Origin of the sequence: Haloarcula sp. K1 (genome assembly GCF_001647155.1) — an archaeon.
GTDB lineage: Archaea > Halobacteriota > Halobacteria > Halobacteriales > Haloarculaceae > Haloarcula > Haloarcula hispanica.
In genome coordinates, this window is the sequence record NZ_LRHL01000043.1 from 389,330 (window position 1) to 442,640 (window position 53,311).

Annotated in this window: 61 protein-coding genes and 5 tRNA genes (2 of these 66 cut by a window edge); 37 read left to right on the plus strand and 29 right to left on the minus strand. The window is 64.2% G+C overall.

Going from position 1 to position 53,311, the window contains the following annotated elements; all coding sequences use genetic code 11:
• Positions 1–313, plus strand: partial view of a sugar ABC transporter permease gene (locus AV929_RS15435; protein WP_064288662.1) — the final stretch only. The gene continues 767 nt to the left of window position 1, outside the view; only the last 313 of its 1,080 coding nucleotides appear in the window; its start codon lies off the left edge, out of view; the stop codon is at positions 311–313.
• On the opposite strand, the gene AV929_RS15440 is transcribed toward AV929_RS15435, so the two are convergent.
• A complete protein-coding gene (locus tag AV929_RS15440) occupies positions 310–912 on the minus strand; it encodes a DUF4864 domain-containing protein (RefSeq protein ID WP_064288663.1) in 603 nt (200 codons plus the stop codon). The genes AV929_RS15435 and AV929_RS15440 overlap by 4 nt on opposite strands.
• An 80-nt stretch (positions 913–992) precedes the next feature.
• Positions 993–1,700, minus strand: a complete 708-nt coding sequence (locus AV929_RS15445) for a nucleotidyltransferase family protein (protein ID WP_064288664.1) — start codon at positions 1,698–1,700, stop codon at positions 993–995.
• Positions 1,701–1,774: 74 nt separating this feature from the next.
• Between AV929_RS15445 and AV929_RS22445 the strand changes: the two genes are divergently transcribed.
• The 3 genes from AV929_RS22445 (at position 1,775) to AV929_RS15455 (ending at position 3,012) form a co-directional block, all read left to right on the plus strand.
• The gene (locus tag AV929_RS22445) at positions 1,775–1,933 is read left to right on the plus strand and encodes a hypothetical protein (protein WP_014041430.1); all 159 of its coding nucleotides are present in this window, start codon (positions 1,775–1,777) and stop codon (positions 1,931–1,933) included.
• A gap of 41 nt (positions 1,934–1,974) precedes the next feature.
• Positions 1,975–2,160, plus strand: a complete 186-nt coding sequence (locus AV929_RS15450; RefSeq protein WP_005537226.1) for a hypothetical protein — start codon at positions 1,975–1,977, stop codon at positions 2,158–2,160.
• Between the two features lie 111 nt (positions 2,161–2,271).
• Positions 2,272–3,012, plus strand: a complete 741-nt coding sequence (locus tag AV929_RS15455) for a DUF429 domain-containing protein (RefSeq protein ID WP_064288665.1) — start codon at positions 2,272–2,274, stop codon at positions 3,010–3,012.
• Positions 3,013–3,137: 125 nt separating this feature from the next.
• Here the strand turns inward: AV929_RS15455 and AV929_RS15460 are convergent, their stop codons facing one another.
• Both AV929_RS15460 and AV929_RS15465 read right to left on the minus strand, forming a co-directional pair.
• Positions 3,138–3,332 (minus strand): cold-shock protein, encoded by a 195-nt coding sequence (locus AV929_RS15460; RefSeq protein ID WP_053967073.1) that lies wholly within the window; start codon positions 3,330–3,332, stop codon positions 3,138–3,140.
• A gap of 2 nt (positions 3,333–3,334) precedes the next feature.
• Positions 3,335–3,529: a cold-shock protein gene (locus AV929_RS15465; RefSeq protein WP_004515390.1), complete on the minus strand. Its 195-nt coding sequence runs from the start codon at positions 3,527–3,529 to the stop codon at positions 3,335–3,337.
• A 223-nt stretch (positions 3,530–3,752) separates the two neighbouring features.
• On the opposite strand from AV929_RS15465, the gene AV929_RS15470 reads away from it, so the two are divergent.
• Complete coding sequence (locus tag AV929_RS15470) at positions 3,753–4,949, plus strand: ATP-binding protein (protein ID WP_230458903.1); 1,197 nt, start codon at positions 3,753–3,755, stop codon at positions 4,947–4,949.
• 52 nt (positions 4,950–5,001) lie between these two features.
• Positions 5,002–5,526 carry a hypothetical protein gene (locus AV929_RS15475; protein ID WP_064288667.1) on the plus strand — a complete coding sequence of 175 codons (525 nt, stop codon included), beginning with the start codon at positions 5,002–5,004 and terminating at the stop codon, positions 5,524–5,526.
• Here AV929_RS15475 and AV929_RS15480 read toward each other — a convergent pair.
• A complete protein-coding gene (locus tag AV929_RS15480; protein ID WP_064288668.1) occupies positions 5,518–8,583 on the minus strand; it encodes an FAD-binding and (Fe-S)-binding domain-containing protein in 3,066 nt (1,021 codons plus the stop codon). The two genes, AV929_RS15475 and AV929_RS15480, sit on opposite strands and share 9 nt — an antisense overlap.
• 221 nt (positions 8,584–8,804) lie before the next feature.
• Here AV929_RS15480 and AV929_RS15485 point away from each other — a divergent pair, with 221 nt between their 5' ends.
• Both AV929_RS15485 and AV929_RS15490 read left to right on the plus strand, forming a co-directional pair.
• Complete coding sequence (locus tag AV929_RS15485) at positions 8,805–9,329, plus strand: Hsp20/alpha crystallin family protein (RefSeq protein WP_064288669.1); 525 nt, start codon at positions 8,805–8,807, stop codon at positions 9,327–9,329.
• 158 nt (positions 9,330–9,487) lie between these two features.
• Positions 9,488–10,162, plus strand: a complete 675-nt coding sequence (locus tag AV929_RS15490; protein ID WP_014041424.1) for a class I SAM-dependent methyltransferase — start codon at positions 9,488–9,490, stop codon at positions 10,160–10,162.
• Here AV929_RS15490 and AV929_RS15495 read toward each other — a convergent pair whose 3' ends face one another.
• Both AV929_RS15495 and AV929_RS15500 read right to left on the minus strand, forming a co-directional pair.
• Positions 10,163–10,408, minus strand: coding sequence for a hypothetical protein (locus AV929_RS15495; RefSeq protein ID WP_014041423.1), 246 nt, complete (start codon positions 10,406–10,408; stop codon positions 10,163–10,165).
• Positions 10,409–10,504: 96 nt separating this feature from the next.
• Positions 10,505–11,074 (minus strand): hypothetical protein, encoded by a 570-nt coding sequence (locus AV929_RS15500; RefSeq protein ID WP_080510094.1) that lies wholly within the window; start codon positions 11,072–11,074, stop codon positions 10,505–10,507.
• Between the two features lie 157 nt (positions 11,075–11,231).
• On the opposite strand from AV929_RS15500, the gene AV929_RS15505 reads away from it, so the two are divergent.
• Positions 11,232–12,431, plus strand: a complete 1,200-nt coding sequence (locus AV929_RS15505; protein WP_064288928.1) for a glycosyltransferase family 2 protein — start codon at positions 11,232–11,234, stop codon at positions 12,429–12,431.
• A gap of 296 nt (positions 12,432–12,727) precedes the next feature.
• Here AV929_RS15505 and AV929_RS15510 read toward each other — a convergent pair.
• Positions 12,728–12,801: transfer RNA gene (locus tag AV929_RS15510), tRNA-Phe, on the minus strand.
• A gap of 635 nt (positions 12,802–13,436) precedes the next feature.
• Positions 13,437–13,510 (minus strand) — tRNA-Val (locus tag AV929_RS15515).
• A 97-nt stretch (positions 13,511–13,607) separates the two neighbouring features.
• Here AV929_RS15515 and AV929_RS15520 point away from each other — a divergent pair.
• The gene (locus AV929_RS15520) at positions 13,608–14,195 is read left to right on the plus strand and encodes a DUF192 domain-containing protein (protein ID WP_064288670.1); all 588 of its coding nucleotides are present in this window, start codon (positions 13,608–13,610) and stop codon (positions 14,193–14,195) included.
• A 39-nt stretch (positions 14,196–14,234) separates the two neighbouring features.
• Positions 14,235–16,157, plus strand: coding sequence for an ABC transporter ATP-binding protein (locus AV929_RS15525; RefSeq protein WP_064288671.1), 1,923 nt, complete (start codon positions 14,235–14,237; stop codon positions 16,155–16,157).
• Between the two features lie 237 nt (positions 16,158–16,394).
• On the opposite strand, the gene AV929_RS15530 is transcribed toward AV929_RS15525, so the two are convergent.
• Complete coding sequence (locus tag AV929_RS15530; protein WP_225306785.1) at positions 16,395–16,826, minus strand: hypothetical protein; 432 nt, start codon at positions 16,824–16,826, stop codon at positions 16,395–16,397.
• 179 nt (positions 16,827–17,005) lie between these two features.
• Here AV929_RS15530 and AV929_RS15535 point away from each other — a divergent pair, with 179 nt between their 5' ends.
• Positions 17,006–17,449, plus strand: coding sequence for a hypothetical protein (locus tag AV929_RS15535; protein ID WP_050007324.1), 444 nt, complete (start codon positions 17,006–17,008; stop codon positions 17,447–17,449).
• A 5-nt stretch (positions 17,450–17,454) separates the two neighbouring features.
• Here AV929_RS15535 and AV929_RS15540 read toward each other — a convergent pair whose 3' ends face one another.
• From AV929_RS15540 to coxB, 3 genes are read right to left on the minus strand one after another with little or no spacing between them, the layout of a single operon-like run.
• The gene (locus AV929_RS15540; protein ID WP_014041416.1) at positions 17,455–17,721 is read right to left on the minus strand and encodes a cytochrome C oxidase subunit IV family protein; all 267 of its coding nucleotides are present in this window, start codon (positions 17,719–17,721) and stop codon (positions 17,455–17,457) included.
• 4 nt (positions 17,722–17,725) lie between these two features.
• Positions 17,726–20,296 (minus strand): cbb3-type cytochrome c oxidase subunit I, encoded by a 2,571-nt coding sequence (locus AV929_RS15545; RefSeq protein WP_014041415.1) that lies wholly within the window; start codon positions 20,294–20,296, stop codon positions 17,726–17,728.
• Positions 20,293–21,072 (minus strand): cytochrome c oxidase subunit II, encoded by a 780-nt coding sequence (coxB, locus tag AV929_RS15550; RefSeq protein WP_064288672.1) that lies wholly within the window; start codon positions 21,070–21,072, stop codon positions 20,293–20,295. The genes AV929_RS15545 and coxB overlap by 4 nt, the downstream gene beginning before the upstream one ends.
• A gap of 117 nt (positions 21,073–21,189) precedes the next feature.
• On the opposite strand from coxB, the gene AV929_RS15555 reads away from it, so the two are divergent.
• A complete protein-coding gene (locus AV929_RS15555; protein ID WP_014041413.1) occupies positions 21,190–21,714 on the plus strand; it encodes a DUF6789 family protein in 525 nt (174 codons plus the stop codon).
• 27 nt (positions 21,715–21,741) lie between these two features.
• Here the strand turns inward: AV929_RS15555 and AV929_RS15560 are convergent, their stop codons facing one another.
• From AV929_RS15560 to AV929_RS15575, 4 genes are all read right to left on the minus strand, one after another.
• Positions 21,742–22,629 carry a DUF4399 domain-containing protein gene (locus tag AV929_RS15560; RefSeq protein ID WP_050038250.1) on the minus strand — a complete coding sequence of 296 codons (888 nt, stop codon included), beginning with the start codon at positions 22,627–22,629 and terminating at the stop codon, positions 21,742–21,744.
• 231 nt (positions 22,630–22,860) lie between these two features.
• Entirely contained in the window at positions 22,861–23,307 is a 447-nt protein-coding gene (locus AV929_RS15565) for a DUF5790 family protein (RefSeq protein WP_014041411.1), read from the minus strand.
• A 105-nt stretch (positions 23,308–23,412) separates the two neighbouring features.
• Positions 23,413–24,519 carry a hypothetical protein gene (locus tag AV929_RS15570; protein ID WP_064288673.1) on the minus strand — a complete coding sequence of 369 codons (1,107 nt, stop codon included), beginning with the start codon at positions 24,517–24,519 and terminating at the stop codon, positions 23,413–23,415.
• A 73-nt stretch (positions 24,520–24,592) separates the two neighbouring features.
• Positions 24,593–24,940, minus strand: coding sequence for a dihydroneopterin aldolase family protein (locus tag AV929_RS15575; RefSeq protein ID WP_008307666.1), 348 nt, complete (start codon positions 24,938–24,940; stop codon positions 24,593–24,595).
• Between the two features lie 74 nt (positions 24,941–25,014).
• Here AV929_RS15575 and azf point away from each other — a divergent pair, with 74 nt between their 5' ends.
• Positions 25,015–25,788 carry an NAD-dependent glucose-6-phosphate dehydrogenase Azf gene (gene azf, locus AV929_RS15580; protein WP_014041409.1) on the plus strand — a complete coding sequence of 258 codons (774 nt, stop codon included), beginning with the start codon at positions 25,015–25,017 and terminating at the stop codon, positions 25,786–25,788.
• Positions 25,789–25,898: 110 nt separating this feature from the next.
• Here the strand turns inward: azf and AV929_RS15585 are convergent, their stop codons facing one another.
• The 4 genes from AV929_RS15585 to AV929_RS15600 all read right to left on the minus strand — a co-directional run bounded on the left by AV929_RS15585 (position 25,899) and on the right by AV929_RS15600 (position 27,743).
• Positions 25,899–26,123, minus strand: coding sequence for a hypothetical protein (locus AV929_RS15585; RefSeq protein ID WP_008307668.1), 225 nt, complete (start codon positions 26,121–26,123; stop codon positions 25,899–25,901).
• A gap of 119 nt (positions 26,124–26,242) precedes the next feature.
• Complete coding sequence (locus AV929_RS15590; protein WP_196220000.1) at positions 26,243–26,803, minus strand: DNA integrity scanning protein DisA nucleotide-binding domain protein; 561 nt, start codon at positions 26,801–26,803, stop codon at positions 26,243–26,245.
• 103 nt (positions 26,804–26,906) lie between these two features.
• Positions 26,907–27,512, minus strand: coding sequence for a DUF309 domain-containing protein (locus AV929_RS15595; RefSeq protein ID WP_064288674.1), 606 nt, complete (start codon positions 27,510–27,512; stop codon positions 26,907–26,909).
• A 158-nt stretch (positions 27,513–27,670) separates the two neighbouring features.
• A tRNA-Arg gene (locus AV929_RS15600) sits at positions 27,671–27,743 on the minus strand.
• A gap of 258 nt (positions 27,744–28,001) precedes the next feature.
• Between AV929_RS15600 and AV929_RS15605 the strand changes: the two genes are divergently transcribed.
• The 4 genes from AV929_RS15605 (at position 28,002) to AV929_RS15620 (ending at position 31,509) form a co-directional block, all read left to right on the plus strand.
• Positions 28,002–28,349: a hypothetical protein gene (locus AV929_RS15605; RefSeq protein ID WP_023843424.1), complete on the plus strand. Its 348-nt coding sequence runs from the start codon at positions 28,002–28,004 to the stop codon at positions 28,347–28,349.
• 192 nt (positions 28,350–28,541) lie between these two features.
• The gene (locus tag AV929_RS15610; RefSeq protein ID WP_014041405.1) at positions 28,542–30,008 is read left to right on the plus strand and encodes a single-stranded DNA binding protein; all 1,467 of its coding nucleotides are present in this window, start codon (positions 28,542–28,544) and stop codon (positions 30,006–30,008) included.
• A gap of 55 nt (positions 30,009–30,063) precedes the next feature.
• The gene (locus tag AV929_RS15615; RefSeq protein ID WP_005537260.1) at positions 30,064–30,501 is read left to right on the plus strand and encodes a histone; all 438 of its coding nucleotides are present in this window, start codon (positions 30,064–30,066) and stop codon (positions 30,499–30,501) included.
• Entirely contained in the window at positions 30,502–31,509 is a 1,008-nt protein-coding gene (locus tag AV929_RS15620; protein ID WP_050037129.1) for a histone deacetylase, read from the plus strand.
• On the opposite strand, the gene cca is transcribed toward AV929_RS15620, so the two are convergent.
• Positions 31,488–32,924: a CCA tRNA nucleotidyltransferase gene (gene cca, locus AV929_RS15625; RefSeq protein WP_064288675.1), complete on the minus strand. Its 1,437-nt coding sequence runs from the start codon at positions 32,922–32,924 to the stop codon at positions 31,488–31,490. The genes AV929_RS15620 and cca overlap by 22 nt on opposite strands.
• 95 nt (positions 32,925–33,019) lie before the next feature.
• Here cca and AV929_RS15630 point away from each other — a divergent pair.
• Positions 33,020–33,092: transfer RNA gene (locus AV929_RS15630), tRNA-Asn, on the plus strand.
• 178 nt (positions 33,093–33,270) lie between these two features.
• A tRNA-Ile gene (locus AV929_RS15635) sits at positions 33,271–33,345 on the plus strand.
• 80 nt (positions 33,346–33,425) lie between these two features.
• Here AV929_RS15635 and nikR read toward each other — a convergent pair.
• Complete coding sequence (nikR, locus tag AV929_RS15640) at positions 33,426–33,836, minus strand: nickel-responsive transcriptional regulator NikR (protein WP_008307710.1); 411 nt, start codon at positions 33,834–33,836, stop codon at positions 33,426–33,428.
• Between the two features lie 120 nt (positions 33,837–33,956).
• Here nikR and AV929_RS15645 point away from each other — a divergent pair, with 120 nt between their 5' ends.
• From AV929_RS15645 to AV929_RS15660, 4 genes are read left to right on the plus strand one after another with little or no spacing between them, the layout of a single operon-like run.
• Positions 33,957–34,595, plus strand: coding sequence for an energy-coupling factor ABC transporter permease (locus tag AV929_RS15645; protein ID WP_064288676.1), 639 nt, complete (start codon positions 33,957–33,959; stop codon positions 34,593–34,595).
• A complete protein-coding gene (locus AV929_RS15650; protein ID WP_050007459.1) occupies positions 34,595–34,909 on the plus strand; it encodes a PDGLE domain-containing protein in 315 nt (104 codons plus the stop codon). Before AV929_RS15645 ends, AV929_RS15650 begins: the two co-directional genes overlap by 1 nt.
• Positions 34,910–34,912: 3 nt before the next feature.
• Positions 34,913–35,704, plus strand: coding sequence for a cobalt ECF transporter T component CbiQ (gene cbiQ / locus AV929_RS15655; protein ID WP_064288677.1), 792 nt, complete (start codon positions 34,913–34,915; stop codon positions 35,702–35,704).
• Positions 35,701–36,513: an energy-coupling factor ABC transporter ATP-binding protein gene (locus AV929_RS15660; protein ID WP_064288678.1), complete on the plus strand. Its 813-nt coding sequence runs from the start codon at positions 35,701–35,703 to the stop codon at positions 36,511–36,513. Before cbiQ ends, AV929_RS15660 begins: the two co-directional genes overlap by 4 nt.
• Positions 36,514–36,554: 41 nt before the next feature.
• On the opposite strand, the gene AV929_RS15665 is transcribed toward AV929_RS15660, so the two are convergent.
• A complete protein-coding gene (locus AV929_RS15665; RefSeq protein WP_064288679.1) occupies positions 36,555–37,082 on the minus strand; it encodes a phosphopantetheine adenylyltransferase in 528 nt (175 codons plus the stop codon).
• 137 nt (positions 37,083–37,219) lie between these two features.
• Between AV929_RS15665 and AV929_RS15670 the strand changes: the two genes are divergently transcribed.
• From AV929_RS15670 to AV929_RS15680, 3 genes are all read left to right on the plus strand, one after another.
• On the plus strand, positions 37,220–38,209 hold the full coding sequence (locus AV929_RS15670; RefSeq protein ID WP_023843423.1) for a ring-cleaving dioxygenase: 990 nt from the start codon (positions 37,220–37,222) through the stop codon (positions 38,207–38,209).
• An 82-nt stretch (positions 38,210–38,291) separates the two neighbouring features.
• The gene (locus tag AV929_RS15675; RefSeq protein ID WP_050007460.1) at positions 38,292–38,663 is read left to right on the plus strand and encodes a hypothetical protein; all 372 of its coding nucleotides are present in this window, start codon (positions 38,292–38,294) and stop codon (positions 38,661–38,663) included.
• Between the two features lie 260 nt (positions 38,664–38,923).
• Positions 38,924–40,684 carry an alpha/beta fold hydrolase gene (locus tag AV929_RS15680; protein WP_014041395.1) on the plus strand — a complete coding sequence of 587 codons (1,761 nt, stop codon included), beginning with the start codon at positions 38,924–38,926 and terminating at the stop codon, positions 40,682–40,684.
• A gap of 82 nt (positions 40,685–40,766) precedes the next feature.
• Here the strand turns inward: AV929_RS15680 and AV929_RS15685 are convergent, their stop codons facing one another.
• Positions 40,767–43,049, minus strand: coding sequence for a nitric-oxide reductase large subunit (locus tag AV929_RS15685; RefSeq protein WP_014041394.1), 2,283 nt, complete (start codon positions 43,047–43,049; stop codon positions 40,767–40,769).
• Positions 43,050–43,224: 175 nt separating this feature from the next.
• Here AV929_RS15685 and AV929_RS15690 point away from each other — a divergent pair, with 175 nt between their 5' ends.
• Complete coding sequence (locus tag AV929_RS15690; protein ID WP_014041393.1) at positions 43,225–43,797, plus strand: YbhB/YbcL family Raf kinase inhibitor-like protein; 573 nt, start codon at positions 43,225–43,227, stop codon at positions 43,795–43,797.
• A gap of 197 nt (positions 43,798–43,994) precedes the next feature.
• Positions 43,995–44,174, plus strand: a complete 180-nt coding sequence (locus AV929_RS15695; protein WP_004515335.1) for an HVO_0416 family zinc finger protein — start codon at positions 43,995–43,997, stop codon at positions 44,172–44,174.
• Between the two features lie 277 nt (positions 44,175–44,451).
• Here AV929_RS15695 and AV929_RS15700 read toward each other — a convergent pair whose 3' ends face one another.
• Positions 44,452–44,946, minus strand: coding sequence for a PadR family transcriptional regulator (locus AV929_RS15700; protein WP_023843422.1), 495 nt, complete (start codon positions 44,944–44,946; stop codon positions 44,452–44,454).
• Between the two features lie 132 nt (positions 44,947–45,078).
• Between AV929_RS15700 and AV929_RS15705 the strand changes: the two genes are divergently transcribed.
• The 3 genes from AV929_RS15705 (at position 45,079) to AV929_RS15715 (ending at position 47,680) form a co-directional block, all read left to right on the plus strand.
• On the plus strand, positions 45,079–45,429 hold the full coding sequence (locus AV929_RS15705) for a helix-turn-helix domain-containing protein (protein WP_004515333.1): 351 nt from the start codon (positions 45,079–45,081) through the stop codon (positions 45,427–45,429).
• 28 nt (positions 45,430–45,457) lie between these two features.
• A complete protein-coding gene (locus tag AV929_RS15710) occupies positions 45,458–45,757 on the plus strand; it encodes a hypothetical protein (protein WP_014041391.1) in 300 nt (99 codons plus the stop codon).
• An 81-nt stretch (positions 45,758–45,838) separates the two neighbouring features.
• On the plus strand, positions 45,839–47,680 hold the full coding sequence (locus tag AV929_RS15715) for a UvrD-helicase domain-containing protein (protein WP_014041390.1): 1,842 nt from the start codon (positions 45,839–45,841) through the stop codon (positions 47,678–47,680).
• Positions 47,681–47,878: 198 nt separating this feature from the next.
• Here the strand turns inward: AV929_RS15715 and AV929_RS15720 are convergent, their stop codons facing one another.
• Positions 47,879–48,133 carry a hypothetical protein gene (locus tag AV929_RS15720; protein ID WP_050007461.1) on the minus strand — a complete coding sequence of 85 codons (255 nt, stop codon included), beginning with the start codon at positions 48,131–48,133 and terminating at the stop codon, positions 47,879–47,881.
• A 111-nt stretch (positions 48,134–48,244) separates the two neighbouring features.
• Between AV929_RS15720 and AV929_RS15725 the strand changes: the two genes are divergently transcribed.
• Entirely contained in the window at positions 48,245–48,736 is a 492-nt protein-coding gene (locus tag AV929_RS15725) for a metallophosphoesterase (protein ID WP_064288680.1), read from the plus strand.
• 3 nt (positions 48,737–48,739) lie between these two features.
• On the opposite strand, the gene AV929_RS15730 is transcribed toward AV929_RS15725, so the two are convergent.
• Positions 48,740–49,804 (minus strand): type II glyceraldehyde-3-phosphate dehydrogenase, encoded by a 1,065-nt coding sequence (locus AV929_RS15730; protein ID WP_008307747.1) that lies wholly within the window; start codon positions 49,802–49,804, stop codon positions 48,740–48,742.
• Positions 49,805–49,995: 191 nt separating this feature from the next.
• Here AV929_RS15730 and AV929_RS15735 point away from each other — a divergent pair, with 191 nt between their 5' ends.
• Positions 49,996–50,949, plus strand: coding sequence for an aminopeptidase (locus AV929_RS15735; RefSeq protein ID WP_064288681.1), 954 nt, complete (start codon positions 49,996–49,998; stop codon positions 50,947–50,949).
• 67 nt (positions 50,950–51,016) lie between these two features.
• On the opposite strand, the gene AV929_RS15740 is transcribed toward AV929_RS15735, so the two are convergent.
• Positions 51,017–51,430: a DUF1648 domain-containing protein gene (locus tag AV929_RS15740; protein ID WP_014041386.1), complete on the minus strand. Its 414-nt coding sequence runs from the start codon at positions 51,428–51,430 to the stop codon at positions 51,017–51,019.
• Between the two features lie 110 nt (positions 51,431–51,540).
• Here AV929_RS15740 and AV929_RS15745 point away from each other — a divergent pair, with 110 nt between their 5' ends.
• The 3 genes from AV929_RS15745 to AV929_RS15755 all read left to right on the plus strand — a co-directional run.
• Positions 51,541–52,194, plus strand: coding sequence for an HVO_0476 family zinc finger protein (locus tag AV929_RS15745; RefSeq protein ID WP_008307750.1), 654 nt, complete (start codon positions 51,541–51,543; stop codon positions 52,192–52,194).
• A 1-nt stretch (position 52,195) separates the two neighbouring features.
• Positions 52,196–52,819, plus strand: coding sequence for a protein-L-isoaspartate(D-aspartate) O-methyltransferase (locus tag AV929_RS15750; RefSeq protein WP_014041385.1), 624 nt, complete (start codon positions 52,196–52,198; stop codon positions 52,817–52,819).
• Positions 52,820–52,881: 62 nt separating this feature from the next.
• Positions 52,882–53,311: the 5' portion of a protein-L-isoaspartate O-methyltransferase gene (locus tag AV929_RS15755; RefSeq protein WP_014041384.1), read on the plus strand. 302 nt of this gene lie beyond the right edge of the window; only the first 430 of its 732 coding nucleotides appear in the window; the start codon lies at positions 52,882–52,884; its stop codon lies off the right edge, out of view.

Below are 53,311 nucleotides of genomic sequence, written 5' to 3' on the forward strand. Positions count from 1 at the left end.
CGTCGTCGACGGCGCGCCGCCGTGGCGGGTCGTCACTGAGGTCATCATCCCGATGTCGACCGCCGGGCTGGCGACGGTGTTCATCTTCGTCTTCCTCACCGGGTGGACGGAGTTCGTCGTCGCCCAGACGCTGCTGGGGACGGAGAACTACACGCTGCCGGTCGGCCTGTACGCGATGGTCGACGAGTACTCCATCCCATGGGCGCGCTTCTCCGCGTTCGCGCTCACCTTCGCCTCGCCGATCATGCTGGCGTACCTGTTCGCCCAGCGCTACATCGAGGGCGGCCTCTCCTTCAGCGGGATGGAGGGCTAAGCTGGCGCGACGCCGGCCGTCATCCAGCAGCCCTCGTAGGGTGCTTCGTCTTGTTTTCTGACCGTCCACCGGTAGCTCGACGTCGTCCCGTTCCCATTGACGACCGTCACCGGTTGTGACGCGGTGTCGCCGTCGCGGTCGAGCGGTCCGTACCGCACGCCGGTCGCGTTCAACAGCGGTTCGAACCCACTTCGAATGGTTCGGACGAAGTTCGAGTACGGCCCCGTCAGGTCACGGTTCGACGGGGACGCGAACTGCCAGGTCGTGTTGATGCCCTCGTTCGTCGCCGGGTCGTTGTTCTGCAGTGCAAGCACCTGGATGTGGACGACGAGCCCCGGCGGGCGCTCGCAGTTCGGTCGCAGTTCGAGGACCCGCGGCTGTGTCACCGCCGATCTGTTGGTGTCGACGGAGACGTTGCCCCAGTACTCCCGCCCGCCCGCTGCCGGTTCTACCGCTTTCGCGTCCTCTGTCGGCACGTCAGCGGGCGTTATCGTCGCTTTCGACTCCGTCGAGTCGCCGCCGCCGAAAAACGCACCGCAGCCCGCCAGTGCTACGACCGCGGCAAGTGCGACGAGCGCCAGCGACCGAACGGCTGTCATACCCCTGTATTGGGGTGACGCTCCTTCGATGTTCCGTCGCCGTGTACAGTGCCCATATCGCCTGTCAGCGGTCGATGCCGTCAGCCGAGCCGTTCCTCGACCGCGTCGACGTCGCTCGGTTCGTTGACGTTGTGACACCAGCCCTCCAGTTCGACCGCCTCGACGCGGTGGCCGGCGCTCAGTAACAGGTCGATTGCGTCGGTGAGTTCGTACTCGCCCCGCTCGGAAGGTCGCGTCAGCGCGCAGGCGTGGCCGATGGCCGGCTCGAACACGAAAAAGCCCCGCGTGACCAGCGTCGACGCCGGGTCCGACGGCTTCTCGACGAGGCCGGTCACCTGTCCCCCGTTGTCCGTCGTGACGACACCGGTCGTCTTGGCTTCGGCCCGCGACACGTCCTCGACGAGCAGCGTCGCGCTGGCGTCGGTCTCGAGGTGGTGCTCGATGGCCCCGTCGAGATTTGCCCGGCAAACGTTGTCGCCGTTCAGCACGACGAAGGTCCCGTCGACGGCTGTGCGGGCCTGTTCGAGCGCGTGCGCCAGTCCTAACTGTTCGTCCTGCCGGACGTACGCTATCGGCGTGTCCCGATACTGCTCTCCGTAGTGTGCCACGATGTCGTCGCCGCGGTAGCCGATGACGACGACCAGGCGGTCGACGCCGACTGACAGCAGCGTGTCGAAACAGTGTGTCAGCAGCGGCTTTCCGGCCACCTCGACCAGTCCCTTCGGCTTGTCTGCAGTGAGCGGTCGCATCCGCGTCCCTTCGCCGGCAGCGAGTACGAAGCCGTCCATATCCGGCCCCACGCTTGCGCCGGCTAAATGCCTGTGGGCGAGCGGGTTCTGTCCGTGGCCGCCAACCTTGACGCATGGCTGAGGAGTGTGACACCTGCGGCCGGTCGGTCACCGTCGACGAGGCGGTCCGCCGGGCGACCTTCGGTGACCTCGACAACGACCGCTGGCAGACGCTGTGCTGTCCGGACTGCGGTGCGCGGCTCCGGACAATATTCGTTGGGCCGGACTCCTGACGGGGAAAGAGACAGGTAGCAGCAGTGTGTGACTCTGACGCATGGAAGACGAAGCGTGGCGCTCGGTCGACATCATCCGGGACAACGACGGCGTACCGCACGTCCTCCAACAGAAGATGCTGGTGTTCACAAGCGGTGTCTCCGAGGAGTCGGCCGGCTACACGAAGCCAGCGATGGAACACCGGCTAGTACCGCTCAAGGAACTCACGAAGTTCGGGCAGTCGTAACGAACAGCCGCCGGAACAGTCTGCGCCGCGGCCGATAGCTCGGACGCTGGACCGGTTGGACAACGAACACCTCGGGATACACTTTTGCGCCTATCCGAACGAGTATCGATAATGGCTGAACCGCTGTACGTCGGTGTCGACCGGAGCGACGAGTCCTGGGTCGCTGTGGCGCTCACCGGCGACGGGTTCGACCACGCGTCGGTGTTCGACAGTATCGGCGAATGCTGGTCAGCGTACGAGGAGCGCGCTCGGCTGATTCTGGTCGGAGTGCCGATTGGGCTCGTGGAATCCGGTGATCCGGACCGCCGGTGTGACGAACTCGCCCGGTCGGTGCTCGGCGAGCGGAGCGCGGCAGTTCGCACGCCGCCAGTACGAGAAGCGACCCGGAAACAGCGCTACTCGACGGCCAACCGCGTCCACAGGCGCAAGACCGGACAGGAACTCTCTGAGCAGGCGTTCGCACGTAGCGACAGCCTCGCCCGGATCGATGAACTCTTGCAGGAACTGCCCGAGGCTGCCGCAGCCATTCGGGAATCCCACCCAGAGGTCTGTTTTCGGGCCTTCGGCGGCGAGCCGCTTAGCTACTCGAAGCGCACCGCCGGGGGATATGCCGAGCGGATGCGGATTCTCGCACATTACGACCGCGACGCTGCCCCGACGGTCCAGAAGGCCGCCGAAGCGACTGGTGGCACGGCAGTGGCTATCGACGACGTGCTGGACGCTGTCGTCCTCGCGTACACAGCCGTCCCGGATGACGGAGAACTGTACACGCTCCCGCCCGAACCGCCGCGGGACGCGGCGGGGCTGCCGATGGAGATCGTCTATCGGGCGGCGTCGCCACTGCTCACGTAGTGGCGTGTCTCGCCGAGTGCCGTTGCTCGCCGTGAGTTGTGTGCGTGCCAGCGACACTGCCGTGCGTGCGTACACCGCGACCGCTGACAAGTGATTATAGTGCTAGACTGCAGACAGAACCGGTCTTACAGTCGCGTGAGGTTGGTCGCACGCGGACCCTTGTCCGCCTGCTCGATGTCGAACTCGACTTCCTGCCCCTCTTCGAGGTCAGGGCCGCCGACGTCTTCCATGTGGAAGAAGACGTCTTCGTCCGCATCGTCGGTCTCGATGAAGCCGTAGCCACCAGTGTCGTTGAAGAAGTCGACAGTGCCTGTCGCCATCGTTAGAGCCTCGTGACGTTGTTGGCGCGCGGACCCTTGTCCGCCTGCTCGATGTCGAATTCGAGCTCCTGTCCTTCCTCGAGGTCCGGGCCGCCGATGTCTTCCATGTGGAAGAAGACGTCCTCGTCCGCGTCCTCAGTATCGATGAAACCGTAACCGCCAGTGTCGTTGAAGAAATCAACCGTTCCTTTCGCCATTGCAACCATAGAGATGCCAGCACCACGGATAACAGTGTCGGTACGATACTCTGGTAGGAAACAGAGAAAACCGCCCGCAGTCTGGCGATTAGAGAGTGTGTAATACTGGCACACCACACGCGTCGGCTGATCTCCCGGCTGGCTGTCGACGCTTCGGCGTCGCGCTCGGTCCTATCATTTCACTAATCGAATGGAATTAGCCATTCGAGCACAAGTCGTAACTATGTACCGCGGTGTCCGGGCCCGCCTTGCGCCGTGGCTGCTCGCTGGCTTCGGTCTCGCTTTTACAGGTGTGGCCGTCGTCTGGCACCTCGGTATCGAGACACAGCGCATCGGACAGGTCGGTGGCCCCGTGCTTGCACTGGGCCTTGACGGACTACTGCCGCTGGTGCTGGTGTATGGCAGCTATCGCCTCGTCTCGTCGTCGACACCGGGTGAGCAGATCTGGACCGTTTTCGTCTGGAGCGTCGCTGGCAGTCTCGCAGTCGGGACGGTCATCGGTTTGAGCGTGTTTATCCGTATGATGGAGGGCCGAACGATCGCCGAACCGGTGTTCGTCACCCTGTTGGCGATGGAGACTGGCGCTGTCACGGGACTCATCGCGGGCACGCTCGCGGTCCGGGCCCGTCAGGATGCCAGCCGTGCGACCCGAACCGCGAACACGCTGTCGTTCGTCAACGACCTGCTCCGGCACGATATCGCGAACGGACTGGTCGTTATTGACGGCCGGGGGACAATCATCCGGCGCAACGCCGACTCGGAGACGATTCAAACGGCAGCGGACGCGATTCGTGAACAGGTAACCGAACTCGACAGCCTGGTCGACAACGCCGGGGCTGTCGTCGAGACCCTCGGTCCCGACCCGACCTTCGAACCGACTGACGTTGTCGGAATCGCCGAGGCGGTGATACAGCGAATCGAGCAAACACATCCCATCGCTATCGAGTTTCAAGCATCGGGCAGCGCGATGGCACGCACAAACGAGGCCGCCCGCCCGGTTCTCCGGAATCTCATAGAGAACGCTATCGAACACGGGACGCCAGCGGCCGAACTCTCCGCCGAGGGGACCGCGACGGACGGGGCAGCGCTACAGAGCGAGGCACCGCGAGCGGAGGCCGGCCAGTCGACTGGAGACGAGCGCGATCACCCGTCGGTGTTCGTCGCGATTCGCGAAACTGGCGATGTCGTCGAGATTCACGTGGTCGACGACGGCCCGGGGATTCCCGACGACCGGCGTGACAACATCTTCGACCCGCGAGCGGGCGACACGCACGGCGGTGGGCTCCATCTCGTCGAGACGCTCGTTACCAGCTTCGGCGGCGACATCTACCTCGCCGACTCCGCCAGCGAATTCGACACGGACTTCGCCGACACCGACCTCGACGGCGCGCACTTCGTTGTCGAACTCCCGCGAGCGTGACACAGTACCGCACGACCGACGTTTCTTGATTGTGGGGGGCACAGTGGGGGGTATGTTCCCTCGCTTGCGCGCACAGGGTCCGACCGTACTCATCCCGCTCGCGTGGCTGCTCGTGGGACTTGCGCATCTCGACGCGGTCACTGAGCGGACAGTGCTGGCGTTTCACGTCGTCGCCGCCGTCCTCATCGCTGCGTTCGCCGTTCTTTCGTGGGACGAGATGGTAACTGGCGTCCTCCGTATCTGGCGCGATATTCTGCTCGTTGGACTCCTGCTCACCGTCGGCGGCATCGTCGGTTTCCTCTACTCTCCGCTCCGGGTTCCGTTCCTGACGACGACACTACTGGGGTGGATGGCTGTTCCGGGCGTCGGCCTCTACTACACTGGGAAGCACGTTCCGGCAGGCCAGCGGGCGTACACGGCCGGCGCAGTGCTGAGTGTTCTCGGTGCGGCAGTGTACGCTGGCGCGCTGTTCCCGCCGGCGGAAACCGCGTTGCTCGCCGGCATCGGACTTGCGCTGGTCGGCCAGACGGTCGGCATCGTTCAGGCGGTGCGCCAGCCCGAGGAATCGTCAGGCTAGGGCTGCGTCGAGCTTCTCGACTGGATGCGGCGGCTCCCCGTCACTTTCTGCCCAGTCGTCCAGTTGCGTGCGACAGGACGCGCCGGGCGCGACCACGGTGTCACCGCGGCTGTCGCCTATCTGGTCGAACAGTATCGAGCCGATAGCTTTGCTCATCGAGAAGTGCTCGGTCTCGTAGCCGAAGGAGCCGGCCATGCCACAACAGCCAGAATCCAGCGGGTCCACGTCGTAGCCGGCCCGCCGGAGCACGCCGACGGCGTGGTGGTCCTTCTTCGTCGCCTTCTGGTGGCAGTGGCCGTGGTAGGTCAGCGTCTCGCGCCCAGCGTCCCAGTCGGCCCCCTCGTCCAGCCGGAAGGTGTCGAGGTACTCACAGACGCCGTAGGCGTTCGCCGCGAGCGTCTCCGCGTCCTCGCCAGAGAGCAAGTCCAGATAGTCCGACTGGAACATCACGGCATCAGAGGGTTCGACCAGCACCACGTCCAAGCCCTCCTCGATGGCGGGCACGAGCGCGTCGACGTTGTCCCGCGCAGTCGCCCGAGACTGGTCCAGAAAGCCCTTCGAGTGGGCCGGTCGCCCGCTGTCGGTCTGGTCGGCCAACTCGACGTGGACGCCCGCGGCTTCGAGCACGCGGACGGCGGCTTTCCCGACCTCGGGGTGGCTGTAGTTCGTGTACGTGTCGGGGAACAGCAGGGCTTGCCGCTCGGCTTCATCCGCCGGGACTTGCGGACCGCGCTCGTCGAACCAGTCCTGTAGCGTCGTACGCCGGAAGGTCGGCAGCGTCCGGTCGGGTGCGATGCCGACCGCCTTCTCCAGCACGGTTCGAGCACCCGGAACTTTCGTCGCGAGGTTTGACAGCGGCGCAAAGGCGCTGCCCAGACCTGCCAGTGCGTCAACGTTGGCGAAGATTCTGTCTCGGATGCTGGAGCCGTGTTCCTGGTGGTAGGCGTGGGTCACCTCGGCTTTGAGCTTCGCCATGTCGACCTCGCTCGGGCAGTCCTTCGCACACCCTTTGCAGCCGATACAGAGGTCCAGCACCTCGTGCATGAACTCCTCGTCGGTGGGATCGTCCGGCAGGTCGCCGCTCATGGCCTGCCGGAGCATGTTCGCGCGGCCCCGGGTCGTCGTCATCTCCTCCTCGGATGCGCGATAGGTCGGGCACATCACGCCGCCGGTGGTCTCCTGCGGGCCGCGACAGCCGCCACAGCCGTGACAGAGTTCGACCATCCCCTGCATCCCGTTGTCGTTGTCCCACTCCAGCGCGGGGTCGAACCCGGCGTCGAACTCATAGGCCGGGTCGAATCGGAGGTTCTCGGTCATGTCGACCGTGCGTGCCCGCTCGGGTTTCTCGCCGGACTCGACAGCGGCGGCGTCGACGCCGACGACCTGGCCGGGGTTGAGCAGCCAGTCGGGATCGAACGCGGATTTGAGTTCCTGGAACGTCTCCCAGAGGTCCGCGCCGTAGAGCTTCTCGTTCCACTGCGTGCGGGCGCGGCCGTCGCCGTGTTCGCCCGAGACGCTGCCCCCGTATTTCACCACGAGGTCGGTCACTGCGTCGGCGATGGACTCCATGGTCTCGACGCCCTCGACTGTCTTTGTGTTGATGAGCGGGCGGATGTGGAGCACACCGGGGCCGGCGTGGGCGTAGAAGGAGGCGAAGGTGTCGTGTTCTTCGAGAATCTCCTGGAAGTCGGCGACGTACTCCGGGAGATTCGCCGGCGGGATGGCGGTGTCCTCGATGAACGAGCCGTGTTTCTCGTCGGTCGTCCGCGAGAGCAGTATCGGGAGGCCGGACTTGCGCATCTTCCAGAATTTTTCCCGTTTCGCCTCGTCGTGGGCCTCCATGGCGTCGAACGCCCGCACCGGCGTGTCGACGACGGTCCGGCCATCTGTTGGGGCAGCGATCGAACCGACGCCGTTCGTTCGGTCTGCCAGGAGGTCGGCGACCTTCCGCCGGCCGCTCTCCGCGTCGTCGGCGTAGAACTCCACGATGAGGACCGTGCGAGTCCCCTCGGGCAACATGCCGACCACGTCCTCGAACTCGGCGGTGTCCCGGGCCAGGTCGATGAGCACGTCGTCGAGCACCTCGACGGCCGCCGGGTCGTGTTCGAGGATGTCCGAAACGTCTTCCATGGCCTCGATGAGCCCCTCGTAGGCGAGCAGGGCCATCGACTTGGTCTCGGGAATCGGCTCCAGGGACACCTCGGCCTCGGTGACGATGGCAAGCGTCCCCTCGCTGCCCGCCAGCAGCGACGCGACGTTGACAGTCCCGTCCTGTGCATCTCCGAGGACCCAGTCGAGGTTGTACCCCGAGACGTTGCGCTTCAGGTCCGGGTAGTGGCTCGTAATTTCTTTGCCTTCCTCGGCGAGTATCCGCTCGATTTCGGCGTAAATCCGGGCTTCGAGGTCACCGTCGGGGTCCGCTCGGTCGCGCAGTTCCTCGCGGGTGACCTCGCCGAACGTGGTGACGGTGCCGTCTGCGAGGACGACCTCGCACTCTTCGATGTAGGCGTCGGTCTTGCCGTACTGCAGGGAGTGTGCGCCGGTGGAGTTGTTACCGATAGCGCCGCCGAGAACGCTCTTGTCGCCCCACGCGGGGTCCGGCGCGAACTTCAGCCCGTGGTCGGCCAGTTCCCCGTTCAGGTCGCCGAGCTTGATGCCCGGCTGCGCTCGCGCCCGCCGGTCGTCCGGCCGAGTCTCGACGAGTTCGTTCATGTACCCCGAGAAATCCAGTACGACGGCCTCGTTGACCGTCTGGCCGGCGAGGCTCGTCCCGCCGCCGCGGGGCAGGACCGGAATCTCTCGCTGGGCACAGTAGGACATGACCGCGGCTACGTCATCGGTCGACCGCGGATAGACGACGCCGATAGGCAGCACCTCGTAGAGGCTGGCGTCGGTCGCGTACAACTGTCGCGAGTACTCGTCGAACCGCACCTCGCCGTCAATGCGCGCTCGCAGGTCGTCGACGAGGCCCGACCGAGCGACGGTGTCGTTCTGGTAGTCGTAGTTCGATACCTCGTCAGCCGAAGGATCTATCCGGGTGCCGGAATCGGTTGCCATGGTGTGTCTCGTTTCCAGTCGCCCGGCCACCGACGGACCGGGTACTCGGCGGTTTGCTCTGGCTGTTCTAGCTGTACGCCTGCCAAAACAGTTCCGCTACGGTAGCCCATGAGGCACTTTTGACCCGGTCGAGCGTCTGCCCGGGGCACGCGCTTCTGTCTCCCTGTGATAGCACATGTTACGCAACTGTTAATATCAGTACTAGCCTATATAAGGTGATTATGACACACAGCAACGATCCGTTCGAGACGATGCTCCGACTCTTCGCACAGACGCGACGGTCGATGATGGACGACAGCCAGAGTCGCTGGACAGACGACAGTTTGGGCCGCCGGATGGGTGACGGTTCGAGACACCGGATGGACGACAGTCCGGAACGCCGTACCGACCGACCGTCCACGGACGTACGCCGGAGCGGCCACCGCCGGCCCGGTATCGACACGAACCTCCACGTCGACGAGACCGACGACGGATACGCCGTGATGGTCGACCTCCCGGGCTTCGAGCGCGACGACCTCGTCGTCCGCTTCGAGGACGGCGTCCTCAGCATCCAGGGCGAGAGCACGGTCGCTGAAGAGACCAACGACGGCGCTCGCCGCCACAGCCGACGGGTCGCCGAACGGGTCACTGTTCCCGAACCGGTCGTGGACGACGACATCACCGCCACCTACCACAACGGCGTTCTCGAAATAACGCTGCCGCGCGCGGACGACGCCGACGACTCGAACCGGATCGAAATCAAATAGACTCGCTTTTCGGTTGTTGTCTGCCGACGTTACACGACTGTCCCAGTGAGAACGCCCTTAACAACCTGCTATCCCGGTATTAGTCAGCTACTGCTGCTCTCTTATCGCCTCTATAGTTTCGTGCGACCGCCGGGGTCTCCGTGCTGTGAGGCCGTAATATGTCCGACGCGACCTGGGACGTTCAGGACGGCGCAATCGTCGAGCGGCCGCGGAACGTCCGGAAACACCCGCTGTTGCACCGAATCTACGAGCGACACGACGAGCTACTAGCCGAACAGCTCCCGCCCGGCCGGACGCTCGAACTCGCGTTCGGCCAGCATATGCATCCCCGCGCCGATGTCGGACTGGAAGGCTGGCCGTCGAACGTTGAAACCGTCCGCAAGCCAGCGCTGGCTGGTGACGCCCGAGCGCTCCCGTTCGCAGACGATTCCTTCGACGCTCTCATCGGCCGCCGGTTCCTCCACCACGTCCCGCCCGCGGACCGTCCGGAAATCATTCGCGAATCCGCCCGCGTCCTCCGCCCTGCGGGCCGTATCGCTCTGCTCGAAGGGACGCCGGGGCTGTACCGGCGACTCACCAAGGGTGTCGCGTTCCGGCTGGGGCTGCTGGAGGAAGACACCGACATCTACGGCCACCTCTCGGAGACCGCCGTCACCGACCTCGTATCCGAATCGTTCGAAGTCGCCGAGAAACGGACGCTCGGATCGCCGTTGATGCTCGCGAGCATCTCCGAGTCGGACGCGTCGGCGCGGCTGCTCAACCTCTACGAACGGACGCAGTTCGTCAAGTGGTGGACGCTCGTGGTGGGCGAGCGTCCCGAATCCGGAGCGTGACTACAGGTCGACAGTCACGCGCAGTTCGCTGTCAGTGATCGTTCCGATGGCGTCGGCGGCGACCTCGATATCGTCCTCGTCGGCGTCACCGAACCCGAGCCCCTGCACCCAGGCCTCGGTGAGGTCCGGATCCGGTTCGACGTACGCGACCTGTCCCTTCGGGTCGACCTCGGTCACGATGCCGATCTGCTCTCCCTGTGCGTCCATGAGGAACTTCCCCTCGTCTTCTGTCGATAGTACTGCCATTCTGTGTGACATTTCTGGCCGGGCTAAGTAATAAACGTCGGTTGCGCCACTCGGTCTACCTGCGTACCGACGCCCGCTGTCGGGCGGTTCCAAGCGCTAGTACCGCGAGAAGTTCTCGTCGGGGTAGACCCCCTCGTCGGTGATATCGACAACATCCAGCGTCGCCAGCCGACTGAGGCGGTCTGCCGCGTCACCCTCGTCGACGCCCAGTTCCACTGCCCGCGCCAGAACGCGGTCTCGGCTGGGTACAGACTCAATGAAGCCGTCGCTGTCCGTCTCTGTTTCCTCTGCGATAATTGCCTTCAGGATGGCCCCATGTTCCCGCTTCGACGGCGTGGTGCTGTCGCCGGTCCAGTCCACGCTCAGCGTCCCGTCCTCGTTGACGTGGGAGACGACGAATCCGTCCGGCAGCGCTTCCGTCACCGCCGCCACCAGCGCCGCCCGGTCGAGTCGCGCCTCGAACCGGAACCGCTTACCGTCTTTGGACTGCTCGATATTCCCGACGTTCGCGCCCGCTTCTGCTATCGCCTCCGAAACCGCGTCGGCAAGCCGGTCCTGTACTGCCGCCGCGACGGCGTCCCGCTCCACACTGAGGGCCGCGAGTTCGTCTGTCAGGGTCGCATGGCGCTCCATCTGCTCGTGTGCTGGCTCCTCTGTCATACCCATGCTACTTGTCGCCACGGAATTACCTGTTCCGGCGGTCGGCCGCAATTCAAACCGACCTCAATCCCGTGTAAATCAGCTTAATTCGGCCAAAAACGACGGTAAGACGGGCTGACGGTGTTCCTGCATGAAGTGGCGTGGGGCACTGGATGGAACCACAATGAAAGTCGAACGCATCACGCTCTCCGGAGTCGGGGCGGTCCTGCTCCTCACGGCCGTGGCCGTCCTCACGCCATCGCTGACACTCGGCCTCGTCGACTGGCACAGCGTGTTCGAACTCCTCCTTTGGGGAACGACGGTCCTGTTCGCCACGTCCGCGCTCATCTGGCTCGTGCTCACCTACGTCATCGGTGCTGGCTATGAACCGCCGGATTCCGTCCACGGCGGCGACGACATCCAGGTCCGCATCCTCACCGTCGACGCCGCAGATGTCGTACAGGCGACCGTGGACTCACTGCCTGCGACCTTCGACGACGTCCGCGTCATCGCCGAGACTGATCTCGACGTCGACGGCGCAACCGTCCACACCGTTCCTGACGCGTTCGACTGCGCGGCAGTCCGCAAGGGCCGCGCCATCGAGTGGGCCCGTCGCACGCTCGACCACGACCGGGAGTTCGTGCTGTATCTCGACGAAGACAGCCACGTCGCGTCCTTCGAGGGGCTGCCCGACGCGGATATCGTCCAACTCCGCGAGGAGCCCCACCGCACTGGTTCGGTGCTGTCCTATCTTGCCGACGTCTACCGGATGGGCGTCCAGGTCGAACAGCGCGCCTTCGCCCGCCTCTCTATCCCGCTGTTCGCATGGGGCGGGGGCATCGCCGTGAGGCAGTCCGTCGAGGACGAAGTGACCTGGAACCGCGAAACTATCGTCGAGGACACCGCGTTCGTCTGGGCGGCCGCCCAGCGACTGGAGGACTTCTCGTTCGAGCTCGCGACGGCCACCTGCCGCAACGAAGCTCCGCCGTCGCTGACCGAAATCACTCAGCAACGCCGCCGCTGGGCCGCCGGCAACCTCGAAGCGTCGACGGCCCTTCCTCTGGGCTACCAGCTACTCACTCGTGTCCGGAACTACGCATGGGCGCTCTCACCGATTGTCACGCTCATCGTCGTCCCGCTGTCGGTTCTCGGCGTCGGCGTTGGCTCTAGTGGCCTGTTTACGCTTGCCTCGGTTACGCTTGGGCTGCTGACGTTCTTCTGGTATCTTCGCGGCGTTCAGTACTACGGCCCGGACAAAACCGAGTGGCTGCTGGCTGCCCCACTTGCCCCGCTTATCACTGTCGTCCACTCGATGGGTACTGTCGCCGGCATCCTCGACCCACCCGAAGGGTTCCGCGTCACGGAGAAGGTCGGCAACGGGTAACCCCTCGCTTCAGTCGCTATCTAGTACTCTCGGTGTTTGATTACAGGCAGCCTGTCGTAACGCAACTCTCGGCTCCCCGCTCGCAGGGACGGGGACAGCTCGATCTTCAGTCGAGTATAAAAGTTACGCGAATGGAAACCGCGTAGAATCGGGATGCCGCCTCCCGAATTGTGAACTACGCCGAGACATTCCTGCTCGCTTCGCTGCGCGGGCTGTGACTCGTCTCGTTCAAATCCGCTCGGTTCGCACACTGGATTCTGACGGTTCGCTCCGCTCACCGGTCAGAACCACAGAAGTGCCGCCTCCCGGATTTGAACCGGGGACAGCTCGATCTTCAGTCGAGTGCTCTCCCAGTCTGAGCTAAGGCGGCGTGCACTCCAAGCGATGACGAGGGTAGAAAAAAGCATTTCGAAAGCGGGCGCAGGTTCTGTGGGGTCGGCCGGGCGGTTCGACCGCCGATTACGGGAGGAACAGGTCCGCGCTGTCGAACGTCTCACCACAGTCGTCGCATTCGTACTCAGTGCCGTTGGTCGTCGAGACGTGCCCGCTGCAGGCCGGACACGTCGAGCCATCTATCATGCCACGCACTACCACCACTCCGGATATATGGATTACGGGCGACTATCAATCGAGATAGACGCTCTGGTACCTGGGTCATGATATCGTGCGCGACTCGCAGGAATCGAATCCACAGGGACCATCCGCTCCTCACGTCCGTTCGTCGCAGGATGGGTCCGGGCGTCCTCGTGAGCGAATCGAACGAGGGCCCGGGAGAGCAGTGCTCTCCCGGCGGATTCGAACCACGGTCACTCCGCGCTGCTTCGTTCCCTGATTCGAACCGCCCGGCCGAATCACACATGCGGCGCTCGGAGGTGAGCGCCGCGAGAAGTTCAGTGGGTCCGGGCGGATTCGAACCGAAGCCAGACGTGCTCACTGCGTTGCGCGCGACTGGCAGGAATCGAATCCACAGGAACCATCCGCTCCTCACGTCCGTTCGTCGCAGGATGGGTCCGGGCGGATTCGAACCACCGGCCTCGGCCTTGTAAAGGCCACGTCATAACCAACTAGACCACGGACCCGTATGCCACCGTTTTCCATCGGCAGGAATAACGCTTTCTCTCTCGGTCGACAGTGGGCACCGACAGTATTACCCACGGCCTGCCCCTCACACGGGGTATGCAGCGCCCCGCTGTGATTGTTCTCGGACTTGTCGGCCTCCTCGTCGCGGCTGCCGTCGTTCTCCAGACTGGCCTCTGGATCGAGGTACTCGGGACCGGCGAGTACGAGGAGGGCACAGTGACGGTTCGGGAAGCCTCGGACGCGGCGACACCGACCGCGACACAGCCTTCGACGGATACTTCGATGCCGGAGACGACCATCGCGGCCCGTGAACAAGAGGCTGGGGAACCGCTGGGCACGGTCGAGGTTCGCATCGCACAGACGTTCGACCAGCGGTACGTCGGATTGAGCAAGACCGAGTCGCTTGGGCCCAACGAAGGAATGCTGTTCGTCCACGACGAGGCGGGCCAGCACACCTACGTCATGCGGAACATGTCGTTCCCGCTTGACATCATCTTCATCGACGCCAACGGCACTATCACGACCATCCACCACGCGGCGCTCCCGCCGGAGGGGACCTCCGAGAACGGCCTGACAGGCTACGCGGGGCGGGGCAAGTACGTCCTCGAAGTGAACCGCGGGTGGACAAACCGGACCGGCGTTGCGGTCGGCGACCGGGTCGACCTGCCGCCCGAAGCCACGTAGCCCGACGGCCTTTTGCGGGCTCAACCCTTGGATTCGACAATGGATTTCGACGCGGGTTCGGACGACGACGTGTTCGAAGACGCCAGGGAACGCGTCGACCAGCCGATGCTTCGACTGTTCACCGGCTACGGCCGAGGACAGTGGGGAGCGTTCGTCGTCGGCCTCTGCAGTTCTATCGTGGCTCGGATGTTGGACCTGCTGCCGCCGATTCTTTTGGCGCTGGCTATCGACGCTATCTTTCTGCAGGAGGTCGAATACGGGCTCTTTCTGGTTCCCGATGCATGGATTCCCAGCGGGCAAGGCCCACAGCTATGGCTCACGGCCGGCATCATCGCCGCGTCGTTCGGTATCGGGGCCGTCTTCCACTGGAGTCGGAACTGGGGCTGGAACAAGTTCGCCCAGCACGTCCAGCACGCCGTCCGGACGGACACTTACGAGACGATGCAGCGGCTGAACATGGACTTCTTTGCCGACAAGCAGACCGGCGAGATGATGTCGGTGTTGTCGAACGACGTGAACCGGCTGGAGAAGTTCCTCAACGACGGCCTCAACTCCGCTTCCCGGATGATAATCATGGTCGTCGGCATCGCCACGTACTTGTTCTACATGAACTGGCAGCTAGCGCTGGTCGCGCTGTTGCCGGTCCCGATTATCGCCGTGTTCACGAAGCGATTCATCGACGTCATCCAGCCGAAATACGCCGAGGTGCGGTCGACGGTCGGCAAGCTCAACTCCAGACTGGAAAACAACCTCAGCGGCATCCAGATAATCAAGACCGCCAACACCGAGCCCTACGAGGCCGACCGGGTCGAGGACACCTCCGAAGACTATCTGGACGCCAACTGGGACGCCATCGAGACGCGAATCACGTTCTTCCCTGGCCTCCGGCTGGTCTCTGGCATCGGCTTCGTCGTCACCTTCATCGTCGGCGGGCTGATGGTGACCGGTCAGGCTCCGGGGCCGCTCACGGCGAGTCTCTCCCGCGGGCAGTTCGTCGCGTTCATCATCTACACCCAGCGCTTCGTCTGGCCGATGGCCCAATTCGGACAGATTATCAACATGTACCAGCGGGCCTACGCCTCCGCCGAGCGCGTGTTCGGGCTGATGGACACCCCCGGCCGCCTGGAAGAGGCCGCGGACGCGCCGCCGCTCGACGTGACCGAGGGACGGGTCGAGTACGACGACGTGTCCTTCAGCTACGACAGCGACGACGAGTCGGTGCTCTCGGACATCTCTTTCGAGGCTGACGGCGGCGAGACGGTCGCCCTCGTCGGCCCGACCGGTGCGGGGAAATCCACCGTCCTGAAGCTCCTGCTCCGGATGTACGACGTGGATTCCGGCACGGTCCGCATCGACGACCAGAACGTTCAGGACGTCCAGATTCAGAGCATCCGTCGCGCCATCGGCTACGTCAGTCAGGAGACGTTCCTGTTCTACGGCACCGTCCGCGAAAACATCGCCTACGGGACGTTCGACGCCACCGACGAGGAAATCGTCGCCGCCGCGAAAGCCGCCGAAGCCGACCAGTTCGTCCGCAATCTCCCGGACGGCTACGACACGATGGTCGGCGAGCGCGGCGTCAAGCTCTCGGGCGGCCAGCGCCAGCGCATCGCTATCGCCCGGGCGATTCTGAAAGATCCCGAAATTCTCATCCTCGACGAGGCGACCAGCGACGTGGACACGGAGACGGAGATGCTCATCCAGCGGTCGCTTGACGACCTGACCGCCGACCGGACCACGTTCGCCATCGCCCACCGTCTCTCGACGGTGAAAGACGCCGACACGATTCTCGTCGTCGAGGACGGCCGTATCGTCGAACGGGGGACCCACGACGACCTGCTCGCAGCTGACGGCCTCTATGCTAACCTCTGGGCGGTCCAGGCCGGCGAAATCGACGAACTCCCCGAGGAGTTCGTCGAGCGGGCGATTCAGCGACGGGCGCGGACGGATGCTGATGACTGAAACGGTGAGAACGCAATGTTCGAACCGTCAGTTATCAGCAGTTGCCGACGATTGAAGCGGTGAGGACGCCATGTCTGAGCCGTTTGGCTCTGTTAACAGCCGCTTCTCCAGACCTAAAATGGGCTGAAACAGCCGGTCGCTGAAGGGTGTATCCTCCCAGACTCAACCTCTATCCTGTCACTTTAGCTTGACAGTGCCAGCTGGGCCATACGATGGGCTACAGCACACTCTCACAGCTTAGGCAGCAGTTCCGCCGCTATCGCCGACCGACCCTCGCGTGACAAACAGATACGAAACGACGAACGAGACCACAAACAGCGGCGGGAGAGCCAGAACTTGCATCATCGGGTCTGGCGGTGTGACGAACGCGCCGACCACGAACGCCAGAAGGACGGCCAGCGAGTAGGCAGTGACCACCCGTTCACGCCGGTCGGCTGGCTCCGTGCGCGGCTCCCAGTCGTTTCGGACGTAGCGGACCCAGACATAGTAGACCAGGCCAAAACCCGTATACAGAAACAGGAACGTCCAGAGAGTTGAGCCGTTACGTGCGCTGGCCTCCGCACGGGCCCAGTAGCCCAGTGCGATCAGATTTCCAAGGATGATGGCGACCGAAAGCGCGAAAGCAGCACCCATAAACGGCTGTTCACCGGCGAACGGGGCGAATTGCACAGATTCAAGTTGTTCTTAGACACGCATAGACTTTCTGTGAAAGGATAGACACCGTCCGCTGGCCAAATAGCAACATCTGTCCGTTAGCAGCGGTTGCCGACGACAACAGCGACGAGAACACCGGTTTCTCGTCGGCCGGGCACAAACGATTATTACGCATTGTGTTGTAATGCTATCACATGTCAACCACGTACCTCGCTAGCACGGCACTAATGGGCGTGTTGGTGATGGCGGTGGTCGCATGGATGGTCCGCGGGCGCGGCTGGTATCAGTACAGTCCGGGGGCGTCGACGAGCGGCCGGTCCCAGGCGGGCGACCTTGAGAGTCGGTTCGAGACGTACGCTGACGAGCCGATGGTCTGGGTCGCCGCGTTCGCGGTGCTGGTCGTCGGGCTCCTCATCGGTGTCGTCGCGTCCATCTCCGGCCCCGTCGAGACCCAGTCGATAGCCGGGCTGGCGGTCGCTGTCGTCGGCGGGGCGGGTCTCTGTGGCTACCTGCTGTTTGGGGTGTATCTCTCGGCGACGCGACGGGGACATCCCCGCTCGCTAGCGGTCGCCGAGTCCGCGACTGTCGCGGGCGTTCTCTTTCTCATCGCGGTCGGTTTCCAGCTTGTCGGAGCCTGAGACCCTCACAGTATCGAGTACGCGGCGGCCCCGGTCAGCGCGAGCGCAGCAACAGTCCCGCCCAGCACGAGGTACGTGACGGCGCGGGGTTCCCAGCGGAGGTGCTGGTAGTACGCGGCGACGCCGACGGCCTTGATAACCGACAGCACCATGATGAGCGCGAAGGCGGCCCAGTAGGCGCTGTCGACGAGGCCGGCGAACTCGACGACGGCCTGTGCGGTCGCGAACACGAACAACACGACGTATATCACGGTGTAGCCTTTCCAGTCCATTGTTCTAGAGGATGTAAAACAGCGGGAACAGGAACAGCCAGACGATGTCGACGAAGTGCCAGTACAGGCCGAAGTACTCGATGGCCCTGTCGTCGCCCTGGTAGGCCCCGTTCCAGGCCCTGACGGTCATGTACGCACAGATGACGAGCCCGATGGTGACGTGAGCGCCGTGGAGCCCCGTCGTCAGGTAGAACGTCGACGACGCGATGTTCGTCGAGAGGTTCCAGCCGTTCGGGAACGCCTCTGTGCTGATGTGGAACAGGTGCTGCCACTCAAGGCCCTTGTTGATGAGGAAGCCGACCCCGAGCGCGAACGTCCCGACGAGCGCGGCGACGGTCCCGCGCTTGCTCTCGCGCTCGGCGGCGACCATTGCCAGCACGACGAGGAAACTCGACGTGAGCAACAGATACGTGTTGATGAGGCCGGGCATCGTCACATGTTCGGCCGGGATGAGGTCGTGGTGCCAGGCCGTCCAGCCGTACGCGACCCGGACGAAGGCGTAGGAGCCGATGAAGGCCCCGAACAGGACGATGTCGCTGGCGAGGAACGTCCACATCCCGAGTTTCATCTTCTCGACGCGCTCGAAAGGCCACCGCTCGGCGATGGCCATCTCCGGCGCGTGGAACGGCTCGCGGGTCATCCCGACGAGCGACCCGAACGTCGCCACCCCGCCGATGGCCGCCATCGACAGGTAGAACACGCTCCCCGTCCGCACGCCCGAGAGCCCGAGAAAGGCGATGAACCCGCCGAGGCTGACGAGGAACGGCCAGAAGCTGGCGTGGCTGGCGTGTTCCTCGCCGCCGACCTCGTGGGCCGGCTCCACCGAAGTGGCCGTCGCCGCGGCCCTCGCTGTCACCGCGCCGCCGTCCGTCGCGGTCCCGCCGTCGGTCGCCGCGTGGCCGTGGGCCGCGGCTCCGGGCATGCTTTCGGTCCGCTCGGCGACCGTCTCCTCGTCGAGGAACTCCAGTTTCCCGGTGGCGTAGCTCGGTACACCGGGGAAGTTTTCGAGCGGCGGCGGCGAGGCGGCGGCCCACTCGGCGGAGGTGGCGTACTCCCAGGGGTTCGGCCCGACATCCTCCCCGCGCCAGAGGCTCACAAAGAGGTTGTAGAACATGAGGAGGAAGCTCGCGCCGAGAATGAACCCGCCGACAGTGGCCATCGTGTGCCAGATCTGCAGGCCATCGGGGTAGACGAACACTCGCCGCGGCGTCTCCCAGGCGATGAACATCGGGAAGTACAGCAGATTGAACCCGAGGAAGTAGACGCCGAACTGTATCTTCCCTAGCGTCTCGTTGTACATCTTCCCCGTTATCTTGGGATACCAGTAGTAGAGGCCGCCGAACAGCGCCGTCGCGCCCGCGACCATCACGTAGTGGAAATGCGCGACGACCCAGTACGTCCCGCGGAACTGGTAGTCCAGCACGATTGCGCCGAGGAAGACGCCGGTGATGCCGCCGATAATGAACAGGATGAGCGCGCCCAGCGAGAACAGGAACGGCGTCGTGAACCGGACCCGACCTTTCGCCATCGTGTAGATGAGCGAGAACACCATCAGGTCGAAGGGTAGCGAGATGCCGATGGTCGTCGCCATGAAGATGGTCTTGATTGGGAGGTTGATGCCGGTCAGGAACATGTGGTGCATCCAGACGACGAAGCTCTGGAGCGCCACCAGCACCATCGAGATGATGAACCACTTGCGGCCGACCAGCCGCCGCCCGGTAAAGGTCTGGAAGCACTCGGCCATCACGCCCAGCGCCGGGAAGAAGACGATGTACACCTCCGGATGGCCGAAGAACCAGAACAGGTGCGCCCACAGCAGCGACGCACCCGGGTTGTCCGCGTCGGTCGCCATCGTCGTCCCGTCGATAGAGTACTGGAAGTAGGTCGTTCCGAGGACGTGGTCGGAGGCGAGTATCATCAGCGCCGCCAGCAGCGCCGCGAAGGCGAACAGCATCATCCAGACAGTGAGGTTGATCGACAGCGAGAAGATGGGGATGTCCCGCATCCGGAGCCCCTCGGCGCGCATCCGGTACATCGTCGTCAGGAAGTTCACCGACCCCAGCGTCACCGCGGCGGTGAACATGATGAGTGCCAGCACGACCGAGGTCGCCCCCAGTCCCTCGCCGGGGATGTACGCCGGCGTGTTCAGCGGGGCGTACATCGTCCACCCGCCCGCGAAGGTGGTCCCCTGGAAGAAGGAGACGCCCATCAGGATGCCAGAGAACAGGTACAGCCAGTACGACAGCGCGTTCAACCGCGGGAAGGCGAGGTCGTCCGCGCCGATCTGTAGCGGGACGAGGTAGTTCGCAAAGCCGAAGGCAAACGGCGAAATGAACCAGAACACCATCAGGAGGCCGTGGGTCGACACTGCCTGGTTGTACCCCATTGACCCCAGCAAGTCAGCGCCTGAGGAAATCAGTTCGAGGCGGAACAGCAGGGCGAGGACGCCGCCGAAAATCAGGAAAAACAGCGCGGTGATGAGATACAGCACGCCGATGTCCTTGTGGTTGGTCGTGAGGAACCACCGGCTGACCGACGACTTGGGCGGCAATCCGTGTTCGTGGTCGTGGCTCATGCGGGCGCACCTCCGAGGGCGGTCGCCTCAGTCGCGATTCGCTGGTCCGTCTCGTTGCCGCTCGCCGCCGTCCCGTTCGTCTCCGCGTACCACTCCTCGTACTCGTCCTGTGGCATCACAACCACATCCGTCGTCATCAGCGAGTGGCCGCTGCCACACAGCTCGTAGCACTTGGCGGCGTAGGTCCCCGTCTCGTTGGCCGTGAACCAGGCCGACGTGTACTGGCCCGGAACGGCGTCGGTCTTGACTCGCAACTCCGGTATCCCGAAGTTGTGGAACACGTCCGTCGAGGTCACCTGTAACCTGACCACCCGGTCCTGTGGCACGTAGAGCGTGTTGGTCGTGTGCCCGTTCGGGTACACGAAGTCCCAGCCGAACCGGTATCCCTCCACGTCAATTTCCAGCGCCTCCTCTTGAGCCAGATCGGGCCCCTGCTCGATGTACAGCAGTTGCGAGTACGTCCAGGCGATGAGCGAGACGACGATGATGGCGCTGATGCTGAACGAGTAGAACACCTTCCGGCCACCCGCGCCGCCGGTCGGCATCTCCCCCATTTCGGGCCGTTCGACCTTGTCGGCGTACGGGTCCGTTCCGCCCCCGTCGTCGCGGTACTTGAGCGCGTGGTACATCGTGTACGCCACGACGACCACCCCGACGGCCGTTCCCAGCAGCAGGAACACCTCGAAGATCTGGTCGAACACCGCACTGGGTGCCCTGACGTCGCCACCGTGCAAGGGGAACACAACCGTGGCGTATGTTATCAAGGATACCGCCATTTCTTCATGATTCTTCCCACCTTGTAATAGGTATTGCGGACAGATTTCTGACATATGTCCTTCGCTGGCCTAACGTGTGCGGGAACTTTTTTATCTACTGCCATGTTACAACACACCATGGAAGACACGTCACCCGGCGTCGAGGACCCGCCTATCAACGACGACGGCCTCACAGAGGTCGAGGAGTTCGATAGCCTCGCCGGGATTCTCGCCGACGGTGTCGTCGGTGCTGCCGGCGGGCTGGTCGGGACCGCGATGATGTCCGTCGTCTTCCTCATCGCCCAGTCACTGGGCGCGTTCAGTCTCGACGACTTCGCAATCCTCACCGAGCTCGTGGGCCTGACCGGCTACGTCCCGGAGGTACTGTTCGGCTTCTTCATCTTCCTCGGCGGCGGGATGTTCCCGTGGCCGCTGCTGTTCGCTTCGCTGAAAGCGTACCTCCCGGGCCAGTCCGATCCCGTCAGCGGCGCGTTCTTCGGCGGCGCGATGTGGACCGGGTTCGTGCTCGCTTTCTACACCGACCAGTCCGGACTCACGCTGGTGCTGTACGCGGTGCTGACGCTCATCGCTCACGTCGTCTACGGCATCGGTCTCGGCGCGGTGTTCAACTACTTCTCGACGCGCCCGGACTCTATCGTCTGAGGCCGAAGACCTGTCTGAGATTGCGAGCTACTCCGTCGTCACTGTCTCCGACGCGGTGAGCGTCGTCGCACGGTGTGTTGCGGACGCGATCTGGAAGTGAACTGTGTGCTCGCCGGCCTCGTATGCATCGCCCAGTTGCTCGGCGAGGTCGAGGCTCCCGCTCGTCGAGCCATCGCCGTAGTGGACGTGTCGCGCATCGTTTGGGATGACCTCGCCGGTCGGCACCGGATCGGTGTTGACGATCGCGTGCAGATGGCCCGTATTCGACGTGATACCGTCGCTGGTGGGTCCGATGGTGTAGTTCTCGACACTGGCCTCCCAGTCAACGACGCTCCCGTCGACGCTCGTCTCGACACTGAGGCTGGCCTCGTCGCTGACGGTCACGTCGACGCTGTCGGTCAGTGCCATCGCCGTGTGTGCGCCGTCCCCCAGTTGGAGGTGGAGCGTGTGCTCGCCGGGGTCTAGTTCCAGCACGCCGTCTTTCTGCCCGGTCCCGTAGTGGATGTGGGCGTCGTCCGTCGGAATTGTCTCGCCCGGCGTTACAGGGTCGGCGTCAACGATGATGTGGTAGTGCCCGGCCCCGCTGGTCACTTCCCCGGCTTCTTCGATGGTAACGCCGTCGGCGGTTGCCCGCCACTGTACGGACGGACTGGTAAGGGCCGCAGTATCGTTTGGGACCGCAACGGAGACGCTGGCGTTCTGTCCGACGCCGTTCCGATACGCCCCGGTCTCCGCTTCTGTGGTGTCGGTGTCCCCGCCGTTCGCTGGCTCCGTTGCCATGCTATCGGTTCCGTCTGTCCGGGTCGGTGTCACCGCGCCGCCGCCCGACTGGTCCTCGCTACAGCCCGCGAGACCGGTCGCTACAGCAGTCGAGACGCCACAGACGAACGTTCGGCGTGTGAGTCTGTCGTCCATATCGCGTGGCCGGAACTGTTGCTCCACGAACACTTAAGCGCTCGACCGGCCGTAAATACGGCTTTGGATAGAATGTCACACCGGTTGCCAGGCACCGGCCGGACCTGTTTCTGCAGTCAATTTCACCGAAACCGGGACTTGCGGGACAAAAGTCGCTGGACGACGCGAGCGATGCGCTGGTGACCGGCGGAGAACGCGGTGAGCATTCGCCGGAACGTGGCTAGCTTGCGCTCAGGCTTCGGCTTCCGCATCGGCGTCGCCGTCCGCCTCCGCGTCCGCCCCGTCTTCACCCTCGAACTCTTCGAGCGTGCTTCGGAGCTGTGGGATCGTCGCGGTGAGGTCACCGATCTGCTCGCGGGCGTCGTCGACGTCGTCGATGAGGTCGGCGATGGTTTCGATTTCCTCGGCGAGGTCGTCGGCGTCCTCGAAGGCGTCCGCGCGTTCGCCCATCGTGTACCACTTCTTTGCGTCGCGGAGGTGGTCCTCGGCGTCGCCCACGTCGAGTGCCGTTTTGAGCGAGTTCAGAACGCCGAGCGTGTTGTCGGCCTCCACGTCCCAGACCGAATCGGCCTCGGGGAGCGCGTCGCGAGCCTCCGCGAGCGACTCCTCGACGTCCGTGCGCATTTCATTGGCCGCCTCTCCGAACAGTTCGTCGTCGTCCAGACTTGACTGACTCATACGGAGACGTTGGGGCGGTGAGGGATTAAAAGCCCGCCTGAAAGTGAAAGTGAAAACGCAGGACGTGACCGGTCGGCAATTCCTGAAACCGAAAAGCCGTTGTGGCTACTCGGCCCGGATGTCCGAGCGCACCTCGGGAATCGGGTCCATGTCTGCGTCGATGTCACCCAGCACGAGCATCGCGTAGTACCGCAGGAACGTCGTCAGCGGGACCTGTATGAGCGCACCGATAACGAGCAGGACCAGCAGCCCCAGCAGCCCGACAACCCCGGCCAGGACCACGCCGACGGAATTCTGGAGCGCGAGATACAGCGCAAACGCAACGAGCCCGAACGGGATCAGAACGACGATAAATGCGATGATGCCGAGAATCGCGCCGACGATACCGACACCGATCTGGAGGACGATGGAGAAAAACAGGTAGGCGAGGTACTGCTTGGGGTGGCCTTTCATCGACCCCCAGAGCCGCGACCACCCGGAGAGGACGCCGTCATCGTCCGCCGTCATCAGCGGGACGACAAACACCGTGGTGAAGCCAAAGACGATACCGTAGCTTATCGCGAGCACCGCGAAAACGGCGATGAACAGTCCCGATAGCGCGAGGGCGCTCGACGTACCGACGTTTGCGGCTTCGCCACCGAGCGCCAGGAAGAACACGGCCGCGCCGATCACGAGCGCGATGCCGAGCCAGATAACCCCGAGGACAAGCCGAAACAGGAACAGCCGTATTCCGTTCCCGACGTGCTCGCTGAAGTACCGGCGGACGTGTATCTCGCGGTCGATGAGCGCCTGGGTCAACACGAACTCCATGAAGTTACTCAGGATGCCGTACGCGAATGCCAGCAGGATGAACAGGCCGATGACGGCGAGCACAAGGAGCCCAGCCCCGGCGAGTAGTTCGTCCGGTGCGCCGGACGGGACGCCGGGCTCGGAGACTTGCAAGGCGAGGTTCCCGGGCACGGACATCACAGTTTCAAGCGGCGCGGCCAGCTGAAACTCGCTTCCCGGGCCGCTGGGACCGCCGGGTCCGCCGTTCCCGCCGAAATCGCCGAAGTTGCTGAACGACTGGACGTTGTTCAGTCCGACACCACCGCCACCGATGAAGAACACGACGAACGCCATTCGGAGCCACGTTCCCTTCTCGAACGGGAACAGGAACGACTTCGTCGCGTCGATTGCGTCGTCGATATCGTCGACTGCGTGGAGGGCCATATCGGAAGCCTCACAGCCCGCTCTGGTAAAATTTTCGGGCCTGTGACAGTGATTCAGGCTCCCGTCCGGCCATTCACTCCTGCACTGCGTCGACCTGCATCAGCGGGTAGCCGTCCTCCATCGCCATGCTTGTCTCGACCGTGACGCCCTCGTATTCGATGCGCATCTCGACGTCGATGAACCGCCCAGTAAGTTCGGTGTAGTCCGCCCCGCCCTCGGCGATAGCGTCTTCCAGCGCCTCTGTTCGGACGCTGACGGTGACCGCCTCACAGAACGGCTGGTTCTCGATGGCTTCCTCCATCGCCGCCGCGAGCGAGTCGGCGCTGGCCGGGCTGATCGGGGTGCCGGCGAACTGGTGATACAACGACCCGAACTTGACGCCCGCTTCGAAACACGCCTCCTGCGGAGCTGTGGGTTCCATACGCTCGGTCCGGCTGGGCGACACAAAAGCGAACCGCAAGCTACCTATTGCGTGCGACGTATCGTCTCATACGAATGGACGACCCGGTTCTGCTCACCGGCGCTGGCGGCGCTGTCGGGGCGGCCATCCTCGAAGGCCTCGAGGACGCCTACGAGTGGAAACTCATGTTCCACAGCCCACCCGCCGAGGAGCCCGACCACGAGTACCTCGTCGGGGACGTGTCCAGCGAGGGCGACGTGGCCGCGGCGATGGACGGCGTCAGCGCCGTCATCCACCTGGCCGGCGACCCCCGGCCCGAAGCCCCCTGGGATTCCGTCCTCGAAAACAACATCGACGGCACCCAGAAGATGTACGAGGCCGCCGTCGACGAGGGCGTCGAGAAGTTCGTCTTCGCGTCCTCGAACCACGCCGTCGGCTCCTTCGAAACGGACGAGCGCACGCCCGAGATGTACCGCCCGGACGACCAGTACCGCCTTGACGGGACCGAGCTCCCCCGCCCCGGCAACCTCTACGGCGTCTCGAAAGCCACCGGCGAGGTGCTGGGCCGCTACTACCACGACCAGTACGGGCTCTCCGTCTGCAACATCCGTATCGGCAACCTCACGCGGGGCCACCCGCCGATAGACTACGAGCGCGGGCAGGCGATGTGGCTCTCCTACCGAGACTGTGCTCACATCCACGACTGCGCGCTCCAGGCCGACTACGAGTACGAAATCGTCTACGGGATCTCCGATAACGACCGCAAGTACTACTCCATCGAGCGCGCGAAAGAGGCACTCGGCTACGACCCACAGGACAACTCCGCGCACTTCGACGGCGAAGAACGCGTCGCCGAACCGGAGCCGTAGCGCCGTTACCGGCGTCAGTGAGCTTTTGCCGTCTGCGCCAATACGGTAGCGTCTCCGAGCAACAGGCTGGTTCGAATCGTCCAGTCGCTCTGTCGGACACCAGTCCGGTTCTATTCGTCCGAAGAAACGATCCCACTCGCTTCGTCTGTTATCTTCTCCGAGATGGGGCCGACGCTCGCTCGCTTCTCGCCGATCGTGGCTCCGACGAGTGCACCGAGCGCGGCACCACTACTCGCCGCACTTTTACTGAACAGCCCACCGATTCCAGCACCGACGGCAGCGAAAGCGGCAGCGTTCTTGGCACGACTCCACGCACGGATAAGGCGGGACTTCATGTCTCAATCTATTCGGAGTGTTGACATAAGTGCGTGGGTTGGGACACGAACCCAGCAAAAACGCCCGTATCGAAGCTCAGGTCGCCGAACCGGAGCCGTGGCGGGCACACCACGGACCGCTACCACTTCTCGCCGAGCACGCCGCGCTGCCGGTCCTCGTAGGTCCCGTCTCGAAAGACAGTGACCCGCCCGTTCTCCTCGCTCAGCGTCACCACTGCAAACACGGCGTCCCGAGTGGAGGTCTCCAGCGCACTCATGTGTCGTGTCCCCATCCAGTCAGCATACGGGAGCTGGTCGACAGTTTCCGCCTCCGCTTCAGTCAACTGCGTGAGCCGAACCATCGATGATCTGACTGTGCCGTCACTGCGGACGACAACTGCGCCGTCACACGCAACCGCAACCGACTGGGCCGCCTCGAACAGCGCCCCGGACTGGTCGAACACGCTCGGGCAGTCCTCGACCGGCCACCGGTTCGACCCCATCGGGTCGGAAAACGCCGTCGTCGGGTCGCGCTCGATGACGACGTACAGCCCCGGCCCCCGTACGTGAGCGTCGTCCCACCGGTCGAACGCCAGACTCACGTCCTCGACACAGCCCCTGATTCGGTCGAGAACAGCACTCTCCGGGGCAGCCTCTCTCTCCGCGTCTGTGGGACTCGGACGTTCAATCGAGTCGCTCATTCGGTCGTCTGTCGGTTGGGCCGCCACGGGCATAGTCGGTGCGGATTTCCGGAAAATCCGTTGTGTTGATTAAATGGGTAACCAGCCAGTCAAGCGGCCCGAGCTACTCGAACAGCCCCCGCACGTCGTCGTCTTTCTGCTGTTCCAGTTCGACGTGGTCCCGGAGCCGCTGGTAGACGACGGGGCGCTGGTCGCGCTCGCGCACGAACGAGAACACCATTCCGACGAACTGCGAGCCGCCGTCGCCGTCGAGTTCATCTCGCGCGCGGTCAACAGCGTCGGCGATGACCGCCTCGTTGTACCGGCCAGCCTCCGCCAGCACCCCGGCGGCGACGGCCGTGGCGTCGAAACCAAGTGCGCCGTAGCCAATCGCTTCGCCGTTGTGTGTCAGCGTCGGCGGGTCCGCTGCATGGTGTGGGTCCGCCGCTGTCGCCACGAGGAACGACCGGACCTCGTCTAGCGCCACACCGTGATACGGGTCCGGCAAGCCGTCGAGGTACTCCGTCGCGCTCTCGGCCAATCCCTGCGCGCCCGACCAGTTCTCCTCGCTAGCGTGGTGGACGACTGCGGTAAACTGGATGAGACCGTGCAGAAACCGCTCGTCGTCACCTTCGTCGAGGTCCAGCCAGTACGCCTCCCACGCGTCGTGTGCGGCGTGGTAGCGACCTTCGTTGTACACTGCGATGCCGGCACGGAGATGGTCGCGCACACGGTGGGTTGTATTCGCGGTCGGAAAACCACATCGCCATCTGTGCAAAGTTTCGACAACGAGACCCTATTACCGTCGCTCGGCGGTTTGCGTCGGTAGAAACGTCCGGACGGGGTTCCACGCGAGCGTGGAGCACGTCCGGTCGTGAATGGAATGAACGTCCGGACGGAGATTTGAACTCCGGTCCCTGGCTCCGCAAGCCAAGAGGATAGTCCACTACCCTATCCGGACTCATTTCCAGAGAGGGTGGTGCACCTAAAAAGGGTGACGGTTCGCGTGCCGTCACGCGACGGGTAGGCACACTTCGCTACAACGCTGATTTGAGCGACCGGGAGTATCTTTCAACTGGCCTACATTCGGGCGAATATGAAGCGGCGACAACTCCTACGATACGGTGGTCTCGGTTGCTCGATAGCGCTCGCTGGCTGCTTTGGTGGGGCGCCCGGTAGCGGGGAAACATCCACAGAGGGCGCGAGTGAAACCCCGAGTGTGAACGAGACAACATTCAGCGTCACCCAGCGACAGTCCGGGTCACAGACAAGTTCGGCAACGGTGGCTTTCGACGGCGATCAAGTCGTCGTCGAAGGCACTATCTGGGGATCTGATGGGTGCAAAACGGCCGACCTAACAGACGTCACGTACGATTCGAGTGCCGATGAACTTCGCATCAGTGTTGGGACGAAGGATAAACCGGACGCTGGCGATGTGTGTACGCAAGCCATTATGGAGATCGACTACCGGGCGACGGCGACGTTTGAGAACGGGCTCCCCGGCACGGTGTCTGTGTCTCACGACACCGGCGACGGCCAGAGCCCCGTAACAACAGCGACACGCTAACGGCTGCCCACGACTCTCTCAACGTGGTGGCATAACAGTGCCCGCTGTCGGGCCAGCGGACGAGGGTTTATACCCCATCGCATGACCACCATCGAGTAATGGACGGGAGACCACCGAAATCGACCGACAACGGCCGCTCGCTCGCCCAACGACAACGCTTAAGCGCGCCCCAGCCCAGCGTCCCATAGATAGATGGGTGCGATAGAGGACATTTACGAGGACCTAGAGACGGACGTCCCCGAGGAGGAGTTCCGCGAGGCCGTCGAGGAGAAGGTCGAGCAGATGGGCGGGCTCGCCGACGAGGAGACGGCCGCGATGCTGTTGGCCCACGAGCTCAACGAGAACGAGGTCAACGCCATCGCCGATATCGAACCCGGGATGGACGAGGTGAAGTTCCTCGCCAAGGTGATGGCCATCGGCGACCTGAAGACCTTCGAACGCGACGACGAGGACGAGGACGGCCGGGTCATCAACGTCGAGGCGGCCGACGAGAGCGGCAGCCTCAGGCTCGCCTTCTGGGACGGCCAGGCCGTCGACATCGACGAGGGGCAACTGGAGGTCGGCGACGTACTCCGGGTGAAGGGTCGGCCGAAGGACGGCTACAACGGGCTGGAGGTGTCCGTCGACAAGGCGGAGCCGGACGACGACGCCACAATCGACGTGGAGCCGGGCGCTGGCTCGTCCATCGACGCGCTGACGATGGGCCAGTCCGACGTGACGCTGCGCGGGCTCGTGCTTGATACCGACACCATCCGGACGTTCGACCGGGATGACGGCAGCGAGGGCCGTGTCTCGAACCTCACGCTCGGCGATGAGACGGGGCGTATCCGGGTGACGCTGTGGGACGACCGAGCCGACCGCGCCGAGGAACTCGATGCGGGGGCGGCCGTGGAGATAATCGATGGCTACGTCCGGGAGCGGGACGGCTCGCTGGAACTCCACGTCGGCGACCAAGGGGCCGTCGACGAAGTGGATGACGACGTGGCCTTTGAGCCCGACGCTGACCCAATCGCGGAGGTCGAACTCGAAGAGACAGCCGATATTGCTGGCGTCGTGCGCTCGGCCGACCCCAAGCGGACGTTCGACCGCGACGACGGCAGCGAGGGACAGGTCCGAAATGTCCGCATCCAGGACGCGACGGGCGACATCCGCGTGGCGCTGTGGGGCGACAAGGCGGACAAGGACATCGCGCCGGGCGACGAAGTGCTCGCGGCGGATGTCGAAATCCAGGACGGCTGGCAGGACGACAAGGAGGCCTCGGCGAGCTGGAACTCTACGGTCGTCGTGCTCGACGACGGCGCGGATCTGGCGACTGGTGGCGCAGGTGGGGGAGCCAGCGCCGAGACGACCGACGCCGAACACGCTGGCCTGTCCTCCTTCGGTGACGGTGCGGACGACGCTGATACCGACAACAGCGGCGACGGGGCGGCCGCAGTCAGTGCTGGTACCGGCGACACGTCGCCGGACGGTGGCGCACAGAGCGCCGGCCAGCAGGTGGAGTTCACCGGCACCGTCGTCCAGACCGGCGACCCCGTGGTGCTGGACGACGGCGAGCAGACGATGAGCGTCGAAACCGGCGAGCGCGTGCAGTTAGGGCAGGAGATAACGGTCCGTGGCGAACTCCACGACGACCGGCTTCACGCTGAGGACGTGTTCTGAGTCGCCGAGCGACGCTACGGAAACTCTTAAGACCGCAACACTCCCGGGTTTGGGTATGAGTGTCGAGCTACCGTTCGCACCGGTGGATGCGGTCATTCGGCGGAACGCGGACGGGCTCCGGGTGAGTGCCGACGCTGCGGAGGAACTGGCTCGTCGAATACAGGACCACGGCGCTTCGCTTGCCGTCACAGCAGCTACCGAGGCCACCACGGACGGCCGAAAGACGCTGATGCCGGCCGATTTCGGCATCGAGCAGGTCCCGGAGAAGGACGGCCTCGAACTCCCCGTCGCGCCGGTCGACCGCATCGCACGGCTCGACATCGACGACGACTACCGCGTCGCAATGGACGCCCGCGTCGCCCTCGCGTCGCTCCTCGAAACGTACGCCGACGACACGGCCGCCGCGGCCGCCACGTTGGCTCGTCACGCTGACCGTCGGACGATCAAGGCAGCTGACGTCGAAACGTACTTCGAACTCGAACAGTACTACTGAATGAACTTCGGCTACCGCGAGGTCTGTCTGGACCACGACACCGGGCCGCGACATCCGGAGAGTCCCGACAGACTTCGAGCGATACGGCGCGCGCTCAAGGAGAACCACGGTGTCGAGTACGTCACCGCCGACGACGCCGACATCGACCTCGTGCGCGAGGTCCACGACACCGACTACATCGAGGAGTTCCGCGAGTTCTGTGACGACGGCGGCGGGAACTGGGACGCCGACACCGTCGCGGTCGAGGAGACGTGGGACGCCGCGCTGGCCTCGGCCGGCCTCGCTGTCTGGGCGGCGGAAGCCGCGCTTGACGGCAACGCCGGCCGCGACACACCGTTCTCTCTGGGCCGACCGCCCGGCCATCACGCTGTGGGCGACGACGCCATGGGCTTCTGTTTCATCAACAACGCGGCCGTCGCGGCACAGGCGGCCCTCGAAGCCGATGCCGAGCGCGTCGCCATCTTCGACTGGGACGTCCACCACGGGAACGGTACACAGGACATCTTCTACGACCGTTCCGACGTGTTCTACGCCTCGATACACGAGGACGGCCTCTACCCCGGCACTGGCGACATTGAGGAGACCGGCACGGGGAACGCCGACGGCACGAACCTCAACGTCAAGTACAAGCCCGGCGCTGACACCGCCGACTACCTCGCCGCGATCGACGAGTGCATCGCGCCGGCCATCGAGGACTACGACCCCGACCTGTTGCTCATCAGCGCCGGCTTCGACGCGCACGAACACGACCCGATTTCACGGATGCGCGTCTCGACGGAAGGGTACGGCGCAATGACGGACCGCATGCGCTCGCTCACAGACGCCTGTGACGCGGCGCTTGGAATCATCCTCGAGGGCGGGTACGGACTTGATACCCTCTCAGACTCGGTTACGACCGTTCACGAAGTCTTTGACGGCTACCAGCCGATGGAACCGGACGACGACGTCAGCGACGACGCCCGCGACGTTCTCGATGACCTCGCCGATCAGGGCTTCGGCTCGAAGTAGTCCGCCAGATCGACGCCGAAACCGTCGGCAAGCGCTGTAATCTCTGTGCCGACCAGTACCTCGTAGCCGTCCTCCAGTGCCGACTCGATCCGTGGCCCCAGCCCCACGTCGAAGACAGCATCGCTCAACAGGAACCCGGTAGCTGTGGTGATCGCGCGTGGCCGCTCGACGACGTAGCGGTCGCCGTCGATGAAGGGGCCGGCCACCTCGGGGTCGTCGTCGTACTTCTCGAAGAACCCGCTCGCGTGCTCGCGGACGTGGACCGGCGGCCCTTCGTGGCGCTCGACGGCCGGCCGCTCGGCGACGGCAAATTCGAGCAGCAGGACGGCGTCCCGCTGTGCTGGTGATCCGCTGTCGCCGCCGGCGGTAGCTCTCGCACTGTCGACGGCTCGGCCCCCGTCGTCTCCGCTGCCGTCCTCGACGAACGCGGCCGACCGCAGGACCTCGAACCCCAGTCGGTCGAGTTCGCTGCAGAGCCCATCGAGGGATTTCCGGAGCTGGGGCCAGAGCTGGTCGTCGACCACGTCCGGGGCGACGAAGCGGAGCGCCATCGGCGTCGTTTCCCGCTGTGACACAGCGGCTTCGATGTCTGGTGCTGCGAACGGCTCAGGGTCGTCCTCGGTGAACAGCGAGGCCCGTGGTTCGGCGAGCAGGTCCCGGGCGTAGTGCTGGAGCCTGGCGACGTTCGTGGCGGACAGCACCGCCGCGACGTTGCGCTCCGGGTCCGTCGGGTCGATGACGACCAGCGGGTCGTCGAACGTCTCGCTCCCGTGGTCCTCGGGGTCCAGCCGAACCGGCGGGTACCAGTCCGCGACTGCCTCGACGAACGCCCGGAAGCCGCCGTACTCGAGTACCAGCAGCTCCGTCAGATAGCCCGAGAACCCGCGTGTTCGGAGGTCGCTCCCGTAGACACCGATGCCCTTCAGGAACTGCTTTGCCACCCGCACCTCGCCCGCGCCGTCGTCGTCCAGTCGCTCCTGCAGATATCTGGTGTGAAACGGCGTCCGGTCGACCGCGGACTGGATCTCGGTGGCGTCCTCGACCGCGTAGCAGGGCACCAGATCCACGGCGTACCCCTCGCGCTCGCCGACGACGTAGGGGTGTTCGGCGTACTCCTCGCGCCCATCGGGGAGGACTTCGTGCCCGACCGTCAGCCCGTATTCCTCCAGCGCTTCGCGGTCGAGTGACGGTGGAAAACAGACGAACACGTCCACGTCTCGGTCGCCGGCGGTCCACGTTCCGCGGGCCGTCGATCCGACTTGCACTACCTCCGCAGCGACCGGCAGGTCCGCGATGGCTGCTTCGGCGTCGGCCATCACCGCGTCGGCGACCCGCTGTAACTGCGCTCGCTCGTCGTCGGTTGGCGAGGCCCGTGCTCGCATCTCCTCGACGACGGCGTCGAACTCATCGCTCATACCGCCGCTTGCGCACAAGTGCGTGAAAGCGTGTCGATGCCGACTGGAAACGAAAGCCCTAATTACCAACTCTGGCAATGATTGGATGCGTTCGCGCCGCCGTAGCTCAGTTGGTAGAGCACCTGGTTGTTACCCAGGTTGTCCCAGGTTCGAGCCCTGGCGGTGGCGTCGTTCTTTCACTCACAAATCGACGATGCGACTCCGTCACTGTCGGCTTTCAGGGCCGCTGGACGGTGAGATATGCAGCCGATGCACGAAACTCTCTGTATCGACCCACCTGTCTCTCCGAACCCCACCACTCCAACCCGACAGGCTAAAGATGCGGACTCATCAACACCATTCTGAAGGGCCCTTAGCTTAGTCTGGTTAAAGCGATCGGCTCATAACCGATTGAGCGCTGGTTCAAATCCGGCAGGGCCCATGTCCACCACTGGCAGAACGGTCTGCAATGCGGTCGGAGTCTCATATTTTCGAGGGGAAGGCGACTCACACGCCCACAACTCACTCGTCCACGACGACGACCTTGACCTGTTGGACACCACCAATCGCCCGGAGACGGTTGGCTAGCTCCGTGATATTGCCGCCCGCGCCCTCGACGACCAGGGTCTCCATGCAGGTGTCGTGGGAGAGATGAATGTGCTGGACGGAGGTGATGATGTCGGCCATCTCGTGTTGGACCGTCTGAAGCTCGTCTGCGATGCCCGAGACGTGGTGGTCGTGGACGATGACGATGGTCCCGTGGTGGTGTTTTTCGTCACCGGACTCCCACTCGTAGGTCGCAAAGAAGTCACGTAGCGAGTCACGAATGGCTTCCGACCGGCTCGCGTACTCCCAGTCGTCGACGATACCGTCGAGTCGGTCGACCATCGACGAGGGGAGTGTCAGGCTGATCCGGTCGAGGTCCTCACTCATGTGTGTCGATAGAGAGGGGCTCGCATATGGATATCCGGGCTTCGGTAATACTCACTCGCCGGCAGTAATACTGCCCGATGAAAAAGTATTATTACCGCGCCGGGGCCAGACCCGGGTAGCATGCACATTCCCGACGGATATATCGATCTACCGCTTGCGTTGCTGTTCGGTGCGCTTGCGGTCGTCGTTTTGAGCGTCGCTGCAAAACGCGTCAACGGTGAGATATCCGACGCGCGCGCACCGTTGCTCGGCGTCGTTGCGGCGAGTATCTTCGCCGCACAGATGCTTGACTGGCCAATTCCCGGGGGCACCAGCGCCCACTTCGTCGGGGGCGCGTTCGCGGCGATTCTCCTCGGTCCGCACCTGGGCGCGCTCTGTGTCGCGACTGTCGTCACGATTCAGGCGCTCGTCTTCGGCGATGGCGGGCTCGTGGTGCTTGGCGCGAACGTGTTCAACATGGCTATCGTCGAGGTGTACGTCGGCTATGCCATCTATCGCCTGCTCGTCCCTTACGGTGAATTCCGCGCTGCCTTCGTCGCGGGGTGGCTGGGAATTACGGCCGGCGCGCTGACCGCCGCCCTCCAGCTGGGCCTCTCCTCTGCGTTCCAGTACCAGTTGCTGACGACGCTGTCGATAATGGGCGTCGGCCACCTCGTGCTGGGACTGATTGAGGGGGCCATCACCGCCTCGGTCTATCGCTATCTGGCCCGCGCTCGCCCCGACCTGCGACCGAACGCCGCCCCGGAGGTGAGTGCGTGATGGCCCGGGATCTTCCCGACTGGCTACCTCGTGCCCTCGCCGCGCTGCTGGTCCTGACATTGCTCGCGCCGGTGTTCGGATGGGCGGCCGGTCAGGTCGGCTACGCCGAACCGCTCGAAAACGCCGCCGAGGCGACCGATGCGACGGAACACGCCACCGCCGTCGGTACCGCGCTGTTCCCGGACTACGGCGTCCCCGGCCTCGGCGGCGCGACCGGGACGTTCGTGTCGGCTGTCGTCGGGACGGCGCTGACGCTCCTCCTCGGTGCCGGCATCGGTCGCCTGCTCGGGGCGGATACCGACCAGCGGCCGTAGCTGATGTCCGGCAGAGACCTGCTCGACCGGACCGTGGCGGCCATCGCGGCCAGCGCCCAGTGGTTCCTGCTCGCTGAGGACCTGCCGGACCGGGACGGGTTTCTCCAGGCCGTCACGCCGACGGTCAAGCTCGTCGGCGTCGCGACGCTCGTCGCCCTTACCGTGACACAGCGGACACTGGCAGTCGTCAGCGCGCTCGCGCTCCTCGCTTCGGTGCTTGCGGCCATTTCTCGGATACCTATCCGTACTTTCCTGGGGCGGCTGACCGGCCCGCCGGCGTTCGCGTTCGTCGTCGTCGCGCCACAGGCCGTCCTGATGGGAGGTCCCGCGCTGGGGTCGCTCCCGCTCTCGGCCGCCGGCGTCGACTACGTGCTCACATTCGCCGTCCGCGTGACTGCGTGTGTCGGCTTTCTGTCCGTGCTGCTGTTGACGACTCGGTTCGCCGACCTGCTGGCGGCGTTTCGTCGGCTCCGGGTCCCGTCGATTGCCGTCTCGCTGCTCGGAATCACGTACCGCTATCTGCTCCTCTTTTTCGCCGAACTCGAACGCATGGTCCGGGCTCGCCGGAGTCGAACCATCGCCGAGCCGAGCCTCCGCCGGAACTGGCGCGACTCGGGGAACTTCGTGGGCTCGTTTCTCGTCCGCAGTCTGGAACGCGGCGAGCGGGTCCAGCGGGCCGCTCGCGCTCGTGGCGGGACTGGCTCGACGCCGGCACAGCCCCGGGAACCGCTCGGGCGGGCCGACCTCGCCTTCGGACTGGTCGTCGCGCTCGCCGTCGTGGTGGTGGTCGCGTGACTGCTATCGAGGCGACTGACCTCCGGTACGCATACCCCGATGAAACGCTGGCCGTCGACGGCGTCGATGTGTCCATCGAGCGCGGCGACCGCGTAGCGCTGCTCGGCCCGAACGGGGCTGGCAAGTCGACGCTGCTGGAACTGCTGGGCGGGCTGGTCGACCCCGATGGCGGGCGGGTCCGGTACTTCGGGGAGACGACCGACGCCGACACCGTCCGCAGCCGTCTGAGCGTCCTCACGCAGAACCCTGCGGACTACCTGTTCAACCCGACCGTTCGCGAAGACCTCGCCTACGGGCCGGCGCAACTCGACTGCGAGCGCGCGGAGGTTGACCGCCGCGTCGAGCGAGTCGCGGCCCGGCTCGACCTCGACGGCCTCCTGTCGAAGCCGCCGTTCCGGCTCAGCGGCGGTGAACAGCGCCGGGCTGCTCTCGCCAGCGCGCTCACCGTCGAACCGGACGTACTGTTGCTCGATGAACCGGTGAGCAACGTCGACGCCGCGAACCGGGAGACGATTCTCGACCTGCTGGACGAACTCGCGGCCGCGGGCGTCACGCTCGTCGTCTCGACGCCGGACACCGAACTCGTCCCACACGTCGCGGGCCGGGTCCTGTTGCTCGACGATACCGGCACGATTGCCGCGAGGGGGCCCACCCGCCGTATCCTGACCGATACTGACCTGTTGCGGAACTGTGACCTGCGCCCGCCACAGGTCGTCAGACTGTTCGAGGGCCGGACGGACGACGTGCCACTGACCGTCGCGGGGGCCGCCGAACGGCTGAACGCGGACGGTCCGGATACCATGGAGTGACGGTCTGACGCGCAGAGAAACTGGCGCTTTTCACACCACCCTCACTCCGACGCGTCGAGCAGGCGGCCGTGTACGTCGATTTCGCCGTTCCGAATCCGGGTGCTGCTGATCCGCGTGCCGTCTTCGGCGACGACGAACGGCGGCGTGTGGATCTCCAGCGGGTGGAGCCCCGCGTCCCGCCGCTGCTGATTGAGTTCGTAGGCGCGGCGCTGTGCCTTCGCCTCCGGCGAGGCGACGAGCGCATCCACGTCCGCCCGCGTCGCGGCTGGTCCTTGCGTGTCCTCTAATTGGAGAATCTCGTAAGTGGCGGTGTATGACTCGCCTAACTGGCCCAACTCGGCATCGAGCGCGGCATGGCGGTCGTCGTACGCACCCAACTGCTCCGCGTGTCCCGGGTCGCTACGCGTCTCTGTAGCCAGCTTGGAACTCGTCAGACCGACGATGACGTGGCCATCGCCACGTCCGTCGTGGCTTGCGGTCTGGAACGCCTTGTGTAGGAGCGCCCGGTGGCCGTTGTGAATCGGTGTGAAGGTCCCGCCGAGAATCGCTGTCCGGTCCGCGTCTGCCATACGCGAATGTCCCACCAGTGTCATATATAACTGCTGTCCGTCGCATGACTCGCCAGTGCCAACAGCTTCCACCGACTGTACCCCGGTAACACTCACGTCAGCAGTCACTCAAGTAGTTCCGGCACGTATTGCTCCCAATGACCGAAGCCACCCCTACTCCGGGCATCCATCACGTCACATGCATCGCGAGCGATCCCCAGCAGAACATGGACTTTTGGGTCGAAACGCTCGGGCTCAGGCTCGTCAAGCGCTCGATCAACCAGGACGACCCCAGTACGTACCACTTCTTCTTCGCCGACGCCGCGGGGAACCCCGGGACGAGCATGACGTTCTTCCCGTGGGAGGACCACGCACAGGGGAAGGTCGGCTCCGGACAGGTCTCACGCACCGCGTTCCGCGTTCCCGAGGGGAGCCTCGACTACTGGGAGGACCGCTTCGACGAGTACGGCGTCGACTACGACGACCGTGTCGAGCGGTTCGGCGAGACCGTCCTCCCGTTTCGCGACCCGGACGGGCTCCCGGTCGAACTGGTCGAAGTCGGGATTCCCGACGACGACCCGACCGAGCCGTGGACGGAGTTCGTTCCCGAAGACGCCGCCATCCGTGGCTTCCACTCGGTGACGCTCTGGCTCGCTGACCCCGAACCGACGGAGGACCTGCTCCAGAAGATGGGCTTCGAGGAAGTCGGCACCGAGCAGGCACAGGGCGATACGCCCGGCGACGAGCGGACCCGCTACGCCGCGACGGGGTCTGTCGGGAAGTACGTCGACGTGTTGCCGACTATCGAGGGCGGCCGGCAGGGCCACGGCACGGTCCACCACGTCGCCTTCCAGACGCCAACCGACGAGGACCAGCAGTCGATGCGTGAGGCCGTTCGCGGTGCGGGACTGCGCCCCACGTCACAGATCGACCGCCACTGGTTCCGGTCGGTCTACTTCCGGGAGTTCGGCGGCGTGCTGTTCGAACTCGCCACGAGCGGCCCCGGGTACGACAGCGACGAACCGCTTGATGACCTCGGTGGCCGGCTGGTGCTGCCCGGGAAGTTCGAGGGCCGACGCGAGGAAATCGAAGCGGGGCTCACGGAGGTGACGATTCCCCGGCCAGCGGCCGCCGAAGCCGACGACTAACACCGACGAACCGACCGGTATACGCCTCATTCTTCCTGTTAGCCTGTGAGTAAATATGAGTGTCCGGACTGTCCCACGTTATATGTCCACAGAGGGGCAGGAGTACGTTATCGCGCCGTGGGGTGAGAGCGAGTGTGAGACGACCGATATCACGGTCGATCTGCCGTCCCGGGAGCTCGCGGCCCAGCTGGAAGTCCCGACGAGCGTGCTAGACCGCATGGCACAGCTCGGCGACGAGCACGACATCCCGGTGACGCAGGCGCTCGGGGAGCGGCTGGAAATCAACCGAGCACGGGTGTCGCTCTGTGCCGCGAAGTCGGTTGACGACGTGGCCGCGGTCCAGCAGCATCTCACGGACGCCCGCGAGCACCTGTCGGGCGTCGAAGCGCTCGATACGGCTGATCTCGAAGCTGACATCGAACACCTCTGGACCAACGAACTCGGCGGCGCGTAACCTCGTCCATGGGGCGAGTAATTGAAACTGAAGTGGCTATTTGTGACCGTAGATGCCCGATAAACCGGTTTATTGATAACGCCGAATAATTGGTAATGAAGTGGGAATCGGAGCACTGTCCAGTACGCGGGTGGAACCTGCCACCCATTTCAACGGGTTAGAACACCGTTTCCAGCGCCGTTCCCAATTCTTTACCGTTGGCTTGGAGTTTACAGTAAGTTTAATTCACTGAGTGTCTCACCTGCGTCCGTGGTATTATCATGAACGATGATAGACGACTGTGGTTCGTAGCTGCAGTGTCGCTACTCCTGATATTCAGCGGGAGCGGGCTCGCATGGACAGTACAAACAGACGCCGGTTCCGTCGAGGTTCGCGACGTGAAGTTCTCCGGGACCAACGGGACGATGATGAGCGGGACGCTGTACATCCCTGAGGAGGCGAGCAGCGCTTCCCCACAGCCGGGGGTGTTAGCCGTCCACGGCTACATCAACTCGAAGGAGACGCAGTCGCCGTTCGCTATCGAGTACGCAAGGCGAGGTTTCGTGGTTCTCGCTATCGACCAGACCGGCCACGGCTACTCGGACCCGCCAGCGTTCAAAAACGGCTACGGTGGCCCCGACAGCCTCGAATATCTCCGGTCGCTGGACTACGTCGATAACGAAAACATCGGGCTCGAAGGCCACTCGATGGGTGGCTGGACTGTCATCACGGCGGCCGCGGCCCATCCGGACGGGTACGAGTCGATGGTCATCGAGGGGTCATCGACTGGGTCGAACCGTGCCCCCGAAGGTACTGACTCGTTCCCACGGAACCTCGCCGTCGTGTTCAGCGAGTACGACGAGTTCGCCCCGTTGATGTGGGGGACGGCGAGTGCGTCCGACGTTGAGCAGAGCGACAAACTCCAGACGGTGTTCGGCACGGACAGCGCCGTCGAGGAGGGGCGTACCTACGGCAGTGTCGAGGACGGGACCGCACGGCAACTGTACACCCCGGCAACCACTCACCCCGGCGACCACTTCTCGACCGCAGCCATCGGCGCGTCCATCGAGTGGCTCCAGCTAACGCTCGAAGGCGAAGACGAGATGGACCCGAGCAACCAGGTCTGGTACTGGAAATCGCTCGGGACCTTTGTTGCCCTCATCGGCGGCGTGCTGTCGCTGTTCCCGGTCGGCGGCCTGCTCATCGACCGGGCACCGACCGACAGGCTCCGACGGGAGTACCCCGACGGGAAGGGGATGACCGGCGCGAAACGCTACGGGGCGTCGCTGCTCGCCGCCGCGATTCCGATTGTGACGTACTTCCCGTTGCAAGACGTTGCACCGGCGATTATCGGCCTCAGTTGGCTGTTCCCACAGCAGATCAACAACGGCGTGATCGTCTGGGCGCTGGGGAACGCGGTCATCACCGCGGTGCTGTTCGCGGTGTGGCACTACACGACTAACGCGGACGACCCCTCGGTGTCGCTGGCGAGCTACGGCCTCGATACGGGCGACGGCGCGCGGACAGTCGGCGTCTCGGTCCTGGCCGGTGTCGTTACCGTCGGTGTGCTGTATCTGCTGGAAGCCGTCGTGGCGTTCCTGTTCCAGACGGACTTCCGCATCTGGGTGTTCGCCATCAAACTCCTGTCCCCGGCGCAGTTCCGGATCAGCTTCTCGTATCTCTTGCCGCTGTTTGCCTTCTTCGTCGTCCTCGGTGCGCTCCTGCACGGTCAGCTCCGTCCCGAGGGCGAGTCCCGGTCGCTCCGCCGCGCGATGGCGACGAACTGGCTCATCGTCGTCGGTGGGTTCGTCGTGCTGCTGGCGGTTCAGTACATCCCACTGCTGACCGGCCAGCCCCTGCCGCTTGGCCACCCGCTGCTGACAATCCTGGCGCTGCAGTTCGTCGCCCTGCTCAGCATCGTGGCTTTCGTCAGCACCTACTTCTTCAGGAAGACGGGTCGGGTCTGGGTCGGCGCGACGATCAACGCCGTCCTCGTGACGTGGGTCATCGTCGCCGGGACGGCGACGCAGTTCCCCGTCTAGATCCGACGGTTCACTCTCTTCTCGTTGCTGTCGGCGAGCCGTGTTCCGGCCGTGATGACCACAGCCGAAACCCGGCGGGGACTCAGTCGTCGCTCATGACGCCCTCCGCGACGGCCATGTCCTCGACCGTGGGGTCGTCCTCGGACCGCCGGAGGACGAACCGCTTGCGGATCAGGTCGGCCGCGTAGATGGCCGTCCCGAGGATGATGAGCGTGTCACCGGGGAGCCGCGCCCAGAACAGCGTCTGGACGAGCGGCTGGTTGTAGAACGCCACGCTCCGGGCCGCGGCGTAGCTCCCGGTGAACGCCGCCTCCAGCTGGAGGAAGCCCACGGGCAGGACAGAGACGAACACCATCAGTGCGAGGCCGACGTTCCAGCACCAGAACGCCGCCCGGAGCCAGGAGCCGTCCCAGCGGCCGGGCTTGATGGCGAGCTGGAGCATGTAGGTGACCATCCCCAGCGCGAGGAAGCCGAACGCCCCGAACATCGCGGCGTGGGCGTGGCCGACCGTGAGGTAGGTGCCGTGCTCGTAGTAGTTGATGAGCGGGAGGTTGATGAAGAACCCGAGCACGCCGGCACCGACGAAGTTCCAGACCCCGCTGGCGATGATGAACATGAACGGGAGCTTGTAGGGGAACCCGCCAGTTTCCGACATGGCCCGGTACTGACCCAGCGCCTCGTAGAGGATGAACACCAGCGGGAGCAGCTCTAGCGTCGAGAACACGCTCCCGATGGGGACCCACATGTCGGGCATGCCGACCCACCAGTAGTGGTGGGAGACGCCGATGACGCCCGTACTCATCACCAGCAAGGCCTGAAGCATGACTGCCTTCTCGGCGCTGCGGCGGCTGAGCAGGTTCATCGACACCAGCGTCAGCCCGATGATGGCGACGATGAAGAACTCGAAGGCCCCTTCGACCCACATGTGGACGACCCACCAGCGCCAGAACTCCGTGACGGCGATGTTGGTCTCCGGGGTGAAGAAGAACCCGGCGGTAAACAGCAGTGCAATCGAGCCGCCGGCGTACAGAATCATGTGGGCGAGGCCGAACACCGGCTCTCGGTCTAGCAGCGGTTTCAGGCCCCGAATCGAGAGGACGGCCCACAGGCCGAAGCCGACGAGCAGTCCGACCTGCCAGACCTTCCCGACTTCGAGGTACTCTAGCCCTTCGTTGCCGAACAGCCACCAGAGGTCGCCGAAGTAGCCGTGCGACCCGAGCCAGATGCCGCCGAGGCCGCCGACGGTGACGACGACGATGGCTCCGAGCAGCACGTTGATGTACGTCGACTGGCGTTTGGGCTCGTGGCCGGTCAACAGCGGCGGCAGGAACAGCCCGGCACCGAGCCACGTCGCGGCGATCCAGAGAATGCCCAGGTCGATGTGCCAGGTCTTCGCCATCGCAAACGGCAGAATCTGGAGGATATGGACACCGAAGATTTCCTCGATGCCGAAGAACCCTGCCCGTTCGATGTAGAAGTGGGCGAGTAATCCACCGAGTAACACCTGCGCGAGGAACAGCCCGGCGGCGACCGGGATGAACCGCAGGGCGGCCCGCTGGCTGGGGAAGATGCTCACGTCGCCCGGCTCGGGAACCGAGAGGTCGCCGGCGGACGGTTCCGGGAGGCTGACGGACTGGTACAGCCAGATGCCGCCACCGGCGGCGGCGACGAGCAGGACCATTGCGATGACGCTCCAGGTCATCGCCGCGCCGGTCGCGTCGTTACCGGCGGCCGGCTCGTAGGGCCAGTCGTTCGTGTAGGAGTGTTCGCCGCCAGGTCGGTCGGTGTGGGAGAACCACGCCGTCCACATGGCGAAGTCGGCGAACTGTCGGGCGTCGGCTTCGGAGTCGATCATCCCCTCAGGGACGCCCCGTTCGTGGCTGCCCTCGTGGTACCGCTCGACGTACTCCTGACGGACCTGCTCGTGGGCGTACAGCTCTGCGGCGGAGTACTCGATGTTCCCGCCCTCGTACTCCCCACTGAGGTCCTGTTTCACGTCGTCATCGACGGCAGCCTGTTCGGCCGTCGACAGCGAGTCGTACTCGGTCCCGTAGCGCTCCTCGGCGTAGTACGTCCGCATGTGCTGGGTTTTCAACTCCAGCGAGTCGGCGGTGTAGTCCGCGCCGTAGTACGCGCCGTTCCCGAGAATCGACCCGTGGTTCATCAGCCCGTTCTTCTGGAACGCCTTCTTCCCGTCGCGGATGTCCTCACCCGTGACGAGCGTCTCGCCGTCGGGTCCGACAACCTGCTCCGGGATGGGTGGCGCTTCCTGATACGCGATCCACGCGCCAGCCCCCATGACGACGAGGTTGAAGACGAACGCGGCGGCGATCACCTTCGCGATCGTTTTGCGTTTGAGTTCCATGTGGTTGGAACTCCAGTATCCCAAAATAAGAAGGGGGTAAGACATTCTCAGTCGCTGGCGACGGGCGGGAACATGTTCGCCCTGATAGGGACCAGTGGTGTCCCTTCACCGGATTTGGTGTGGTACGTGGCGGGGTATCACAAGGCAGATTACGACCTGTCCCTCCCACTCTGGTATGCGCCGTCGCCACCTCCTCCAGACGCTCGGGGCGTCAGCACTGGTCGGGAGCGCGGGCTGTACCGGGCAGTCGGACGACACGACACCGGCTTTCGAAGTGTCGAGCCCCGCGTTCAGTTCCGGGGACGAGCTTCCGGCCCGGTTCACCTGTGACGGCGACGGCGTTTCGCCACCGTTCGTCATCGAGCGCGTCCCGGAGCCGACGGCAGCGCTCGCTGTCACAGCCGAGTACGACGGCGGCGTGTTTAGCCAGCCGGTGTTCTGGACGCTGTGGAACGTCCCGCCAGAGACGGACCGGATTCCGGCCGGCCTCCCTCGCGAGCCGACCCTCGACGCGCTCGGCGGCGCTCGACAGGGAACACAGCCCCCCAACGAGCCGGGGTACGAACCGCCGTGTCCGCCGGCCGGCCAGCCGTACGAACACCGGTTTCAGGTGTTCGCTCTCGACGAAATGCTTTCCATCGAGGGTGGGACAGAGCAGGAACAGGCGTCAGAGGCCATCGCGAACGCGCTCATCGCAAGCGCCCGCATCACTGTTGATTACACCCACCCGGTTGCGACCGACAGCTAACGGGTGGTATCGGAGACAACCGGGCCAGCGCACCGTCTGAACGACTGCTCATCTGATGTTGTCTTCTGGTTGTACGGCTCCTGAGTGGCACGGCTCGCTGTGACTGACCGTCTCGTTGCGCGTGGTGCGTCGTTACTTATGGCAATGTTTCACAATACCATTAAACCTATATACTGATGTGATATACCATAGCATGTATGGCGTCCGCACCGAGTAGTGACGATATGTTCGACGAGTTCCTCTCCCAGCGTGGCCACGACGTGGACCAGAGTGGTTGGGAAGAGAGCTATAACAAGAAGCAGTGCCCTGATTGCGGCGGCCTTCACGAGTCGACAGCGGCACAGTGCTCGGTGTGTGGCTGGACACCGGTACGGTAAGGATACTCCACTTTCTCGGCTTTCCACACTGCATCCGATAGCGGCGGTACTGACCCGCAAACCGACAGTTCGCTCTCTGCCAGGATGTGCCTCGCTACGTCTCGTGTCGGGACAGCAACGGCTCAGGCAGTCGGGACTGTATCACGTTGCGCAGAAAGGAAGTGGGGAGTCTTTGTGTGGCCAGCCGACGGTTGGGGGGTGGTGTGTCGGCGGGCCGACCGGTTCGTAGCCGACGATTGGGGGGTCGTGTGTCGGCGGACTGACCGGTTTGTGGTGGTTACAGCGCATCGAGCGACGCGTGGAGGAACAGCCCGAGCGCGAGATGTTGGGACGCGGACGTTGCGATCTGCTCTTTCGCAGCCGCATCGTCCGCGATTCCGTACTGTTTCGTCTGGACGAGTTCGTGCATCTGGAGCGTGCCATCCGCTTCTAACTCGTGTAGCCGGGGGTACACTGTCCCCGGACTCAGTTCGGCACCGAACTGGGCTTCCAGTTCCTCCATCAGTCCGGTCCCGTGGGTGCCACCATCGGCGACTGCGATCATCGCCAGTAGGATCTCTTCCAAACTCTGTGTGACCAGGCCGTCATCGACTGCGGTCTCGCCGTCGACGACGTCGTCAATGACCGGGTCCAACGACTCCGTGATGGCGTCACGACTGGGTGGGTCATGCGATTCCGGGCGCTCTGTCTCGCCGAGAGGGGTCACTCGCTCATCGGCGTTCTGGCCCTGCATCTTGCCCGTCGTCACGCGACGGAGGTTGTCTCCGGACATCGTCTCACCTGAACGCAATCCGCAGTGGAAGCTACAGGGGCTATCATCATATAAACGGGGCAGTGTTTTCTGAACGTGAAACCACCACAGTGCTCGAAAACGCTTATATAATATGACGCGAATCTTGGTGTAGTGGCTGAGGAACAGAGCATCGAGGAGATTCTCGATACAATCGGTGACCAGCACGCGCGCCGTGTACTCGCCGCAATCAGTCGTGAACCGCAGTCGGCGAAGGAACTCGCGGAGGAGTGCGACCTCTCGCTGCCGACGGTGTATCGACGTATCGAACTGCTCGACGAGTACGACCTCGTCACCGACCGAACGCTCGTCGCCGAGGACGGAAACCACTACAAGGTGTACGAGTCCAACTTCGAGTCGACGGTCATTTCGCTCGAAGACGAGGAGTACAAAGTGCGCATCTATCGGGAGGAGAACCTCCCGGACCGGTTCAGTCAGCTCTGGGACGAGCTGAACCCGGAATGAATTCACTCTCCAGCGGAGGCGTGACTGCATGACGACCGGCGTGGCTATCGCACGCGGCGTGCTCATCCTGATGCGGATGGTGGTGTTCGGGCTGACGCTCGGGATCACCCTGATTAGCTTCCAGGCCTACCGGAAACGCCCGTCAGAACGACTACAGTACGCGTTCGTTGGCTTTGCGTTCATCAGTATGGGTGTCGCTATATCCAGTGTCATCACGCAACTGAGCGCCGGCGAGACCGGTGCCATCGTTCGCGTGTTCTTCCAGATGGCGGAGACGATTCCGTTCATCATCGGGTTCGCGATGCTGTACGTGTCGCTGTACCGATGAGAAATCCGTTCGGGTGCGCCTGTTAGTTGTCGTCCCCGTAAAGCACGTTGTTTATTTGGCCGCGGTCCCACTACATGTTCAATGACTGATTCGACCACCGAGGTTGTCCGCCTGTTCGGTGGGCCCGGTAGCGGGAAGACGACGGCGCTGCTCGACCGCGTCGACGAACTGCTGGAAGACGACGACGTCGATTTCCGTGACGTACTGGTTGTCTCGTACACGCGTGCGGCGGCCGCCGAGATCCGTGAGCGACTCGCGGACCGACTCGGCCTGTCCCCTCGTGCCCTTCGCGGGAACGTCTGTACGATGCACGCGAAGGCGTACGAACTGCTGAACCTCTCCCGCGGCGACGTCGTCGGCGAGGACGACAAGGAGGCCTTCTGCGAGGAGTTCGGCATCGACTACGAGGACGAGTACGAGGGCTCGCGCCGTCGCTCGGCCCGCTCGACGACGCTCGGGAACAAGATCATCGCGACGAGCCAGTGGCTCCAGCGCACCCGACGCGACGTGGCCGACTGGTACGACGTGCCCTTCAAGTGGGACGACGAGGAAGTCCGACTCCCGCCGGAGATCGACGACAACGCCCAGACCGGCAACAAGTACACGCCGACGTGGCCGACCGACGACGACCGTGTGGACGTGCCCGCCGCCATCCGCGGCTGGCGCACCTACAAGGGCGAAAACGACTTGACGGGCTTCGCCGACATGCTCGAACGGGTCGCCCAGCGCTCGCTGCTCCCCAACGTCGACTACCTCATCATCGACGAGTTTCAGGACATCACGACGCTGCAGTACGACGTCTACGACGAGTGGAAACCCCACATGGAACGGGTGCTCATCGCTGGCGACGACGACCAGGTCGTCTACGCCTGGCAGGGCGCGGACCCGGACCTCCTGCTCGAAGAGGTCGTCACCCAGGACGAGGTGCTGCCCAACTCCTACCGGCTCCCCTCGCGCATCCTGAACGTCGTCAACCGCGAGGTCCGCCACATCGAGAAACGTCAGGAGAAAGACCTCAATCCGCGCAAGGAGGGCGGCCGCGTCGAGGCGGTCCAGAACCCTTCGATGTTCGACCTCTCCCGGAACGTCACGCGGACCATCGAGCAGTCCGATGAGACGGTGATGGTGCTGTTCCGGGCCCGCTACCAGATGTTCCAGTTCATCGACGAGTTCATCGACAACGGGATCCCCTTCTCCTGTCTCACCGACCAGCGGATGTGGACCGATCGGCTCACCCAGTACGTCAACGGGCTCGAAGCCGTCGAAGCCGACGAACCGCTCACGGTGCTCGAAGCGCGCCGGCTCGCCGATATGCTCGTCGACTCCGCCTTCGGCACGGGCGAACGTGACGACCTCTTCGACGCGCTCGAAGAGATCGACGAGTCCCACGAGGACGAAGACATCGCCGATATCGAGATCGACCCTGACGTCGTCCACGACCACGTTCCCTTCCTCCCCGACGCGGCCTCGGCGGGCGACATGCTCCGGAAGGTGACCAACTTCCAGGAGCGGACCGTCGACGCGTACTTCACCGGCGATTACACCGGGATGGACGCCGACCGGGTCCGCGTGGGGACGATCCACTCCGCCAAAGGTCGCGAGGCCGATCATGTGTTCGTCGCGACCGACCTCACCGAGAAAGTCGTCGAGCAGATGGCCGCGACTGTCGACCAGCAGGGTATCGAGGTACCCGGAATGGACGAGTTCACGAAACATACCAGTCCCGTCCCGACGCTGACCGACAACGAACGGCGCGTGTTCTACGTCGGGATGTCCCGGGCTCGCGAGCGACTCGTCCTGCTCGAGAACCTCGTCGACGGCGCGCCGACGCTCCCTATCGACGTCTTGCTGGAAAACGAGCCAAGCGACCGCTCCATCGAGCAACTGCTCGACGACGCCAGCGAGACCATCGCGGCCGACTGAAGCCGCCGATTTCCTTCCTCGTCGATGATTCCACCTTCCAGGTAGTACCTCGTCTCGTCGCGCTCGACGTGGCGTTCGAGCGCGTGTTCGAGGAAAGCCCGTCCAGAAGGCCGAGGAATCGCGGGCCGAAACGGTCGAGGAACACGACCACATGGCGGCGGTGGACAGAGTCACCTCGGACCGCTGGCGCGACGAGAGTTAGTCGTCGTCGCTACTGTTCGGTGGCTTCCCGCCGGGGAGCGCACTCCGCGCCCGCCCGGCGATTGCACCGGGGATGTCTGTCGGAGAGGGAGCGACCCACTCGATAATCAGTAAGGCGGCGGCTAACCCGAGAAAGACCGCACCGATCGCCGTCTGGCCGCGGGCGAGGTTGTCGACGCCGAGAAGGGTGACCCGCGCGGCGAGTACGACCGCGACCATCAGCTCGATTGTCCCGATGAGTCCCCGTGCCATCGGCCGTCGTAGGCGGTGACTAAACAAAAACGTCGCGCCTGTGTGACGACGGCGGTCCCACCTGTGTCGTGGGCCACACGTTCAAGTCGCTCCCGGCTGAACGTCGTCGGTATGCAGATCGGCATCGTCTCGGACACGCACGACAACGCCGCGCAGGTCGAAGCCGCAGTGGAGACGTTCTCGGAGGCGGACTGTGAGACGGTCGTCCACTGCGGCGACTTCGTCGCCCCCTTCTCGGTGACGCCGTTCGACGGCGACTGGTCGTTTTACGCCGTTCGTGGCAACAACGACGGCGAGTGGGCAGTCCAGTCTACCGTCGAGGAATTCGGCACGTACTTCGGCGAGATGGGCGAGCTGACCATCGATGGGCACACCCTCGCGGTGTATCACGGGACCAGCGGGGAGATCGTCGACGCGCTGGTCGACTGTGGGACCTACGACTACGTTTTCCACGGGCACACGCACGAACGCGGTTCCGAGGAGCGTGGGGGTACGGTCCGAATCAACCCCGGCGGCATTTCGATTCCGCCGGCGCCCGAGCCGTTCTCGGTTGCGACGCTGTCGACGGACACCGGCGAAGTCGAGTTCCACGAACTGGGGTGAGAATCAGTCGTCGGCGTGACTGTCGACGCGCTGTGGACTGCCGTCGTGTTCGACGAGGCCGCGCCCGACACCGAGGGCTTCGTCGGTCCGTCGGATGCTCTTCTCGGCGCTTGCGGTCCGCTCCGAGAGCGCGCGAACGGCGTCGATGTTCTCCGGCACGACATCGGCTTCCTGGTGAATCGCCTGAAACAGGTAGAGGTCCCGCCCTTGGACTGTGATTGATTCGGCCCAGATACAGTTCTCCCACACGTCACCGCGCGGGCGACCGGCATCACGGGTGTACTCTTTGAGTTTCCCTGCACCGTCGATACCCAGCGTCTTCGGGATGAGGAACAGTCGCGATTCGTCGGTCAGTAGCGACGTGACTTCCTCTGTCGTTGGTTCGCTTTCCAGCGTGACGTTGACGCTGTGGGTGTGCATCTGCGTTGTCGGGACCTTCATCCCCATCGTGTCGATGTCGAGGTCGGGAAAAATCGTCTGGACGTCAGGACCGTGGTGGGAGGGGATTTCGACGGGGTCGGGGAGTGTGTCGTTGATGGGGCCACGACCGGTCTGGCCCGGGTCGGCACCGCGCCGGACCAGTGTCACGCGCGATTTCTCGACGCCGTATGATTCCTTGAGCGGCGCGAGAAGGCGTGAAAGTCCAGTCGTATTGCAGGAGACGACGCGGGCCGTGTCAGCCCCGACTGCGTTCTCGTAGTTGGCGCGAGCGTTGAAGCTCACGTCTGCCACATCGGCGTCCTCCCCACCCTGGAAGATGGCTGGCGTATCGTGCTCGGCGTACAGCGGCGCGTTGGCCGCGCCGACGCCACTTGGCGTGGTGTCGACGACCACGTCGCTCGTTTCAATGAGGTCATGGACCGTACCGGCCGTCGCGAGATCGGCTTCATCGAACGGTTCGCGGCCGTCCGCGGCGTAGAGGTCGTAGCCGCGGTCGTCTGCGATAGTTGCCTCGAAGTTCGGCGAGCGCTTTGCGACGCCCGCAACTGTCATATCTGGCTGGACACGCACCGCGTCAGCGACGCGTTTCCCGATGGTGCCGAAGCCGTTGATGCCCACGTGGAGCATACACGTCCATATCTCCGGGGAGAGTATATTCTTTGTGATTAATATACGGAGAAATTAACTCACATAGTTGTACCTCTGGCGATTGTGAGCTTTGACCACATTCCTCTGAAAACACTGAGACGTAGCGCGTTTCGACGCCCTGCGCCCACAGTCCATCAAGAGTTATTCAGTCGGAGTACGCAATCGGTTGTATGGACAACTCGTCGCTTCGCGCGCCCGCCGAGACCGCTGTCAAACAGTGCCTGAACCTCCAGTCCGACGAATCATGCGCCGTCGTTACTGACGACCAGCGGAAATCAATCGGCGAGGCGCTGTATCGCGTCGCCGCGGAGATTACCGATAACGCCGTTTTCGTACGCTACCCGCCGGGCGAACAACACGGTTCGGAACCGCCTGCGCCGGTCGCTGGCGCGATGGAAACTGCCGATGTCGTGCTCGCGCCGACGACCAAGAGCCTGAGCCACACAGAAGCCCGGACCGACGCCAATGAGGCCGGCGCTCGCGTTGCAACCTTGCCCGGTATCAGCGAGGGCGTGTTTCTGATGGGATTAGACGCCGACTACCACCGCATCGAACAGCACTGCAAGGACGTGCTGGCGCAGGTCGAGGACGCCGATGAAATCCGAGTCACGTCGCCCCAGGGGACCGATATCACGTTCGGCATCGGTGCGCGCGAGTGGCACATGGACACCGGTATCGTCCACGAGGCTGGCGAGATGTCGAACCTCCCTGCCGGCGAGGTGTTCCTCGCTCCGGAGACTGCCGACGGCACGTTCGTCGTCGACGGGACGATGCGCCCCCACGGCAAACTCGACGGCAAGCGTCTCACCTTTGAGGTCGAAGACGGCTACGTCACGGATATCGACGACCCCGATATCCGCGCACAGGTCGAGGAGGCTGCCGAGGAGGTCGGCCGGGACGCCTACAACCTCGCCGAGCTCGGCATCGGTACGAACGTCGCCGTGACCGAACTCGTCGGCTCCGTCCTCCTAGACGAGAAGGCCGGCGGGACGGTCCACATCGCTATCGGCGACGACCACGCGATGGGCGGCGACGTGTACGCGCCGATCCATTTGGACGGGATTTTGACGGAACCGACCGTGTATGCGGACGGCGAGGAAGTGGAACTTCCTCGCGTCGAGTGAGCGGCGAGAACGGACTCCCACAAAGACCCGTGAATAGCGGACGCTGACTGACAGCCAACCGCCGCTATCAGTCTACGTATTCTGCTTTCAACGCGTACGCGACCATGACAACCGTCCAGACGAGCGACCCGACGAGGACGATGTCGAACGGGACCGAATAGCCGAGGTTCCACGCGAGCACGAGCCCGTGTATCCCACTCATGAACGCCATCGTTGCGACGGTGATGGTGGCTGCCACCCGCGGCACGTCCGGCGGGTCGTAACGGAACGCCAATTTCAGCACAATGAGTGTTGCGAGCATCAGCGCCGGCATGAGAACGACACCGACCGGCTTCGAGACGTAGTTATCGGGCGTGCCCGACGCGGAGAAGTGAATCGCGACCTCTGCGGGGAGGCGCGACCAGACCGCCACGCCGGCCAGGGCTGTCAGGGCGATGATGGCACCGCTTGCGATGTCAGTACGGCTCTGTCGGCGCGCCATACCCGTTGTTTCGTCCCGCCGCTCAAGAAGGTCGGCGTGACTGTGCGAGTGAGAACCACGAGCAGCGCCGTGGCGACGACCATTTACGGGAGCGTAGTCAACGACTGCATATGACAGACGCTACACCGGGCGACCGCATCGCCCTCCCGTGTCCGGCCTGTTCGCCGGACCTGGAAACGGTTCACGAGGTGCTGAAGCCGGGCGGCCATGTGACGGTTCGCTGTACGGACTGCGACCACGTCCACAAGGAACAATTGCCGGAGGAAGAGACGCTGAAGCGAAGCGTCGTTGTCTCACAGGACGGGGACTCCTTTACCGCCGAGGTCGACGTCCCGGCCGAGGAAGAACTGTCCGTCGGCGAGGAGTTCCTGCTGGAGACAGAAGAAGCAGTTGTGACGGCGCGGATCACCAGTCTGGAGACCGCGGACGGCCGCGAGGACGAGGCGGCCGCCGAGGACGTCGAGACTATCTGGTCGCGGGCGGTCGGGAACGTCTCGGTCAACGTCACGATGCATCCAAAGGACGGCACTCACGACGAGACCGAGAGCTTCAAGCTCCACGTCCCCGGCGACTACGAGTTCGTCGTCGGCGAGACCGAGGAGTTCGGCGAGGAGGAATTCACCGTCGAGGGGATTCACGTCCGCGACGACGCACACGGCTACGACCACGAGAACATGGACCACGACGGCGACATGGGTATCGCGAAAGACATCAACCGACTGTACGTCAGGGACGAGTCGACCACGGCGTGGTCGGCGTGGTAGGATGGCCGACTGGGGCCGAAAACGGTCGCGGCTGGCCGACCGCCTTCGCGAGCGTGTCTCCGACGAGGCCGTTCTCGCGGCGATAGCGTCGGTTCCCCGCCACCGGTTCGTTCCGGACGACAAGCGACACGACGCCTACGCCGACCGCCCGCTCCCGATCGGGTCAGGTCAGACGGTTTCTGCGCCGCACATGGTTGCAATCATGTCCGAGTTACTGGACCTGTCCCCGGGGGATCAGGTGTTAGAGGTCGGTACGGGGTGTGGGTACCACGCCGCGGTGACCGCCGAACTGGTCGGCCCCGAGAACGTCTACAGCGTGGAGTACCACGCATCGCTGGCCGACGAAGCACGGGAAACGCTGGAAGCGACCGGCTACGGCGACGTTTCCGTTCGCGCCGACGACGGCAAGGAGGGGTGGCCCGACCACGCCCCCTACGATCGGACGTATCTCACATGTGCCGCGCCGGAGTTCCCCGCCCCGCTCGTCGACCAGACCCGCACCGGTGGTCTCTTGCTGGCTCCAATCGGTGACGGGCGACAGCGTCTCATCCGCGCGGAGAAACAGGCCGACGGCACGCTCGATAGCGAGGACCACGGCGGCGTTCGATTCGTCCCGCTCCAGTAGGGTCTTTCGACAGACGCCGCCGTTGTCGCGCCATTGATATAGCTCTGGTCGAATATACTGGTATGGACCCAGCGGTACTGCGGGACGACATGGTCGACAGCCTGCAACACGAGAGCAAGGGTGTTGTCCGGAGCGCGTGGCTGTCGGCAGCGATGCGTGCCGTCCCCCGGGAGGCCTTCGTCGGCGAGCAACAGGCCTACTCCGACCGCCCGTTCGAGCGCCTCGGCACGCGCGTGCTCTCGCCCAGTACCGCCGGTCGAGTGCTCGAAACCCTGTCACCCGAAGAAGACGACGACGTGCTCGTGGTCGGTGCCGGTGTCGGCTACACGGCCGCGGTGCTTGCGGAACACGTCGGTGCGGCCAACGTTCACGCGATAGATATCACGCGGCGGCTCGTCATCGAAGCCCGGCAGAACCTGGCAGAAGCAGGCTACGACGCCGTCCTCGTGGACCGCCGCGACGGCGCTGCCGGGCTGCCCGAATACGCACCGT

What these genes read in the sequence shown, in the direction of transcription:
- AV929_RS15680 (WP_014041395.1), top strand. Translation starts at nt 38,924, where the DNA reads ATGAACGATGATAGACGACTGTGGTTCGTAGCTGCAGTGTCGCTACTC.
- AV929_RS15495 (WP_014041423.1), bottom strand. Translation starts at nt 10,408, where the DNA reads ATGGCAGTACTATCGACAGAAGACGAGGGGAAGTTCCTCATGGACGCA.
- AV929_RS15685 (WP_014041394.1), bottom strand. Translation starts at nt 43,049, where the DNA reads ATGGAACTCAAACGCAAAACGATCGCGAAGGTGATCGCCGCCGCGTTC.
- AV929_RS15735 (WP_064288681.1), top strand. Translation starts at nt 49,996, where the DNA reads ATGGACAACTCGTCGCTTCGCGCGCCCGCCGAGACCGCTGTCAAACAG.
- AV929_RS15710 (WP_014041391.1), top strand. Translation starts at nt 45,458, where the DNA reads ATGACGACCGGCGTGGCTATCGCACGCGGCGTGCTCATCCTGATGCGG.
- AV929_RS15525 (WP_064288671.1), top strand. Translation starts at nt 14,235, where the DNA reads ATGGATTTCGACGCGGGTTCGGACGACGACGTGTTCGAAGACGCCAGG.
- AV929_RS15535 (WP_050007324.1), top strand. Translation starts at nt 17,006, where the DNA reads ATGTCAACCACGTACCTCGCTAGCACGGCACTAATGGGCGTGTTGGTG.
- AV929_RS15690 (WP_014041393.1), top strand. Translation starts at nt 43,225, where the DNA reads ATGCGCCGTCGCCACCTCCTCCAGACGCTCGGGGCGTCAGCACTGGTC.
- AV929_RS15720 (WP_050007461.1), bottom strand. Translation starts at nt 48,133, where the DNA reads ATGGCACGGGGACTCATCGGGACAATCGAGCTGATGGTCGCGGTCGTA.
- AV929_RS15520 (WP_064288670.1), top strand. Translation starts at nt 13,608, where the DNA reads ATGCAGCGCCCCGCTGTGATTGTTCTCGGACTTGTCGGCCTCCTCGTC.
- AV929_RS15645 (WP_064288676.1), top strand. Translation starts at nt 33,957, where the DNA reads ATGCACATTCCCGACGGATATATCGATCTACCGCTTGCGTTGCTGTTC.
- AV929_RS15615 (WP_005537260.1), top strand. Translation starts at nt 30,064, where the DNA reads ATGAGTGTCGAGCTACCGTTCGCACCGGTGGATGCGGTCATTCGGCGG.
- AV929_RS15745 (WP_008307750.1), top strand. Translation starts at nt 51,541, where the DNA reads ATGACAGACGCTACACCGGGCGACCGCATCGCCCTCCCGTGTCCGGCC.
- AV929_RS15715 (WP_014041390.1), top strand. Translation starts at nt 45,839, where the DNA reads ATGACTGATTCGACCACCGAGGTTGTCCGCCTGTTCGGTGGGCCCGGT.
- AV929_RS15465 (WP_004515390.1), bottom strand. Translation starts at nt 3,529, where the DNA reads ATGGCGAAAGGAACGGTTGATTTCTTCAACGACACTGGCGGTTACGGT.
- AV929_RS15725 (WP_064288680.1), top strand. Translation starts at nt 48,245, where the DNA reads ATGCAGATCGGCATCGTCTCGGACACGCACGACAACGCCGCGCAGGTC.
- AV929_RS15560 (WP_050038250.1), bottom strand. Translation starts at nt 22,629, where the DNA reads ATGGACGACAGACTCACACGCCGAACGTTCGTCTGTGGCGTCTCGACT.
- AV929_RS15565 (WP_014041411.1), bottom strand. Translation starts at nt 23,307, where the DNA reads ATGAGTCAGTCAAGTCTGGACGACGACGAACTGTTCGGAGAGGCGGCC.
- AV929_RS15470 (WP_230458903.1), top strand. Translation starts at nt 3,753, where the DNA reads ATGTACCGCGGTGTCCGGGCCCGCCTTGCGCCGTGGCTGCTCGCTGGC.
- AV929_RS15490 (WP_014041424.1), top strand. Translation starts at nt 9,488, where the DNA reads ATGTCCGACGCGACCTGGGACGTTCAGGACGGCGCAATCGTCGAGCGG.
- AV929_RS15545 (WP_014041415.1), bottom strand. Translation starts at nt 20,296, where the DNA reads ATGAGCCACGACCACGAACACGGATTGCCGCCCAAGTCGTCGGTCAGC.
- AV929_RS15675 (WP_050007460.1), top strand. Translation starts at nt 38,292, where the DNA reads ATGTCCACAGAGGGGCAGGAGTACGTTATCGCGCCGTGGGGTGAGAGC.
- cbiQ (WP_064288677.1), top strand. Translation starts at nt 34,913, where the DNA reads ATGTCCGGCAGAGACCTGCTCGACCGGACCGTGGCGGCCATCGCGGCC.
- AV929_RS15665 (WP_064288679.1), bottom strand. Translation starts at nt 37,082, where the DNA reads ATGGCAGACGCGGACCGGACAGCGATTCTCGGCGGGACCTTCACACCG.
- AV929_RS15460 (WP_053967073.1), bottom strand. Translation starts at nt 3,332, where the DNA reads ATGGCGACAGGCACTGTCGACTTCTTCAACGACACTGGTGGCTACGGC.
- AV929_RS15445 (WP_064288664.1), bottom strand. Translation starts at nt 1,700, where the DNA reads ATGGACGGCTTCGTACTCGCTGCCGGCGAAGGGACGCGGATGCGACCG.
- AV929_RS15590 (WP_196220000.1), bottom strand. Translation starts at nt 26,803, where the DNA reads ATGAGCGACTCGATTGAACGTCCGAGTCCCACAGACGCGGAGAGAGAG.
- AV929_RS15730 (WP_008307747.1), bottom strand. Translation starts at nt 49,804, where the DNA reads ATGCTCCACGTGGGCATCAACGGCTTCGGCACCATCGGGAAACGCGTC.
- AV929_RS15475 (WP_064288667.1), top strand. Translation starts at nt 5,002, where the DNA reads ATGTTCCCTCGCTTGCGCGCACAGGGTCCGACCGTACTCATCCCGCTC.
- AV929_RS15575 (WP_008307666.1), bottom strand. Translation starts at nt 24,940, where the DNA reads ATGGAACCCACAGCTCCGCAGGAGGCGTGTTTCGAAGCGGGCGTCAAG.
- AV929_RS15555 (WP_014041413.1), top strand. Translation starts at nt 21,190, where the DNA reads ATGGAAGACACGTCACCCGGCGTCGAGGACCCGCCTATCAACGACGAC.
- AV929_RS15480 (WP_064288668.1), bottom strand. Translation starts at nt 8,583, where the DNA reads ATGGCAACCGATTCCGGCACCCGGATAGATCCTTCGGCTGACGAGGTA.
- AV929_RS15570 (WP_064288673.1), bottom strand. Translation starts at nt 24,519, where the DNA reads ATGGCCCTCCACGCAGTCGACGATATCGACGACGCAATCGACGCGACG.
- AV929_RS15700 (WP_023843422.1), bottom strand. Translation starts at nt 44,946, where the DNA reads ATGTCCGGAGACAACCTCCGTCGCGTGACGACGGGCAAGATGCAGGGC.
- AV929_RS15585 (WP_008307668.1), bottom strand. Translation starts at nt 26,123, where the DNA reads ATGAAGTCCCGCCTTATCCGTGCGTGGAGTCGTGCCAAGAACGCTGCC.
- AV929_RS15440 (WP_064288663.1), bottom strand. Translation starts at nt 912, where the DNA reads ATGACAGCCGTTCGGTCGCTGGCGCTCGTCGCACTTGCCGCGGTCGTA.
- AV929_RS15620 (WP_050037129.1), top strand. Translation starts at nt 30,502, where the DNA reads ATGAACTTCGGCTACCGCGAGGTCTGTCTGGACCACGACACCGGGCCG.
- AV929_RS15740 (WP_014041386.1), bottom strand. Translation starts at nt 51,430, where the DNA reads ATGGCGCGCCGACAGAGCCGTACTGACATCGCAAGCGGTGCCATCATC.
- azf (WP_014041409.1), top strand. Translation starts at nt 25,015, where the DNA reads ATGGACGACCCGGTTCTGCTCACCGGCGCTGGCGGCGCTGTCGGGGCG.
- AV929_RS15455 (WP_064288665.1), top strand. Translation starts at nt 2,272, where the DNA reads ATGGCTGAACCGCTGTACGTCGGTGTCGACCGGAGCGACGAGTCCTGG.
- AV929_RS15650 (WP_050007459.1), top strand. Translation starts at nt 34,595, where the DNA reads ATGGCCCGGGATCTTCCCGACTGGCTACCTCGTGCCCTCGCCGCGCTG.
- AV929_RS15750 (WP_014041385.1), top strand. Translation starts at nt 52,196, where the DNA reads ATGGCCGACTGGGGCCGAAAACGGTCGCGGCTGGCCGACCGCCTTCGC.
- AV929_RS15485 (WP_064288669.1), top strand. Translation starts at nt 8,805, where the DNA reads ATGACACACAGCAACGATCCGTTCGAGACGATGCTCCGACTCTTCGCA.
- AV929_RS15670 (WP_023843423.1), top strand. Translation starts at nt 37,220, where the DNA reads ATGACCGAAGCCACCCCTACTCCGGGCATCCATCACGTCACATGCATC.
- AV929_RS22445 (WP_014041430.1), top strand. Translation starts at nt 1,775, where the DNA reads ATGGCTGAGGAGTGTGACACCTGCGGCCGGTCGGTCACCGTCGACGAG.
- AV929_RS15450 (WP_005537226.1), top strand. Translation starts at nt 1,975, where the DNA reads ATGGAAGACGAAGCGTGGCGCTCGGTCGACATCATCCGGGACAACGAC.
- AV929_RS15695 (WP_004515335.1), top strand. Translation starts at nt 43,995, where the DNA reads ATGGCGTCCGCACCGAGTAGTGACGATATGTTCGACGAGTTCCTCTCC.
- AV929_RS15540 (WP_014041416.1), bottom strand. Translation starts at nt 17,721, where the DNA reads ATGGACTGGAAAGGCTACACCGTGATATACGTCGTGTTGTTCGTGTTC.
- AV929_RS15505 (WP_064288928.1), top strand. Translation starts at nt 11,232, where the DNA reads ATGAAAGTCGAACGCATCACGCTCTCCGGAGTCGGGGCGGTCCTGCTC.
- coxB (WP_064288672.1), bottom strand. Translation starts at nt 21,072, where the DNA reads ATGGCGGTATCCTTGATAACATACGCCACGGTTGTGTTCCCCTTGCAC.
- AV929_RS15610 (WP_014041405.1), top strand. Translation starts at nt 28,542, where the DNA reads ATGGGTGCGATAGAGGACATTTACGAGGACCTAGAGACGGACGTCCCC.
- nikR (WP_008307710.1), bottom strand. Translation starts at nt 33,836, where the DNA reads ATGAGTGAGGACCTCGACCGGATCAGCCTGACACTCCCCTCGTCGATG.
- AV929_RS15500 (WP_080510094.1), bottom strand. Translation starts at nt 11,074, where the DNA reads ATGGGTATGACAGAGGAGCCAGCACACGAGCAGATGGAGCGCCATGCG.
- cca (WP_064288675.1), bottom strand. Translation starts at nt 32,924, where the DNA reads ATGAGCGATGAGTTCGACGCCGTCGTCGAGGAGATGCGAGCACGGGCC.